Annotated in this window: 48 protein-coding genes and 1 pseudogene (2 of these 49 only partly in view); 29 read left to right on the forward strand and 20 right to left on the reverse strand. The window is 60.8% G+C overall.

Features of this window, described 5'->3' with window-relative positions; all coding sequences use genetic code 11:
- Positions 1 to 401 carry the 3' end of a hypothetical protein gene (locus DTP52_RS09520; protein ID WP_109753120.1) on the forward strand. It extends 655 nt beyond the left edge of the window, so the window shows 401 of its 1,056 coding nt (coding positions 656-1,056); the start codon falls outside the window, past its left edge; the stop codon is at positions 399 to 401.
- A gap of 71 nt (positions 402 to 472) precedes the next feature.
- On the opposite strand, the gene DTP52_RS09525 is transcribed toward DTP52_RS09520, so the two are convergent.
- The 5 genes from DTP52_RS09525 to DTP52_RS09550 form a co-directional block, all read right to left on the reverse strand.
- A complete protein-coding gene (locus DTP52_RS09525) occupies positions 473 to 1,237 on the reverse strand; it encodes an SDR family NAD(P)-dependent oxidoreductase (RefSeq protein ID WP_109753121.1) in 765 nt (254 codons plus the stop codon).
- A 234-nt stretch (positions 1,238 to 1,471) separates the two neighbouring features.
- Complete coding sequence (locus DTP52_RS09535) at positions 1,472 to 3,841, reverse strand: hypothetical protein (RefSeq protein ID WP_109753123.1); 2,370 nt, start codon at positions 3,839 to 3,841, stop codon at positions 1,472 to 1,474.
- Between the two features lie 61 nt (positions 3,842 to 3,902).
- Entirely contained in the window at positions 3,903 to 4,652 is a 750-nt protein-coding gene (locus DTP52_RS09540; protein ID WP_109753124.1) for an ABC transporter permease, read from the reverse strand.
- Positions 4,653 to 4,659: 7 nt separating this feature from the next.
- Entirely contained in the window at positions 4,660 to 5,661 is a 1,002-nt protein-coding gene (locus tag DTP52_RS09545) for an ABC transporter substrate-binding protein (protein ID WP_109753125.1), read from the reverse strand.
- Complete coding sequence (locus DTP52_RS09550) at positions 5,658 to 6,497, reverse strand: ABC transporter ATP-binding protein (protein WP_109753126.1); 840 nt, start codon at positions 6,495 to 6,497, stop codon at positions 5,658 to 5,660. The genes DTP52_RS09545 and DTP52_RS09550 overlap by 4 nt, the downstream gene beginning before the upstream one ends.
- Before the next feature lie 133 nt (positions 6,498 to 6,630).
- Between DTP52_RS09550 and DTP52_RS09555 the strand changes: the two genes are divergently transcribed.
- Complete coding sequence (locus DTP52_RS09555) at positions 6,631 to 7,374, forward strand: GntR family transcriptional regulator (protein WP_109753127.1); 744 nt, start codon at positions 6,631 to 6,633, stop codon at positions 7,372 to 7,374.
- A gap of 6 nt (positions 7,375 to 7,380) precedes the next feature.
- On the opposite strand, the gene DTP52_RS09560 is transcribed toward DTP52_RS09555, so the two are convergent.
- Complete coding sequence (locus DTP52_RS09560) at positions 7,381 to 8,292, reverse strand: bifunctional helix-turn-helix transcriptional regulator/GNAT family N-acetyltransferase (protein WP_109753128.1); 912 nt, start codon at positions 8,290 to 8,292, stop codon at positions 7,381 to 7,383.
- Positions 8,293 to 8,374: 82 nt separating this feature from the next.
- Between DTP52_RS09560 and DTP52_RS31315 the strand changes: the two genes are divergently transcribed.
- Entirely contained in the window at positions 8,375 to 8,548 is a 174-nt protein-coding gene (locus DTP52_RS31315; RefSeq protein ID WP_249411791.1) for a hypothetical protein, read from the forward strand.
- A gap of 10 nt (positions 8,549 to 8,558) precedes the next feature.
- On the opposite strand, the gene DTP52_RS09570 is transcribed toward DTP52_RS31315, so the two are convergent.
- Positions 8,559 to 9,155: a TetR/AcrR family transcriptional regulator gene (locus DTP52_RS09570; protein WP_109753129.1), complete on the reverse strand. Its 597-nt coding sequence runs from the start codon at positions 9,153 to 9,155 to the stop codon at positions 8,559 to 8,561.
- Between the two features lie 499 nt (positions 9,156 to 9,654).
- Between DTP52_RS09570 and DTP52_RS09575 the strand changes: the two genes are divergently transcribed.
- The 8 genes from DTP52_RS09575 (at position 9,655) to DTP52_RS09610 (ending at position 20,649) form a co-directional block, all read left to right on the forward strand.
- Positions 9,655 to 10,668: an SDR family oxidoreductase gene (locus DTP52_RS09575; protein ID WP_109753130.1), complete on the forward strand. Its 1,014-nt coding sequence runs from the start codon at positions 9,655 to 9,657 to the stop codon at positions 10,666 to 10,668.
- 81 nt (positions 10,669 to 10,749) lie between these two features.
- Complete coding sequence (locus DTP52_RS09580) at positions 10,750 to 12,270, forward strand: class I adenylate-forming enzyme family protein (protein WP_109753131.1); 1,521 nt, start codon at positions 10,750 to 10,752, stop codon at positions 12,268 to 12,270.
- Positions 12,260 to 12,871, forward strand: coding sequence for an HAD-IB family hydrolase (locus DTP52_RS09585; protein WP_109753132.1), 612 nt, complete (start codon positions 12,260 to 12,262; stop codon positions 12,869 to 12,871). Before DTP52_RS09580 ends, DTP52_RS09585 begins: the two co-directional genes overlap by 11 nt.
- 3 nt (positions 12,872 to 12,874) lie before the next feature.
- Complete coding sequence (locus tag DTP52_RS09590) at positions 12,875 to 14,638, forward strand: FAD-dependent monooxygenase (protein WP_109753133.1); 1,764 nt, start codon at positions 12,875 to 12,877, stop codon at positions 14,636 to 14,638.
- Positions 14,639 to 14,757: 119 nt separating this feature from the next.
- A complete protein-coding gene (locus DTP52_RS09595; RefSeq protein ID WP_109753134.1) occupies positions 14,758 to 15,849 on the forward strand; it encodes a phosphopantetheine-binding protein in 1,092 nt (363 codons plus the stop codon).
- Positions 15,850 to 15,923: 74 nt separating this feature from the next.
- Complete coding sequence (locus DTP52_RS09600; RefSeq protein ID WP_109753135.1) at positions 15,924 to 19,343, forward strand: beta-ketoacyl synthase N-terminal-like domain-containing protein; 3,420 nt, start codon at positions 15,924 to 15,926, stop codon at positions 19,341 to 19,343.
- Between the two features lie 52 nt (positions 19,344 to 19,395).
- On the forward strand, positions 19,396 to 19,866 hold the full coding sequence (locus tag DTP52_RS09605; RefSeq protein WP_109753382.1) for an SRPBCC family protein: 471 nt from the start codon (positions 19,396 to 19,398) through the stop codon (positions 19,864 to 19,866).
- A gap of 84 nt (positions 19,867 to 19,950) precedes the next feature.
- On the forward strand, positions 19,951 to 20,649 hold the full coding sequence (locus tag DTP52_RS09610) for an outer membrane protein (RefSeq protein WP_109753136.1): 699 nt from the start codon (positions 19,951 to 19,953) through the stop codon (positions 20,647 to 20,649).
- A gap of 105 nt (positions 20,650 to 20,754) precedes the next feature.
- On the opposite strand, the gene DTP52_RS09615 is transcribed toward DTP52_RS09610, so the two are convergent.
- Positions 20,755 to 21,420 (reverse strand): response regulator transcription factor, encoded by a 666-nt coding sequence (locus DTP52_RS09615; RefSeq protein ID WP_109753137.1) that lies wholly within the window; start codon positions 21,418 to 21,420, stop codon positions 20,755 to 20,757.
- Positions 21,407 to 22,189, reverse strand: a complete 783-nt coding sequence (locus DTP52_RS09620) for a hypothetical protein (RefSeq protein ID WP_109753138.1) — start codon at positions 22,187 to 22,189, stop codon at positions 21,407 to 21,409. The genes DTP52_RS09615 and DTP52_RS09620 overlap by 14 nt, the downstream gene beginning before the upstream one ends.
- A gap of 240 nt (positions 22,190 to 22,429) precedes the next feature.
- On the opposite strand from DTP52_RS09620, the gene DTP52_RS09625 reads away from it, so the two are divergent.
- Genes DTP52_RS09625 through DTP52_RS09635 form a run of 3 tightly spaced genes read left to right on the forward strand, consistent with a single transcriptional unit; the run spans position 22,430 to position 24,101 of the window.
- Entirely contained in the window at positions 22,430 to 22,858 is a 429-nt protein-coding gene (locus DTP52_RS09625; protein ID WP_109753139.1) for a DUF1810 domain-containing protein, read from the forward strand.
- Positions 22,851 to 23,330, forward strand: a complete 480-nt coding sequence (locus tag DTP52_RS09630) for a hypothetical protein (RefSeq protein ID WP_092252564.1) — start codon at positions 22,851 to 22,853, stop codon at positions 23,328 to 23,330. Before DTP52_RS09625 ends, DTP52_RS09630 begins: the two co-directional genes overlap by 8 nt.
- A 48-nt stretch (positions 23,331 to 23,378) precedes the next feature.
- Positions 23,379 to 24,101 carry an NAD-dependent deacylase gene (locus DTP52_RS09635; RefSeq protein WP_249411864.1) on the forward strand — a complete coding sequence of 241 codons (723 nt, stop codon included), beginning with the start codon at positions 23,379 to 23,381 and terminating at the stop codon, positions 24,099 to 24,101.
- A gap of 120 nt (positions 24,102 to 24,221) precedes the next feature.
- On the opposite strand, the gene DTP52_RS09640 is transcribed toward DTP52_RS09635, so the two are convergent.
- The 4 genes from DTP52_RS09640 to DTP52_RS09655 form a co-directional block, all read right to left on the reverse strand.
- Positions 24,222 to 24,725, reverse strand: a complete 504-nt coding sequence (locus DTP52_RS09640; RefSeq protein WP_109753141.1) for a GNAT family N-acetyltransferase — start codon at positions 24,723 to 24,725, stop codon at positions 24,222 to 24,224.
- A gap of 510 nt (positions 24,726 to 25,235) precedes the next feature.
- Complete coding sequence (locus DTP52_RS09645; protein WP_109753142.1) at positions 25,236 to 26,480, reverse strand: saccharopine dehydrogenase family protein; 1,245 nt, start codon at positions 26,478 to 26,480, stop codon at positions 25,236 to 25,238.
- A gap of 25 nt (positions 26,481 to 26,505) precedes the next feature.
- Entirely contained in the window at positions 26,506 to 27,603 is a 1,098-nt protein-coding gene (locus DTP52_RS09650) for a carboxynorspermidine decarboxylase (RefSeq protein ID WP_109753143.1), read from the reverse strand.
- Positions 27,604 to 27,855: 252 nt separating this feature from the next.
- On the reverse strand, positions 27,856 to 28,791 hold the full coding sequence (locus tag DTP52_RS09655) for a Ppx/GppA family phosphatase (RefSeq protein WP_109753144.1): 936 nt from the start codon (positions 28,789 to 28,791) through the stop codon (positions 27,856 to 27,858).
- 287 nt (positions 28,792 to 29,078) lie between these two features.
- Between DTP52_RS09655 and DTP52_RS09660 the strand changes: the two genes are divergently transcribed.
- The 5 genes from DTP52_RS09660 to DTP52_RS09680 all read left to right on the forward strand — a co-directional run bounded on the left by DTP52_RS09660 (position 29,079) and on the right by DTP52_RS09680 (position 33,227).
- Positions 29,079 to 29,930, forward strand: coding sequence for a putative selenate ABC transporter substrate-binding protein (locus tag DTP52_RS09660; RefSeq protein WP_109753145.1), 852 nt, complete (start codon positions 29,079 to 29,081; stop codon positions 29,928 to 29,930).
- Positions 29,927 to 30,724, forward strand: coding sequence for a phosphonate ABC transporter ATP-binding protein (locus DTP52_RS09665; protein ID WP_109753146.1), 798 nt, complete (start codon positions 29,927 to 29,929; stop codon positions 30,722 to 30,724). The genes DTP52_RS09660 and DTP52_RS09665 overlap by 4 nt, the downstream gene beginning before the upstream one ends.
- Entirely contained in the window at positions 30,718 to 31,545 is an 828-nt protein-coding gene (gene phnE / locus DTP52_RS09670) for a phosphonate ABC transporter, permease protein PhnE (protein ID WP_109753147.1), read from the forward strand. Before DTP52_RS09665 ends, phnE (DTP52_RS09670) begins: the two co-directional genes overlap by 7 nt.
- Entirely contained in the window at positions 31,542 to 32,309 is a 768-nt protein-coding gene (phnE, locus tag DTP52_RS09675; protein ID WP_109753148.1) for a phosphonate ABC transporter, permease protein PhnE, read from the forward strand. The genes phnE (DTP52_RS09670) and phnE (DTP52_RS09675) overlap by 4 nt, the downstream gene beginning before the upstream one ends.
- Positions 32,310 to 32,483: 174 nt before the next feature.
- Positions 32,484 to 33,227, forward strand: coding sequence for an SDR family NAD(P)-dependent oxidoreductase (locus tag DTP52_RS09680; protein WP_109753149.1), 744 nt, complete (start codon positions 32,484 to 32,486; stop codon positions 33,225 to 33,227).
- A gap of 160 nt (positions 33,228 to 33,387) precedes the next feature.
- On the opposite strand, the gene DTP52_RS09690 is transcribed toward DTP52_RS09680, so the two are convergent.
- Positions 33,388 to 34,311, reverse strand: a complete 924-nt coding sequence (locus DTP52_RS09690; RefSeq protein WP_109753150.1) for a LysR family transcriptional regulator — start codon at positions 34,309 to 34,311, stop codon at positions 33,388 to 33,390.
- A 113-nt stretch (positions 34,312 to 34,424) separates the two neighbouring features.
- On the opposite strand from DTP52_RS09690, the gene DTP52_RS09695 reads away from it, so the two are divergent.
- The 5 genes from DTP52_RS09695 (at position 34,425) to yghU (ending at position 39,295) form a co-directional block, all read left to right on the forward strand.
- A complete protein-coding gene (locus tag DTP52_RS09695; protein ID WP_109753151.1) occupies positions 34,425 to 35,420 on the forward strand; it encodes an aldo/keto reductase in 996 nt (331 codons plus the stop codon).
- Positions 35,421 to 35,544: 124 nt separating this feature from the next.
- Positions 35,545 to 36,303 carry an ABC transporter substrate-binding protein gene (locus DTP52_RS09700; protein ID WP_109753152.1) on the forward strand — a complete coding sequence of 253 codons (759 nt, stop codon included), beginning with the start codon at positions 35,545 to 35,547 and terminating at the stop codon, positions 36,301 to 36,303.
- Between the two features lies 1 nt (position 36,304).
- A complete protein-coding gene (locus DTP52_RS09705; RefSeq protein ID WP_109753153.1) occupies positions 36,305 to 37,648 on the forward strand; it encodes a diguanylate cyclase in 1,344 nt (447 codons plus the stop codon).
- 28 nt (positions 37,649 to 37,676) lie between these two features.
- Positions 37,677 to 38,411 carry an ABC transporter substrate-binding protein gene (locus DTP52_RS09710; protein ID WP_109753154.1) on the forward strand — a complete coding sequence of 245 codons (735 nt, stop codon included), beginning with the start codon at positions 37,677 to 37,679 and terminating at the stop codon, positions 38,409 to 38,411.
- A gap of 44 nt (positions 38,412 to 38,455) precedes the next feature.
- Positions 38,456 to 39,295, forward strand: a complete 840-nt coding sequence (yghU, locus tag DTP52_RS09715; protein ID WP_109753155.1) for a glutathione-dependent disulfide-bond oxidoreductase — start codon at positions 38,456 to 38,458, stop codon at positions 39,293 to 39,295.
- Positions 39,296 to 39,346: 51 nt separating this feature from the next.
- Here the strand turns inward: yghU and DTP52_RS09720 are convergent, their stop codons facing one another.
- Together DTP52_RS09720 and DTP52_RS09725 are read right to left on the reverse strand one after the other, a co-directional pair.
- Positions 39,347 to 40,873 (reverse strand): FAD-dependent monooxygenase, encoded by a 1,527-nt coding sequence (locus DTP52_RS09720; protein WP_109753156.1) that lies wholly within the window; start codon positions 40,871 to 40,873, stop codon positions 39,347 to 39,349.
- A 231-nt stretch (positions 40,874 to 41,104) separates the two neighbouring features.
- Positions 41,105 to 42,211 (reverse strand): hypothetical protein, encoded by a 1,107-nt coding sequence (locus DTP52_RS09725; RefSeq protein ID WP_109753157.1) that lies wholly within the window; start codon positions 42,209 to 42,211, stop codon positions 41,105 to 41,107.
- Positions 42,212 to 42,555: 344 nt separating this feature from the next.
- Between DTP52_RS09725 and DTP52_RS31560 the strand changes: the two are divergent.
- Both DTP52_RS31560 and DTP52_RS31565 read left to right on the forward strand, forming a co-directional pair.
- Positions 42,556 to 43,710: pseudogene (locus DTP52_RS31560) on the forward strand (FIST signal transduction protein); the annotation flags it as partial.
- Positions 43,711 to 44,082: 372 nt separating this feature from the next.
- Complete coding sequence (locus DTP52_RS31565) at positions 44,083 to 44,583, forward strand: methyl-accepting chemotaxis protein (RefSeq protein ID WP_256594253.1); 501 nt, start codon at positions 44,083 to 44,085, stop codon at positions 44,581 to 44,583.
- Positions 44,584 to 45,020: 437 nt separating this feature from the next.
- On the opposite strand, the gene DTP52_RS09740 is transcribed toward DTP52_RS31565, so the two are convergent.
- The 4 genes from DTP52_RS09740 to DTP52_RS09755 form a co-directional block, all read right to left on the reverse strand.
- On the reverse strand, positions 45,021 to 48,146 hold the full coding sequence (locus tag DTP52_RS09740) for a multidrug efflux RND transporter permease subunit (protein WP_109753159.1): 3,126 nt from the start codon (positions 48,144 to 48,146) through the stop codon (positions 45,021 to 45,023).
- A 26-nt stretch (positions 48,147 to 48,172) separates the two neighbouring features.
- The gene (locus DTP52_RS09745; protein WP_109753160.1) at positions 48,173 to 49,327 is read right to left on the reverse strand and encodes an efflux RND transporter periplasmic adaptor subunit; all 1,155 of its coding nucleotides are present in this window, start codon (positions 49,325 to 49,327) and stop codon (positions 48,173 to 48,175) included.
- A 70-nt stretch (positions 49,328 to 49,397) separates the two neighbouring features.
- Entirely contained in the window at positions 49,398 to 50,819 is a 1,422-nt protein-coding gene (locus DTP52_RS09750) for a diaminobutyrate--2-oxoglutarate transaminase (RefSeq protein ID WP_109753161.1), read from the reverse strand.
- Between the two features lie 108 nt (positions 50,820 to 50,927).
- Positions 50,928 to 52,991 (reverse strand): TonB-dependent receptor, encoded by a 2,064-nt coding sequence (locus DTP52_RS09755; RefSeq protein WP_109753162.1) that lies wholly within the window; start codon positions 52,989 to 52,991, stop codon positions 50,928 to 50,930.
- 248 nt (positions 52,992 to 53,239) lie between these two features.
- Here DTP52_RS09755 and DTP52_RS09760 point away from each other — a divergent pair, with 248 nt between their 5' ends.
- The 3 genes in view from DTP52_RS09760 to DTP52_RS09770 are tightly spaced (at most 17 nt apart) and all read left to right on the forward strand, a layout consistent with a single transcriptional unit that may run on beyond the window.
- Positions 53,240 to 54,217 carry a TauD/TfdA family dioxygenase gene (locus DTP52_RS09760; RefSeq protein WP_109753163.1) on the forward strand — a complete coding sequence of 326 codons (978 nt, stop codon included), beginning with the start codon at positions 53,240 to 53,242 and terminating at the stop codon, positions 54,215 to 54,217.
- Between the two features lie 7 nt (positions 54,218 to 54,224).
- Complete coding sequence (locus tag DTP52_RS09765; protein WP_109753164.1) at positions 54,225 to 57,653, forward strand: condensation domain-containing protein; 3,429 nt, start codon at positions 54,225 to 54,227, stop codon at positions 57,651 to 57,653.
- Between the two features lie 17 nt (positions 57,654 to 57,670).
- Position 57,671 carries a 1-nt sliver of a TauD/TfdA family dioxygenase gene (locus DTP52_RS09770; protein WP_109753165.1) on the forward strand. Its footprint extends 1,046 nt past the window's final position, so just 1 of its 1,047 coding nucleotides falls inside the window; the start codon is cut by the window's right edge — 1 of its three bases falls inside, at position 57,671; its stop codon lies off the right edge, out of view.

Here is a 57,671-nt window from a genome sequence, read left to right on the forward strand (position 1 = left end):
CCGAGAAGGCCGGCCAGGTGATCCGGGTCTGGCCCGCCAGCGCCAAAATCGACGTCCTGATTCGCGGCCTGCAACTGCCCACCGGGCTGGCCTTGCGCCCCAACGGCAATCTGCTGGTGCTGGAACTCTGCGAGCGCCTGCAGCAACCGCTGCTCCCCGACTGGAACGGCGAACCCCTGCATGGTGGCTTTACCCGGTTCAGTGGGCGACTGCTGAGCTGCGACTTGCAAACAGCCCAGGTCACGGTGCTCGCCCGCGACCTGGATACACCTTCCAACCTGTGCCTGTTACCGGACGCGGTACTGGTCAGCGAAGGCATGGGACTGGTCGGGCGGCCACTGCCTACGCCAGATGGAAGCGTTGTGCCGTTAAGTGGCAAACTTCGTCGAGTGCAACTCTGAACGAACACTCAAGACCGAAGGCAAAAAAAACGGCGCTTACCCTTCATGGGATAAGCGCCGTTTTTCTTGACTCAGCCAGCAGTGACCGTCATGCCTCCATCCGCCATGACAACCGAACCAACGATGAAGCTGGCACGGTCCGACGTCAGGAACGCCACCACCTCGGCAATTTCTTCCGGCTGTGCGGCGCGACCGATCGGTGCGGCCTCACCATGCTGAGCGAGGAATGCCGGGCCGTCCTCGACCACGTCATTGAGAATATTGGTGACCACATCGCCAACGCCGATAGCATTGACACGGATGCCATGTTCGATGGCTTCCAGCGCCAGGGTGCGGGTCAACTGCGCCAGGGCGCCCTTGGACGCGGTGTAGGCGGCAATGGTCGGGAAGGCAAAATAGGACGCGTAGGACGCAATATTGACGATGGCACCCGACTTGTTGGGCATCATCGCCTTGACCGCTTCGCGGGAATGCAGGAAGGCGGCGGTGGCGTTGACCGCCTGGATGCGCTCCCAGTCCTGGCGCGTCATATCGATGACCAGCTTGTTGATGATGATCCCGGCATTGTTGACCAGGATGTCCAACCGGCCGAACTGCTCGACGGCCAGGCCGACCGCGCGCTCGGCAGCACCATCCTCGGTGATGTCGGCCTCCAGCGGCACCAGCCCCGGACGGGCCAGCTCATGGACGGCGGGGTTGATGTCTTCCGCGACCACCTTGGCGCCGCGGGCGTGCAGCAGCAATGCGATGGCCTTGCCGATGCCACTGGCGGCGCCGGTGACCAGTGCAACCTTGCCTTCGACTTCGTGGGGAATGTTGTGTTGGATATCGGTCATGATCGCTCTCCTGCGTGAGCGGGCAGACGAGACATTCGCCAGCCCGGCGCCCGTGGGCGCTGTCGTTATCGACGGCTTCACTTTCTCGCAACGACGACTGCCGGGCTTTCGCAGGTTTGCTGGGACTGTCGGGGTTTTGCGCGAATCTGCCCAGATAATGCTGTTCCGCGAGCTTGTGGCGAGGGGATTTATCCCCTCGCCACAGGTTAATGAGACCTTCGCCAGCCCGGAGACCTACAGGGTCAGGAACAGCGCGGACGTCCAGACCCGTGATTGATCCCGCTGGCGGGCGCAGATGAACAAGGGGTGTTCACGCCCTGGTTCAAGCCCCAGGCGGGCCAGTTCGATTTTGCCCTGCAATTCACGGGGCAACGGGGCAGCGGTCATCCGCTCCAGGGACATCTTCAACTCCGCGCCTGGCAACGCTTCGACCACTTGCGATTTTGCCAGCAGTTCATCACCGGACAGCTCCATCAACACCGTCGGCGCATGTACATATGGTTGCGGTTCGGACGGGTCGCCAACCTTGATGTAGTTGTCGATCCGGCTGTGGATCTGCAGCGTGGCGCCGGCCAGTTGCGACAGGTCGATTTCAATGCTGTCGGTATCGCCGTTGGTGTCGGTGCGAAACGCCAGGACCGTTGCATCCTTGCGCCAGACGGTCTGCTCGGGATGATCGAGGCCCAAGGCGCGAAAGCCATTGATGACCGCGCCCGTGATGCGGATCTCGCCGCTCCAGTAGGCGCCGCGATAACGGTCCTTGATCCGCGCGCCTCCCAGGCGCAGGCGAATGCGTTGCGTGCAAAAAACCAGTTCCTGATGCAGGTTGCGCGACCAGATCAGCTTGTCGCCATCGAACAGATCGACCTGCTCCCAGCCCGCCTCGCCCAGCAGCCGATAGTCCAGGGTGGCATTCGAATCAGCGGTGAAGACTTCACCCATGAAGTGCCTGCCCTGGCGCAGGCTGGCGAACGAACGCTCCCCGGTCGTGGCGAAGGTGCGACGAGCGCGCAGGGCCTTGCCGACGCTGGCTCGGTCGAAAGCCTCGGCGACAACGCCGGTCAACCCGCCCCGGGAGCCGAACACCGCCGTGGCCGGAACGCCGCCACCGCAGCGTCCCTGGTGTTCATCGCTGTTCGCCGCGGCGCCGACCCGATAGCCTCGCTGCAGCGCCTCGGCGTAGACCCAATGGAACTGGCCCCAGGCCGAACCGACCTCGATCAGCCGTTCGAGCTCCGGGTGATGCCAGTCGAGGTTGCAACGGCGTCCGCCGACATGGGGCATCATCAGATGACCTTCGGGATCCTTGGCATAGGCGGCGTACAACTCGTCCACCGGCCAGGCGCCCGGCTTGATGGTGCCGGCAGTGAACTCGTTCCATTCGAAGGAGCGCACCAGTCGCCCTTGATTGTCGAAAGGGAATTCGGGTTTGCGGTCATGCAGGAAGACGACGTTGCGGTCGCCACCCGCACAAGAGTTACCGCACCACTCGGTTCCGGGATAGCACACGAACCGACCTGGCTCGTTGAGCTCGTGGATCAACCTGACCGCCTGGTCCCAGCGCTGCTCGGTGATATTGAAATCGTTGGCGGTGTAGCCAAGCACATCGAGCCCGGCGACATCACGGCCGTAACTGAGGTTGTACAAGGTGTCGTTGGTGCCCACCGTGTCATCGGAGTGCACATGCAGGTCGGCGTAGAGCGGGCGTAATGCAGTACCGGCGGGATCGACGGTGACGAAGGCCTGGGCAGCGTCAACAAAGGGCGCCTCCACCGTGGCGGACAGACGCCACTCGCCCACGGCGCCGAGACCAAGCCCCTCGATCCGGGCCGTCGCCCAGCCTTCGGACGCCAACGTGAACGGCTGTAGACGCTCGCCGCCTTCCGGGTCAACCAGGGCCAAGACACCGTTGAGTGGCAAGTTTCGGCAGGTATTGCCCCAAGCGTCGTCCACCCGCAACAGGACATCGAACGCCTCGCCGGCGCTGACCAGTCGCGGCACGATCAACTGCACACGCTGCGCCGGCCCGGGCACGATGTCCAGCAAGGGATCGCCCGGCACCTCGGCAAATTTCGAGCTGCCCAACGGGTCGATGAACAGGCGGAAACGGAAGTCTTTCTCGACGAAACTCTGGACCCGTGTTCCCGCCCCGCCCTGGCGTCGGTCGCCCAGGCGAATGATGACTTTATCGCCCGGGTTCAGGTAACCGTCGATGATGTCGATGATGATCGCTTTCTGGAATGGCCGTTCATGGCCCTTCTGGTCGAAGCGCACTTTCAAGTGCTGCACCGTGGCCTGACTCTGGCCGGGAACCAACTCACCGGCCTGGTATTCGGCACTCACATAATTGGGACCCGCCGGGTTCGAGGTCTGGAACAAGGCCCAGTCGGAATAGAACTTGAAGGCCAGCTTGAGCCAGGCGCCGTCGGCCAGGCCACTGCCACCGACTTCGTAGACCAGGGTGATCTCATCCCACTGCCCGGCGACCAGCGTGTCCCGGTCGCAGTGGATACTGCCCAGGAACGGACGTTTCTTGTTGCGCTCGTACAGGCCTTGCGGGGCGATGTAGTGCCCGGCTTCGCGGGGATCGAAAACATTACTCACATGACACCTCGTGCAGTGGTCCACTGAAGGTTTGAAGGGGCAGCGAAGACAGCGACGGTGCTTATTGCACGCGCCATTTCTGGTAGTGGCGCTCGATACGCCGGAACACAAAGCTCTCCATGAGCCAGGCAATCAGGCCGATCACGACAATGCCCAGCAGCACCTGGCTGCTGTTGCCGATCTGCCCGCCCGTGGCGACCATCCAGCCAATGCCCCGGGACGCGCCGATCATTTCCGCCGCGACCAGCGCCCTCCAGCCCTGACTGAAGCCGATGCGCAAGGCGGCGGTCACGAACGGCAACGAGGCCGGCAGGTAGACATGGGCCAACAGTTGCCAGGCGTTGGCGCCCAAGGTGCGTGCCGCGCGGACTTCACCGCCGCGGATACTCTGCACGCCCTCCTGGATCGTCACTGCCATGGGGAACATCGCGGCAATGAAAATCACCAGCACAATGGAGACATAGCCCAGGCCGAAAATGATCATGATCAGCGGCGCCCAGGCAATCGGCGGGATAGCCATGAACAGACTGTTGAGCGGCGAGACAAAATCGCGAAAGCGCGAGGACAGGCCAGCGGCCGTGCCCAGCAGGAGCGCCACGAGCACGGCGGCGCAAAAACCACCCAGCTCTTCCAGGACGCTGGCCTGCAGGTGCTGCCACAGCGAACGGTCGCCTAGCCACCGCAGCGCCTCGCGGGCGACGTCCCAGGGCTGCGGCAGGATGTAGGTGGGAAAGCGGCTCGCCAGGGCGACCCAGATCAACAGCAGGAATGGCAGCGACGCCCATCCCCAATTCGGTTTTGGCAGGGACATGACGGACTCAGTGCGCGGCTTTTTCCAGGTAGGAGGTATCCACGATCTGTTCGGTCTTGAGCGTGGTATCGATAAAGCCCAGGTCGTGGGAGTAATCCATCAGGCGCTGGATGAACTGGATATCCGAGGCCTGCAAGTCCGCCGACCAGCCCAGCCGGGTTCGGGCCTGGGCGACAATGGCCTGCGGCGCGATGATCTTGCCGTCAGTACCTTGCACCGCTTCAAGCTTGAATGCCTCGGCGATCAGCCGGTTCGACTCGGCGGGATGCTCATTGAGGAAGGCGATGGCCTTGCGATGGGCGCGTAGCAGCTTCACCACCTCATCCGGGCGCTCCTGCAAGGTTTTCGGCAAGGCAATCACCACGTACCACGGGTATTGGGGCAATGCCTGGTTCACGTCCAGCAGGATCCGGCTCGAACCGCGCAACACCGACTGGCTGACGAAGGGCTCCCAGGAAAATGCCGCGTCGACGATGCCGCGCTCAAGGGCTGCGTTCATATTGCCTGGCGGTATGTCGACGATATCCAGGTCCTTGTCAGGATCGAGCCCGGCCTTTTCCTTCAGGACATAACCGCGCAGGAGCACATCCATGCCACTGCCCTTCTTGACCCCGGCGAGCTTTTTGCCCTTGAGCGCTTGGAGGTCGGTAATCGGGCTCTTGGCGTCGACAATCACCGCGGCCTGGCCGTAATTGACCTTCGCCAGGATCCGGCTTTGCAGCCCGCGGGAAAACCACTGGTACACCGGTGGGGTGCCGACATAGGCCACATCCAGTTCACCGGCGGCCAGTGCCTGCTGGATCACCGGGCCATCGCCCAACGCCTTGAGGTCGACATTCAAGCCTTCCTCACGGTAGTAACCCTGTTTATCCGCGATCAACGCCGGGGCGTTGGCCATGGCGAAGACATACCCCACGCGCAAGGGTTTCTCCTCGCCAGCCACGGCGCAGGCGCTACCAGCCAACGTGGCGGCAGACAAGGTAAGGGCAAGCAGCGAACGTTTGATCATGCTGTCAGCTCAAGTCGAGGGGTGGGATAAGCCGTGGCGTCGCAAGCGTCCATCACCTGGGCAATGCGCGTCATCAGCTCATTGCGGTAATCGAGGAATGCCGGTAGGCGACGGGTTTTCAGGTTGGTGCGGGGACGCGGCAGGTGGATTTCCAGCTCGCTGTGAATCCCTGCGGGCGCGATGTTGAGCACGATGACCCGATCGGCCAGGAACACCGCTTCATCAATGTCGTGGGTAATGAACAACACCGTCTGGCCCAGTTCGGCCCAGAGGCGCAACGTCTCCTCGTTCATGCTGTTGCGGCTGATGGCATCGAGCGCGGCGAACGGTTCGTCCATCAGCAGCACGCTGGGTTCGAGGGCCAGGGTCCGGGCCAGGGAGACACGCTGTTGCATGCCACCGGAAAGCTGGTGCGGCAGCCGATGCGCCGCGCTCTCCAGACCGACCAGGCGCAGGTACTGCAACGCCTGTGCGCGCTGCTGCGATTCGTCGGTGTGGGCGCTCATCCGCAGACCGAAACGCACGTTTTCCAAAGCGCTCAGCCAGGGAAACAATTGCGGCGCCTGGAACACATAACCCAACTCCGAACGCTCCGGGCGTACCGCTGTCTGGTTGATCGTGATACGGCCACTTTGCGGTTGCACGAAACCGGACAACAAATTCAGCAAGGTGGTTTTCCCGCAGCCCGATGGCCCGAGGATCGCGACGAACTCGCCAGGTTTGGCGTTCAGGCTGAAAGAGGAAAACACCCGGTGGCCATTGGGGTAGCTGAAGCTGATGTCATCGACCGTCAGGGCATCGGCTTGCGGCGGTGCGTATGGAAAGTTTTTGAGCATGGCAAGTGTCGTCAGGTCGTTTACAATGGGAATGCCTGACATAATACGTATTAATACAAGTAGTCCCAATAACCGATTTTTATAACCTTAGAAGTGAAGGCCCCCGCCCCACTCAAGTCCATGGAAGCTGACAGTGTCCACCTCCATTCTTCGCGACAGCACCACCTCGCTCTACGAACAGATTGCCCATCAACTGCTGGAGGAAATCCAGCGCGGCGACTACGAACCCAGCGGCAAGCTACCGTCCGAGGCGCAGTTGGGCGAACGGTTCGGGGTAAGCCGCGTCACGGTTCGTCTGGCAGTGGGCAAGCTCAGCGACGACGGCGTGGTGGAACGCAAGCAAGGTAAAGGCACCTTCGTGGCGGCCAAACAGGTGCGCCACGGCCTGGATGCGTTGCGCAGCTTTCATGAGGCGCTGTTGCTGCAAGGGCTGCAACCGAGCATGCAGGTGCTCAGCCATGCCCTGCGGCCTGTTCCAGAAGCCATGCGTGGTTTGTTTGAAGAAGCAGGCGACTGCCTGCTTCTGGAGCGACTGCACGTCGTCGATGACGAACCCATCGCGTTGGGACGCAGTCACTTACCGGCAGAGTTGGCCAATGTGACTTGGGCTGAAGTCGAACATCAGCCGATCTATTCCATTCTCGAGTCGATCACCGGCCTGGCGGTCACCCGTGCCGACCTGGCCATCCGTGCCCAGGAAGCCGACAAGAGCCTGGCCGGCGCGCTGCACGTCAAACGCGGCGCCGCGCTGCTGGTCATGGAGCGCACGTCCTATTTTGCCGATGGCCGCTGCTGCGACCGCACGACGTTTTTCATCCGCCCGGAACGCTATGCCTTTATCCTCAGCGGGGTTTTCAAATCCAATAGCGCCAATTGATACGATTCAAATGGGCGACGCGGCTGGGCCCGGTCTTACAAAACACTGCTCCGTCACCTGCCGCCCCCATTGCTGCCCCTCTTGTTGCTGCACCAACCTGAAACCAAACGCTTCATACAGCTTGCGGGCGGCGTCGAGCCCCTGGAACGTCCAGAGGCTCGTTGAGCTGAAGCTCCACTCGTCACAGAACTTCATCGCCTCAGCCAACAGGCGTCTGCCGACGCCCTTGCCTCGCGCCGAATCATCCAGAATGAAGCAACGCAGCACTGCACTGCCGCCCTCTCCTTCGCCGTCAATGGCAATCGAACCGACCATTCGCTCACCGTCCAGGGCCACCCAGACCTCGTTGCGCGGGTTGTGCAAGCGGCCCATCAGCTCGGCCATGTCCGATGCAACCAGGCTTTCGAACGACTGGCCAAAGTTCGAATGCCTGGCGTAATAGTCCGCATGCATTTGCACAATGCGGCCAATGACACCAGGACGGTAGCCTCGTGCAATCTCCAATTGCGCCGGCACAGGCGGCTCTGCACCGAGCCGATGAGCCTGTAGCGCAATGGCATAGCTGGCAATCCCCTCACTAACGGCCTGGCATTGATCGTTGGATAAGTGAGACATGGCTGCGACAACCTGCTGCGTGGCAAAAGCATCGATGGCTCGAAGGGTGGTTTGCCCCTGCGCAGTGAGGCGCAATCTCTTGGCGCGCGCATCTTGTTCATGGGCAATTTCTTCAATCTCACCGGCCTCGATGAGTTTGCGAACCATCCGACTTACACTGGATTTTTCCAGACCGAGCAGCTCGACAAGCTCTCCCGCAGTCAGGGATTGGCGATTGCCGAGCTCCACGATTGTGTGCACCGACGACGGCGGATAACCCGTTGCAGCCAGTGTGGTATGCATGAACCCCAGCTCTCGCACCATGAGACGAGACGCCGAACGGATTTTTTCAATCAGATCTGGTGGGCAATGGTTCACGGGGACCTCGGACGCAATGCGCAATTAGTTGCATCGCACAACTAAATACCCATCAGCGCATTCAGTCAAGCTGGCGGCCCAACCCCAGGATCATTTCAAGCCCTTCCAGGCCTATGGCATTGGCGCCCGGCTCTACATACCGCTGGCGTACGCGCTGGTGGGCCGATTGGCTGAGCGTCGGTTGCTGGCCTATCAGCGATAACGACAGAGGCCTATAGAGGCTCTGCGGTCTGGATGAGCGAGTTCAACACCAGCTTGATTTCAACAGCCGGGTCTTTGTGCCCTTGCAATATCAGGCCTTCCGCCAGGGCGGTGAAAGTCTTGGCCAGCGCGGCGTTGGCCAGGGGCGGCTTCTTGCCAGCATGATTGAATATGATGGTAATCAACTTGCCCAAAGCCTCGCTGTTTTCTTCATGCAAGTCGTAGTAATGCGGCGAGAATTCTTCATCGCGCAAGGCGATCAATTGCAACTCGGCATCGAGGATCGCACAGCGGGTATTGTTCTTCAGCGTGTCGATATAGGCATTCAAGCCGTGACTCAACTGCTCCGACGAATATCCCGATGCCAGGGTCGTACTCAATCGGTCGATTTCAACTCGCTTGAAGCGTTGAGTCAGTTGTAGCAGCAAGTCCGATTTACTTGAGAAATTTGAAAAAAAGGCGCCTTTGGAAAAGCCGGCCTCCTCGGCAATAACGTTGACGCTGGCGGCATGGAAGCCTTTTCGGATCATCAGCTCAGTGGCTGTGTCGAACAATTTGTCTCTTGTTACTTGCTGGCTCTCTTCTCGACCTAGTCTCTTTTTAATCACGCCCTCGGCTCCTTTGGCCAAACAAGATATCTATGTGTAACTGAATGCAACGAATCGTCTACTCGCTGTACGGAACCCGTTTTCGCCATCATATCTTATACGCGCCTTGTTCAATCATTTACATTTTAACTTTCAAAAAGTGCCATGTATGTGCCATGTAGTTGCGCCATCGAAAGGGTGCGCTAGATGAGCTACCTGCCACGTTTTTTGCCATAGTACAGGCGATCACGTCCCGCTGCTTCTTGAGCTCCGCTGCCTATTTTGCATGGCTTAACCGCGGATTTTTCGCTTCTGCGCTCCCCGCTCAAGCGTGAAAAACCGCGTCTTAGGCCCGGTTCAGAGCCATCCGTTCGACAATCCGACGAAATACCGCTTGATTTTCAGATACCGTATGGTTTTTACTTGCGCCGTTGGTGGAGCCCAACCCCTGATCAGGGCATCGAGTCAGCGATACCAGCCTCGATACAATGGCAGGTCACCTCACAGGAGCGGGATTTTAATGGAATATGCCTTCGTTACAGGCGCTACTGGCCTGCTCGGAAACAATGTCGTTCGTGCGTTGTTGAAACGAAACATTAAAGTAAAAGCACTGGTTCGTTCCGTAGAGAAAGCCAGGAAACAATTCGGCAGCTTGCCCGTGGAGTTGGTCGAAGGCGACATGCTTAATGTCGATGCCTTCAGCCATGCCCTGCAAGGGTGTGACGCCTTGTTTCATACAGCCGCCTATTTCCGTGACAGTTACAAAGGCGGGAAACATTGGCAAAAACTCTACGACACTAATGTGGTCGGTACCGAGCGCTTGTTGCAAGCGGCTTATGACGCCGGTATCCGTCGTGCAGTCCATACCTCTTCCATTGCCGTATTAAAGGGCAATAGGGATCAAGTGATCGATGAAACCATGTCTCGCAGTGAGGTGGAGGCTGACGATTACTACTTGAGCAAAATATTGTCCGAACAAAAGGTCCAGCAATTCCTGGCAGAACACCCGGACATGTTTGTCGCCATGGTCCTGCCCGGGTGGATGTTCGGCCCTGGTGATATCGGCCCTACTTCTTCAGGCCAGTTCTTGCTTGACTTTGTCGGACAAAAATTGCCCGGTGTACTCCCCGGAAGCTTTTCCGTTGTCGATGCCCGGGATGTGGCCGAGCATCAAATCGCAGCCATCACCCGCGGCAGGTCCGGAGAGCGTTACCTGGCCGCCGGCAATCACATGGACATGAAGAGCATTTTCCAGGCGCTGTCGAATGTCAGCGGGATAAAGGCTCCAGAGCGAAAAGTGCCGCTGTTCATGCTGAGAATCATCGCACTTATCTATGAAGGTTATTACCGGATTACCAAAAAACCGGTGCTCATCAGTACTTCCACGGTCAAGCTCATGGAGCAGGAACAAGGCCGTACTCATTTCAGCCACAGTAAAAGTGCAAGGGAGTTGGAGTGCAAGTTCCGCCCTGTCGCTGAAACCCTGACCGATACCCTGAATTGGTATCGGAACAATAACTACACAGATGCTTAATTGAAACAATTCATATATAGCCTGCCTCTGTAGTACTTTTTTTGACTAGCCAAACATCCAAGGATTGAGAGAGGTTGGTAAATGAAAAGCCTTTCATATAAAGAAGGTTTTCTGCATCGTTTTGTCGGTTTTTCGGAATCTTTCCCCGAACAAGTTGCTATTCGGCATCTGGACGCGGAAGAAGACACCGTCACTTACCGTCAGTTGCGAATCAAGGCTGAAGAATGCAACGGCGCCCTTACGGCACTCGGTGTATTGCCTGGAGACAAAGTAGCGCTGGTGCTGCCCAATGGGGTGGCGTTCATCGCTTATTACCTGGCGATCATCGGGCGGGGTGCAATTCCGGTCATCCTCAACTACAAGTTGACTCCCTTCGAAATGAACAGCGTCGTCAGTCTCGCCAGGCCGATGCTAGTGGTCACGACCGAAGCGCTATGGGGGCAACACAGTGAGGTGTTCCAGGCTGACAACGGCGTCAGGCACTCCCTGCTGGTGGACGGTGAGAGCGAACCGTCATCGCCCCTGTCCGCCAACACAACGGCCATCTCTCAACTTCCTCGCCAGATCGAGCCCTTATTGTTGCCCGAGGGTAATCCGATCGTCTCGGTACAGTTCACCTATCGTGGTATCGGCAGGCCTCTGGCTGTTTCGCACCGTTATCTGGACCTGACGCAATCGAGCGATGGGCTGCATGAGCAGTTTCATCTGCAAGGCGTCGGCTCCGTTCATCTGGTGACGCTACCGCTGTATGCCATCTTCGGCCTGTCGGTGATGATGGTGTTTCCCTTGAGCGTGGGCGCCACCCTGCTCATGACCAACACCCTGCTCAACCGAGACCTGGCAGAAGTCCTGTCCGAACATCAGGTCACCTTTGCCTGCCTGGTGCCCGATGTCATTCGCTACTTCAATACGCGGCTGGCCAAGCGCAAAGGCGCGCTCTTGCCGTTGCACCCGCAGTTGATGATTTACTCCGGCGGCAGTCACCTGCCGGCCGACGAAGCCGAGAAGCTGGGGAAGCTGCTGGGATGCAATCCGGTGCTGCAAGGCTATGGGTTGACCGAAAGCATGCCCGTGATCGTCCAGAGCTCGATTGGCCCAGTCCACCGTGGCGCCATGGGCCAGCCGATCAGCGGTGTGGAACTGCGAGTCGTCGATGCCCAGGGCCAGGACGTGGCGCCAGGGCGCATCGGTGAACTACTGATACGCGGCTCGATGGTGATCGACGGCTACTACGATGCCGAGGACGCCAATGCGCGGTTCTTCCGCGACGGCTGGTTCCACAGCGGTGACCTGGTCTGGCAGGACGACGATGGGCATGTGTTTTTCTATTGCCAACGCCTGCGAATCTCCAAGATCAAGGCGCAGATGGTCGACCTGGTGGAAATCGAATCCATCGCTCTCAAGCACCCTGACGTGGTGCGCGCCAAAGCCTATATCGTCCCGGACCACAAGGAAGTCAACGTGCTGCACCTGTGCGTCGAGGGGACCGGCGAGCTGACCCAGAACGCGCTTTCCACCCTGCTTTCGCGCTACCTATCGGGCTTCAAGCTGCCCAAGACCATCGAGATCACTTCTCTCAAGGAAGAGGCACATGCACGCTAACAGCACACAACCGGTACTGGCCGTCTTCGACTTCGACGGCACACTGACCGACCGGCACACATTCTGGCGCTACATGCGCTTTATCGTGGGAACCCGTTCGTTCTGGCTCAGGATCATTCCCCTGCTGCCCAAGATGCTCAGCGTGATCGTGGGCATCACCCCGCTGATGCAAGCGCGCCTGGCCTTCATTGCCTGTTACCTGGGCGGCCTGTCGGTGGAGCAAGAGCGCGAGCATGCCAAGTACTTCATCAGCGAGCAGCTGCCGCTCTGGCTCAGGCCCGAGGCGTTGCGGCGGCTGAAGTGGCATCAATCCATGGGACACGTCACGGCGTTGGTCAGCAACTCGCCGGAGAATTACCTGATCCCCTGGGGCCAGGCCGCGGGTTTTGACTATGTGTGCGGCACCCGCCTGGCAACGGCCAAGAACAAGCTGACCGGCGGGATATCCGGTACCAACTGTGTAGAGCGAGAGAAAGTCACGCGGCTCAAAGGCTGCTTGAGCAACCTTGATGATTTTTACATTTATGCCTACGGCGACTCATCAGGCGACGATGCCCTGCTCAGCATTGCCCACTCCCCCTTCTACAGAAACTGGTACTGATCGATGAACACTCTGAGCACGTTGGCCCCCAAGCACTTCAAGCGACCTGGCAGCGCCCCGACCGTGATGATCGTAGGCGCCGGCCCTATTGGCCTGACCCTGGCAATCCTGTTGAAGAAATGGGGCGTGTCGTTTCGCATCATTGAAAAGAACGCCGGCCCCTCGACGGCGACCAAGGCAATGGCCATCCATTCCCGGACCCTGGAAATCTTTCGCGACCTGGGCGTTGCCGAGCAAGCCATCAGCGCCGGCTTCACGATCAACCAGTTTTCGGTGCAGTCGAATGCCAAGCGGGTGTTGAACTATAACTTCTCCTACCTGGATGCGACCTATCCCCTGCTCCTGAGCCTGCCACAGCCGCAAACCGAGAAAATTCTCCTTGAGCGGCTGAAGGAACTGGGCGCCGAGGTGGAATGGAATACCGAACTGGTGGACATCGAAAACCTGCCGGGCTCGGTGCGCATGACGCTCAAACATGCCGACGGCACCGATGAAAACTTCACCAGTCGCTGGGTAGCCGCCTGTGACGGCGCTCGCAGCAACATCAGAAAACGCCTCGACATGACCTTCGAAGGTTCATCCTACGATCGCTTCTTCATGCTCGCCGATGCCGATATCCAATGGTCCGGAAGCAAGGATGAGGGCGCGTTCTTCCTGGGTGCGCAGGACGGTTATGTGGCGGTTGCGCCGATCAGTGCTCAATCGCGTTATCGGCTGTTCATCGAAATGCCCTACAACCTGCCGCCAGAAGGCGAACGCCCATCCTTGAGCCTGGAGAATTTCCAACGCTTGTGCGAAGGACGCGGGCAAAAGATGACGCTGTCGAACATTTCATCGACCACCATCGCCTCCTTCCAGCATCGCCGCGTGCAATCGATGCAACAAGGCTCTGTGTTTCTGCTGGGGGACTCGGCGCACATCGGCAGTCCCATCGGCGGGCAGTGGATGAACCTGGGGATTTCCGAGGCCTATAACCTGGCCTGGAAAATGGCTTATGTCGATCAGGACCTGGCGGATCCGTCCTTGCTGGACAGCTACAACGACGAGCGCTATCCGGTTGCCCTGGAAGTCGAGAACACCGCCCACCGGCTGACAGGGCTGATTACCGTCAGGCGTCGTGCCCTGGTCTGGCTACGCGACAATGTCCTGCCCCTGTTGAGCAACCGCAACAAGGTCCAGCGCAAACTGCCGTCGATGATTTCCGGTCATCAATATCACTACGACAAGAGTGACTACATTCAAGAATCGGTGACGAAAAAACAGCGCCGGAACTGGAACAAGAAAGGCAAGAAACCCGAGTTCCAGAGTGCACCGCCTCGCGCCGGGCAACTGGCACCCGATGTCGAGTTGTGGCAACTGCAAGGGATGCCGGCAAAACGCTTGATCGACTTGTTCCATGGAACCTTCACGCTGTTGATTTTCAGCGCGGCCGACCAGTTCTCCCCTTTGCTGCCAGGCTACTACGCGCTGGCCGAGTCGGTGGAAAAGGACTACCCGGGAATCAAGGCCTATTGCGTGATCGATGCCCTGAGCAGTGCCGGGCTGCCGGCCTGGCACTCGACACTGCTGGACCCCGATTGGCGGCTGCACAAGCGCTACCACGCCAAGGAAGGCATGTTGATGCTGATCCGGCCTGACGGCTATATCGCTTTCCTCGGCGCCGATGCAATGACGCTGGTGACTTATCTGAACGTAAGGTCGGGGTTGCTCAAGGGCGCCAGAAAAACAATATCTTGCGAGACCGACGCAGTGGAACTCCAACTTTAAGTCGCTCCATGACTACTGCCAGTTTGATTAATTGACATAAACAAGGCCCTGCCCTGGGCCATGATTTCTTGATCTTTCTTACTTATAGAAATTTCGACCGACTTGGTTAGGAGATTCCCATGCGCTTGCAACTTAACGATGTTGTACAGGAATTCATCGTGTCCAATGGAAGAATAGCCCATAGCTATTTCTCCCTTTCAGAAAAGATCATTGATTCATTGTGCGAATCGAATATCGCCAAGGAATCGATATTACTGCGGCTTCTGGAACAGGCCGAAACTGTCACTGCGCATTATTTCAATGCTCACCAACAAGTCCTTGAAGGCGTTTATGCCAATGGGATCGAAGCCCCTGTCAGCAAGAGTATCGCGGCCCTGGAGCCGGTTCACTCGAACCCGACAATACTGGCTCCGACGCCCGTAGTCGAAGCCGAAGCCGAAGCCGTCGAACAGGCAGCCGCGCTCAGTTACGGACAGTGGTTACGCGCCGAAATCAGCTCGGTCACCGGGTTCCAGGCGCAACAGATCGACTTTGATCAAAGCTTCGAGAGCCTGGGGATCGACTCGCTGGGGCTGGTGGATATTTTCGAGTCCCTGGCCCAACATTTCCCGGAAAAGAAAGACCTCACCTCGCAGCTCTTCGATGCCCCTACCCCGACAGCCTTGCTGGCACGGCTTGAAGCCGATCCGCAGGCACCCGCGGTGGACGTCCAAGCGTGGGTAGTCGACCAACTGGCGACCATCACCGGCTTTACGGCTGAGCAGATCGACCCGACACAAAGCTATGAAAGCCTGGGCCTGGACTCGCTGGTGCAGTTGGACTTCCTGGAAGCGGCAGTTGCCATGTGGCCGCAGCTCAAGGCCCACAGTAGCGAGCTGGCCAACGCCAAGTTCCCGCAGGCCACCATCGCTCTGATTCAAGCTGCCCTGGCCGATCCCCAGCCGCAGGCAGCGCCCTCACCTGCCGCGACGGACACTCAAGGGCAGGAAGAAAACCTGCTGCTCAACGCCCTGTCCCCGTTGATCCCGGAGACGGCGCAGTCGATCGACCTCCAGACGCCCTTCGCACAACTGGGCCTCAACGGCTTTGCCCGAGAGGCGCTCTGCCAATCCATGGCGCAACAGTGCTCTGCCAGCGAGTTTGCCGGTGAAGCGTTGATGTCCCGTCGCACGCCCGAGGATGCCCTGTCGCTGCTGGCCAGGCTGAGCTAGCAGCGGGCAACAGGAATGGAATCCGGGTGATCGAACAGGTCACCCCGCATTTTGGGCGATCAGGGAGACAGGGTATGAGTGGCGCAGTAACGACAACGGGCGATTTTTGCTTCAGCGCGATGGCGGGCGAGTTTCCAGGGGCGCCGTCAACGGATGCGCTTTGGCAGTTGCTCTCGCAAGGGCAGATCGCACCGATTGAATCAATGCCGACCCGTTGGGAATTGGACAAGGCATCGATCTATTCAACCAAGGCAGGCGAGAAGGATCGCATCTATCTGGACAGCGCTTTTTGCCTGGCCGATGACGTGTCGACCCCATCACGGCATGAAGGAAGACAGGTCGCCATCGGCAAGAAAGTACTCCAGGCACTGCTTGGCCAACTGGCCGGACAAGGCTCGGAGCTGAACAAGGCGCGTACCGCACTGGTGATCGCGACATCCTGGAGTGACGAGAGCTATTTCGCCACCGGAATGTCCGGAAAAACCGCCACACCACCGGGGTTTACACCCGGTGAACAGGTCGCAGAACTGGCTGCGTCCTTTGCCTTGGGTGGGCCGGCGTTATCGGTGGACACCGCATGCAGTTCGTTCCCTTACGCCCTGGATATGGCCCAGGCGCTGGTCAACAGTGGGCAGGCGGACAACGCGATTGTCATGGCCCTCAACACCGTGCTGCCGCCAGCACTGTTCCTGGGTTTCTCGCAGTTGACGGCCTTCTCCGCCCGGGCCCGGATGGAAGCGTTCGGCCAGGACGCCGACGGCATCGTGCCGGGCGAATGTGCGGTCGCCTTTCTGGTCGAGCCGCTCGCCCAGGCCCTGACGGCGCAGCGCCGTCCCCTGGGCGTCCTGCGCGCCTTGGGCATGTCCGCCGACGGCGCCGAAGGCTCGGTGTTCGCGCCCGGCAAACAGGCCCAGTACTCGGCCTACCAACGTGCCTATCGTGGTCTTGATCCACGTGACGTGGACTACATCGAGACCCACGGCACCGGTACTCCGCTGGGGGACGCAACGGAGCTGGCCTCGCTGAACAGCTTCTTTGCCCCCCATCGCCCGGACGGCAAGAAAATCACCATCGGCTCGATCAAGTCGGTCATCGGCCATCCCCTGGCCGCTGCCGGAGGTGCTTCCCTCGCCAAGGCATTGATGATCCTGCGCCATAAAGGCATTCCGCCCCAGCCCGGCTACCGCCCCAGCACCAAGGTCGACGAGACCTGCCTGCGGCTCGCCACCCAGCAGGTGCAACCCCTGGAGGAGCGTCAGTCCGCGATCCGGATCGGCATCTCCAGTTTTGGTTTCGGCGGCGCCAACGCGCACCTGGTGGTGGATGAATACATTCCCGATGACCAGCCTGTCGCGCCCCAGCCGGCCTCGGCCAGCGCCTGTGGCGTGGTGACGCTGGACCTTGCCATTGTCGAGGCTGAAGCAGCGCTGGGCAGCCACCGCTCCTTGCAGTCATTCCAGCAGCAACTCGATCAACCGGCCGCCCCCGCGGTCATGTTCCCTTATGGACGCTTCGTCGATTACACCCCGGCTCCCGGCCAGCCTTTGCTGGGGCAATTCCTCGCACAAGACCACGTCATCGATATCGACGGCTTTGGCATGGGGCCCAAACCATTGGCTCATGTCGATCCGTTCAAACTGTTGATCACCGACCGCGTCAATCACTTGCTGCGACGCTTGCCGGGGGTGGCCGGTTCGCCCGGCACAGCGATGGTCATGTGCTGCAACATGGGTGGCGAGCGCTTCAGCAATGCCTATAGCAGCGCCCATAACTTTTACGCCCAGGCACAAGGTGCGGCACCGGGCGTCGAAGTGACGGACGTGGCAACCATGCTGCCGAACATGTTGTCCGGTTATCCGGCGCAGATTTTCGACTTCAAGGGTTTCCATCAGACCCTGGTCGGCACGACGGGCCTGTTCTGGCAAACCTTGCTGGCCTCGCCACAATGGTTCAACGACGGCATCACCACGCTCCTTCTCGGCGCAGGACGCTTTGTCAGCGCGGAAGTAGAAGTAGAGCGTGCCCGGTGCAGCACGACCACCGAGGGTGAAGGTCTGGGGCTGGTCGCGCTGCGTCGTTATCAACCGGATGCCGCCGACAAACCCTTGCTGGTGATCCACGCCGCGGTCCTCGCCCACGCCGCCGACTCGTTGGAAGAGGCGTGCCAACGGCTGGGCAAGGAGCCGAGCGACTATTCGAACGTTGAGGTCTGCGAGTTGCAGCCTGTTGCGGCGCCCGCCAGCGGCTCACTGCGGGAGTTGACGGGCTTCCTGGCTGAAGCCAGTGGCATCGAAACCCTGTTGGCGGTGATGTTGAGGGGCGCGCGCCATACCGTGATCGAGGTGCGCGACGCCGGCAAGACGGTGATGTGGCTGTTTACCGAGAAGCTTCGCCAATGGAACCCGACAGCGGCCGAGGCCAGTTCGCCTATCAAGCATCCCTTCATGTTGCGCTTTGCCCATTCGTCATCCCACGAACTGCAGCAAGTCATCACGCCTGTCAGCCTGGTTCGCGAACCGCAGAACGATGGCGTCGACGTGCAGCAACTGAGCGACATGCTCACCAGCACCCTGCTCTCCGGGCTGCGGGTACGAGTACGCGCGATGGAAAGCCTGTTCGCCCTGCACCGGGGCGACGCAACCCAGCGCCCGGCGCATTGGCAGCGCAGCGCGGAACATATCGTGATCGCCAACGCCCAGCGTAACCCTCAGTCGCTGCACGCCCAGCTCGTGGTGAATGAAGCGCACCCGTACTTCTTCGATCATCCCCTGGACCACATCCCGGGCATTTTGTTGCTCGAGGGTGTGCTGCAACTGATCGAACTGGCCATGCCCCCTCTGAGCGGACGGGTCGCCTACATCAAGAGCCTGACGATCAAGTTCCAGCAATACGTACAAAAGCAGGGCGTGATCGATCTGCACGTCGAGCAAGGCCAGGATCCCCAGATGTTCAATGCCAAGGTCATGCAGGGCGGGAAAGTGATGTGCACCTGCGTCCTCGGGATGGCCTACAGCTCGGCGTTCGAAACATCGCCAGCCGGCGAGTTCACCGCCACGCCCTGCCGCGACAAGGCCCTGCTGCACAAGGCCAGGGAAGAGAACGTCATCGTCAGTGACATGAGCGGCGTCGCCCAGGGCCTGAGCGTGGACACCGTGAAACTGCCGCCGGAACACTTCTTCCAGGCAGGTGATCCCGCGCACTATTCGATGGTGTATTTCCTCGAAGTGGCGCGCCAGTGCTACATGCAGATCGCTCACAGCCATCTGCGCATTCCACTCAATACCCCAATGAATCTGCTGGCACTGAGCTTCACCCTGGATCGCCCCATCCCCAGGAACAGCCCGCTGTCATTGGCGCCGCAAGCCGGTTTTGATGCGTCGCTCCAGGCATTCAAGACCAACCGCATCTATATCGACCTGTTCAACCGGGGCGAAAAAATCGGTCAAGCCAACATTACCGCCCAGGTGCTGAGTCAATCGGCGCCGGCCGCCTGAACATTGAATGGATCTGTGCCATGACCGTGCCCCCTACAACCAAGGTATCGCCGTGAACGACGTCAAAGTGCAAGTCATAGTCAAATCGCCCCCTTCTGAAATCTGGAAGATCTGGAGCAATTTTTCAGAAGCACCGTTATGGGATACCGACGTTCGCCAGTGTCGACTCGACGGTCCGTTCCAGGCGGGAACGCGCGGCCAGTGCGTCCTCAAGAACGGCTTGAACATGCCACTGAAACTGGAAGCCGTGAACCTGCACGAAAGCTATCGCAACAGCGCACGACTGCTTTGGATCGACCTTGAATTCGATCATCAGATGCGCAGGCTTTCTGCCGATGAAACCCATGTCATCCATAGCGCGAAGATTTCCGGGCCGTTGAGTTTCCTGTATCGCGGGTTGCTGCGCAAAGCGTTGACTGCGGCGATGACCACCGCACTGGACAACCTGTGCACGCTGGCCGAACAACGGGCCCTCGGCACCTCGCGGCACGAGAAAATCGCGACGCCTTTGCATCTCGTATGAACCCTTCCGGATGGCTGCGTGCTGAACGCGCCCTCCCCGACTCGCTTTGCTTACTTATCGATAACAGTACATTTCGGATCTAGCATGAACCTACAGAAAAAAACTCAGTATCTCGTCATGGGCATCGTTGGCCTGGGTGTCATCGCCCCAGCATCGAGTTTCGCCGACACACTCGGCCCCTATGTCAGTGCCATGGGCGGGGTGAACTGGGTCGCTGACCAGGACCTGACCCAGAACGACAACGATTTCGTCGAGATGGAGTTCAATCAACCGCTGCACTCTGGCTTCGCCACCGGCCTGGCACTGGGCTGGCGGTTCCCGGTCGGGCTACGGCCCGAGTTGGAATTGAGCTATCGCCGCAACACTCTGGACCAGTTCAATAACCGGGTCTATGAGGGCGGAAGCAGCATCGAGGGCAAAGGCGAAGAGCAAGCCAGCAGCCTGATGGCCAACCTCTGGTACGACATCCCGAACCTGCCTGCCCCCTTGAGTCGCTTCACGCCTTACATTGGCGGTGGCCTGGGCTACGCGGTGCTGACCATCAAGGGCCTGGAGGCTGGCGGCGTCGAGTTCGGCGGCACCCATCGCGACACTGTCTCGGCCTGGCAACTGGGCACCGGCGTCGGTTATGAGCTCAACGAGCATTGGTCCATGTCCCTGGATTATCGCTACTTCAAGACTCGCGAAGCGAACTTCGGCAAAATCCAGGGCCTGCCCCAGGCCGATGTGGAAACCCAGTACAACGCCCAGTCCTTGATGCTCGGCCTGCGGTACTGGCTGTAAGCACTGGACGGATCGGCGCCTTGGGTGCCGATTTGCCCTTCATGACAGATTGCCGCTGTGCACACTTGGTATGCGCGCGCCTGTTCCAAGGCTTGTGGGTTTCCGTCAGCGCAAGGTAGCAGGCGTCTGGCGCCCGGCAAAACGTGCAGCGGCCACCGCTCTGTTGGGGACATTCAACGCGCGGATCAACGAAGAGACATGAATGCGCACGGTGAAGGGAGAGATCTCCAGCGCCGCGGCGATTTCTTTGTTGGTCTTGCCTTCGGCAATCAATTTCCAGACCTCTCGCTGCCGGGACGTGAGCTTGCTCATATCATCGTTGGAGCCGAGCGGCAGCGGGTCCGAAGGCTCGTACCTGACCAGTACTTCCCCCCGGCGAATATCATCGATGGCCTTGCCGACCTGGTCGGGAGAAAGGCTCTTGCCGACAAACCCGTCTACACCGGTCGCCATGACACGATCAATGATATCGCCGTCATCCAGGGTCGAAACCACAATCATGGAGGTGTGCTTGAGCTCCTGGCGCAACTGCGCGAGCTCGCTGACGGAGCCCAGGCCGGGAAGACGTATTTCAAGAATCAGTGTATCGAGCGGTTGGCCATTGGTTGCGAGCGTCCGTACTTCCTCCAGATTTCCCGCCTGTTCGATCATGGCGTCAGGTATCAGGCGTTCCAGCAGCACCATCATCCCTTCCCGGAACAGCGGATGTTCGTCGGCCACGATAATCCGGCAAATCTTCCGGCCCGAGACGCGTCTCTCATCGCGTCCCATACTGCATCTTGACGACTTCAGTGATTCTCTGTGCGACACCATGGGCGGGAGGCGTGACAGATCGGATCGACTGACCACGATAAGGTCCGTCCGCGGGAAACCAATTCTGCACAACGACCACGTTTTTGGGCTGATTGGCGGAAGCCGAGCCAGTAGAGATTTCATTGGTGAACTTGCAGGTGTCAAACGTACCGAGGGCCGTCTTGATCGTTTCACGACCGTTGTAAGTCAGCTGCTCAACGACATCGAACTCAACGGTTGCGCCGGCACTCACCGCCTTGTTTTTGTAGCTGACGGTGACGGTCTGCCCCGGTTGCAGATCAATCGGCGTGGAAGCGGGAGGCAGGTAGGTGGTGGTCACCAACGATGCACCGGCACCATGGCGATCACCGTAGCGAACCAGCCGACCGTCCTTGATCTCGGCGAACGTTGTCGTCACAAAGAACGGCGCATTATTGAGGAACGAAGTGTGCGCCGAAGCCACCGGATTCGCGCCGGCAAATACCTCACGTCCCAACGTCTCGGTTTTACCGCGACTGATGGCCGACGACAGATTGTCCCGGCTTTCATACTCCACGACTGTCCCGGCCTGAAAATCCGCTTCGTTGGTGCAAGCGGCAGAGGACGTCTCACTGGCCGTGGATGCCGACGCAACGGCGATAGAAGAACCCCAGCCACTGACAGCAAGGGCCGAGGCGGCAAAGACCGTTGCGAGGCGCTTGCGATAAGCCAGGCAGATGTTGGACTTTCTGGCAGGTATGCTTTTCAAAAAACAGGTCCTTGTTCAAATGTGCTCGTTGCAACCGGTCGAAAACCCGACAGCGCTCATAGGTTAGGGTCGAGTACCGAGCGGCGCTATAGCGCAAGTGTGCTATAGGGTTTGCCCTTGCCTGGGGGGTGATGGTCAAGGCTACCGATACGCGCCCGGCCATGGCATCATAAGGCCACTATTTTGTTAGAGCCTGGACGCGCTTCATTCTTCAGCCTTGAAACCGTATCAGAGGCTCACATGACCGAATCACTGGAGCGTTTTGTCCAGGCACAAGCCTCAACCTATGACCACGCCTTGCTTGAGTTACGGCGTGGACGCAAGGAAGGCCACTGGATGTGGTTCATCTTTCCCCAATTACGCGGCCTGGGTGTCAGTGAGAACGCCACCTACTATGGCCTGCGCGGCATGGAAGAGGCGCGCGAGTATCTGCATCACCCGCTTCTGGGACCGCGACTCGAGCGCGCGACCCGTGCCGTACTGGACTCGGAAGTCGCTACAGAGAAACTCCTGGGGGCACTTGATGCCATGAAATTCGCATCCTGCATGACGCTTTTTGCGGCGGTCGCGGGCGAGCACTCCGTGTATGCCCAGGCGCTGGATGGTGGGGTGAGCGTCGACTCGAGAACACTGGAATTACTTAGGGAGCAAGAGAGAAAAAATGTCTAATTACGAAACATGGACGTTGGTAGTCCAAGTGGCCGTGGCCCTGGTGGCCTTGCTATCGATGTACCTGGTCGTTCGCCAGGTGGTCATCCTGACGGCACAACTGAAAGCGACTCAACAGGCTTCCGAGGCCCAGAGCATCATTTCGATAGTCGAGTTCCTGCAAGCCAGCCAGGCCCGCGATGCCCGGCAAGCGGTTCGCGCCACATTGTCGACCCTGCATCATGACCAGTGGGACGCGACCCATGTCCAGCATGCCTCGCTGACCTGCGCCAACTACGACGTTGTCGCGGCTCTATTGCGTGCCGACTTGATCAAGAACAAGCACATCATCATCGAAAACTGGGCGCCGAGCATCAAGCACTGCCACCAGATCCTTGCGCCTTTCATCGAGACAAAACGCGCCCAGCCCGGCGGTGACAGAAAGTACTGGAGCAACTTCGACTGGTTGCGCGATCAGTGCTCCCAGGTCTGACGTGGGGATGGAACTGTGAATTCAGAAGCCATTTTCGCGCAAACAGTGATGCGTCTGCGAACGGCCAGGCACCTGGCCATTTTTACCGGGGCCGGTATTTCCGCCCAAAGCGGTATCTCGACGTTCCGTGATCCCTCGACCGGCCTCTGGGCGCGTTACGACCCAAAGAAACTGGCCACCCCCGCCGCCTTCGCCAAAGACCCTGCGTTGGTATGGGCATGGTACAGCTGGCGCCGGACGCTGGTTAACGAGGCGCAACCCAATGCCGCGCACCTGGCAGTCGCCAGGCTCACGCAGTGCTTGCCCCGTGTGACCGTCATCACGCAGAACGTCGACGACCTGCTCGAACGAGCCGGATCCAAGGAGGTGATTCACCTTCACGGCGATCTGGCCAGTGCTCGTTGCTTCCAGTGCAATCGTCCCTATCTGGGCCCATTGCCCGTGGATGTCGGCCCGGACTGCGACAGCCTGGAACCACCGCGTTGCCCGCACTGCGACGGCCAGGTCCGCCCCAACGTGGTCTGGTTCGGCGAAGGGATGCCGGAACAGGAACTGGACCAGGCCTTCAATGCTGCCCGTGACTGCGACGTCATGCTCTCCATTGGCACCTCTGGAAACGTGTACCCGGCGGCGCGAATTCCCACATTGGCAACCGAACATGGCGCCTGGCTGGTGCATATCAACATCGAACCGATGGGGTCCGCTTCCGATAAAACACTGGTGGGCGATGCGACCCACTGGTTGCCGAGGCTGGTCGATGCGTTGGGTTGAAGTGTCGCCGGCAAGGCTTGCCCGACACCGCTGAACTGAACCAGGACGTCGCCACCCAGGCCGCGTTGCAGCCACGCGGTAACGCTGCGGCGAAACCTCAGGATTGGAACGTCGGGAGTTCTACTTGAATGGTTTTACCCATCTGGAAGAACTCCCGGTTTTGTGGTCACAAGACGGCGCATCAGGCACAAACCCGCACCGCTCAAGGACCTTCCTTGAGCCGACGTTGTTCTCATAGACATAAGCCACCAGCCCCGTAAGCCCCCAACGCATCTGTGCTGCCTGGATCAGGTGTTTCAGGGCCAGCGTTGCCAACCCTTGCCCGCAAACGCGTTGATCAATGCGATAACCCACCTCGGCGCAACGGTGTGGTGCATGGATGCCTTTCAAATTCGCCCGCCCCACTATTCTTCCGCTGGCATCTTCGATGACAAACGGGTGCCAGGCGCCCGCGGCAAAATCGGCCAGATAACTTTCAATGTGATCGGTTACGCCCGTCAATGAATAAAAGGCAGGGTCCCGTGCATCGATCTGCGACTCGAACCATGCACGGTTATGGATTTCGAAAGCCAGCAGCGCTTGCACATCGGTGATTTCCAGCTCGCGAATCCTGAAGGGTTGCACTGATTGTTTCTCCTGGGGCGTGAAGCGCAATCGTAAGGTCGAGTGATCATTCATGGCGAGGATTTTTGCCGGAGCGGTCTTGTGTTGGGGGCCGCTGCGCGACCCAGCGGGAGCAAGCTCCCTCGCCCCAAAAGGCGGCGCAGTGCGCGCTCGATGGAATAGAGGGATGGAACACCGAGGGGCTTTTTGTGGCGAGGGGATTTATCCCCGCTGGGCTGCGCAGCAGCCCCAAAAGCGGGATGCGGTCTACCTGAAACACCACAGGGCCAGGCTTCAGGGCCGCTGCGCGCCCCAGCGGGGATAAATCCCCTCGCCACAGGTTATCTGCTTGATGGGCTATAAATGAAAAATGCCCCGTACCTTTCGATACGGAGCATTTCTTCAAGGCTTCCCGCGGATTGCCAGGGATTCACGCAACGGTGAGTCTCCTGGTTCAATCGCCTGCAGAATCCAGAGTGATTCTGCAGTTCCTATCCAGGGATAGCCAGGGCGGAACCTGCCTGGAATCCTTCAGGCGTTCTGGTTCCAGGGACGGTCTCCATGCTCGTCCTTGATGCGCGTCGGCAAGCCCATCACATCCAGCGCTTCGAGGAACGCCTCGGCAGGCAGCTCCTCGACGTTGACCATGCGCTGCACGTCCCACTCGCCACGGGCTACCAGCAAGGCCGCGGCCACAGGTGGCACGCCTGCGGTATAGGAAATGCCCTGGCTGTCGGTTTCGGCGTAGGCCTCCTCGTGGTCGGCCACGTTGTAGATGAACATCTCGCGCGGCTGGCCATTCTTGGTGCCCTTGACCAGGTCGCCGATGCAGGTCTTGCCGGTGTAGCCCGGTGCCAGCGAACTCGGATCAGGCAGCACGGCCTTGACCACTTTCAGTGGCACGACTTCCAGGCCTTCGGCGGTCTTGACCGGTTGCTCGGAGAGCAGGCCAAGGTTCTTGAGTACGGTGAACACATTAATGTAGTGCTCGCCGAAGCTCATCCAGAAACGCACGTTGGGCACATCGAGGTTCTTCGACAGCGAATGCACTTCGTCGTGGCCGGTCAGGTACAGGTTCTGCGAGCCGACAACCGGCAGGTCATCGGTGCGCTTGACTTCGAACATGGTGTTGCTGGTCCACTGGCTGTCCTGCCAGCTCCACACCTGTCCGGTGAATTCGCGGAAATTGATTTCCGGATCGAAATTGGTGGCGAAATATTTGCCATGGGAGCCAGCATTGACGTCGAGGATGTCGATCGAATCAATGCGGTCGAAATGCTGTTGCTGCGCCAGTGCCGCATAGGCATTGACCACACCCGGGTCGAAGCCCACGCCGAGAATGGCGGTGATGTTCTTCTCCTGGCACTCCTGGAGGTGGTTCCACTCGTAGTTGCCGTACCAGGGCGGCGTCTCGCAGACCTTGCCCGGTTCTTCGTGGATGGCGGTGTCCAGGTAGGCCACGCCGGTATCGATGCAGGCACGCAGCACCGACATGTTGAGAAAGGCAGAGCCGACGTTGATGACAATCTGCGACTCGGTTTCGCGAATCAGCGCCTTGGTCGCTTCGACATCCAGAGCGTTCAGTGCAAAGGCCTTGATGTCGGCGGGTTGCTTGAGGCTACCCTTGGCCTTGACGCTGTCGATGATGGCCTGGCATTTGGAGATGTTGCGCGACGCGATAGCAATACGACCGAGTTCGTCGTTGTGCTGCGCGCACTTGTGGGCCACCACCTTGGCGACACCTCCTGCACCAATGATAAGTACGTTCTTCTTCAATTTCTTTATTTCTCCTTCCGCCAGCTCAAGAGAGGCTGGACAAATAGTCGTCGTAAACAAACTCGCGAACCACCTCGACGCTGCCGTCGAGTTGCTTCACTACGATGGACGGCATTTTCAGACCGTTGAACCAGTTTTTCTTGACCATGGTGTAGCCCGCCGCGTCGATGAACGACAGCCGATCGCCGATGGACAGCGGACGATCGAATTGGTACTCGCCGAAAATGTCTCCGGCCAGGCAGGATTTGCCACACACCATATAGGTGTGTTCGCCCTCGCTCGGCGCCAGCTTGGCGTTCAGGCGGTAGATCAGCAGGTCGAGCATGTGCGCCTCGATGGAGCTGTCCACCACGGCCAGGTGCTTGCCGTTGTAGAGCGTGTCGAGCACGGTGACCTCCAGCGACGCACTCTGGGTGATCGCGGCCTCGCCCGGCTCCAGGTAGACCTGCACGCCATACTTCTGCGAGAAGGCCTTGAGCCGTGCGCAGAAGGCATCCAGGGCGTAGCCCTCACCGGTGAAATGGATGCCGCCACCGAGGCTGACCCACTCGACCTTATGCAGCAAGTGACCAAAGCGCTCTTCGATAGTGCCCAGCATCTGGTCGAACAAACCGAAATCGCCGTTCTCGCAGTTGTTGTGGAACATGAAGCCGGAGATATGCTCGATGACTTGCTCGACTTTCACCGGATCCCATTCGCCCAGGCGGCTGAACGGTCGCGCCGGGTCCGCCAGCAGGTAATCGGAGCTGCTCACTTGCGGATTGACCCGCAGGCCACGGACCTTGCCGGCCGATGCCTCGGTGTAACGCTGCAACTGGCCGATGGAGTTGAAGATGATCTTGTCGCAGTTGGCGAGCATCTCCTCGATCTCGTCGTCGGCCCAGGCCACGCTGTAGGCGTGGGTCTCGCCAGCGAACTTCTGCCGGCCGAGCTTGAGTTCGTAGAGCGACGACGACGTGGTGCCGTCCATGTACTGCTGCATCAGGTCGAACACCGACCAGGTGGCGAAGCACTTGAGCGCCAGCAAGGCCTTGGCCCCGGACTGCTCACGCACATAGGCGATCTTCTGCATGTTCGCCAGCAGCTTTTGTTTATCGATGAGGTAGTACGGCGTTTTGATCATTTTCGAGGCCTCCGGGCAAGGCGAGCCAAAAAAGGATGCGCATTGTGCCTTCACTGACTGCATATCGAAAGAGCGAAAAGTTCCGTTCATGCAATCACCCTGATCCAGGCCGATGCTTGCGATAAGCGGACGCAGCTGCTGCCCAGGCGATGAAATGCTGGAGGTTGCGGCAAACAAGGGACAACCGATGAAGCGCTGATGCCCGAAATTGAGCCGTCGCTGATAAACGGTAATGACAACGACCGTCCGCGATCAGTGCTGATGCATCAGGCCATGAAGAACGCCGAACCTCAGGCCCGGTTCGGAAGCGATCATGTTCGAGATACCGAAAGTCTTGAAGGCCGCCAGCATGATAGCCAGGCCACCGGGCAAGATGCCCAGGCGATGGCTTTGCAAGCCGGCCAACCTGAGCTGGTTGAGATGAGCGACGTCCAGCAGCTTCAACGACAAACGCAACAACCCACCGTAGGTGATACCGCCTTGTCCAAAGTCGTTGAGACCATTGGCCTTGAGCACCTTGGCCAACAGCCGCGCAGTACCGGAAGAGCCGATCGCCTGCTGCCAGCCCTGCGCGCGATAACCAGCCGCCACTTTTTCAAACTGCTGGGTAGCCACTCGCTCAGCCTCCAACAAGGCTTGGGCGGTAATGCAGCCACCCGGAAAGTAACGTGCGCCAAAGGTGCCGCTGCCGATGGCGATGCTTTCCGTCGACAACGGTTGAGCGCCCTGCCCCAGAATCAGTTCGGTCGAGCCACCGCCGATGTCCACCACCAGCCGCGTACGCTCGACACCGGGCACCGTATGGGCAACACCGGCATACACCAGCCGGGCTTCTTCATGACCGGACAGCACATCGATCCGAAACCCCAGGTGCCGCTCGGCACTGGCCAGGAACAACTGGGCATTGGCCGCTTCGCGCACGGCACTGGTCGCCACTGCCCGCACCCTTGTGGCTTCAAAGCCACGCAGCTTTTTGCCAAATCGGGCCAGGGCCTGCCAACCCCGATCCAGCGCCAGCTCGTCCAGAGCCCCAGCCTGCAGGCCTTCAGCCAAGCGGACCGGCTCGCGCAGGGTTTTCACCTCCTGGATCACCAGGCGTCGATTACGCTTTACCGACTGACCAATCATCAGGCGAAACGCATTGGAGCCCAGGTCAATGGCCGCGAACAGAGGGGCGTCGCCTTTCATAGCGGTGTTCCTTGCTTCATCAGCCAGCAGGCACAAGCGCTGCCGGACATCCCACGATGGTTTGCGAGAATCCTGCCTGGCTTCGATGACACCTGGATGACACACCACGCGCGTTGCCATGGAAGCAGACGCGTGGCGGCGAGCAAGCTCCCACAAGGGGTTTGGATGAGTTCAAGGCCGGAAACGGTTAATATCCCTCTCCTTCGTCTACCCTCACAGAACGGCGTACCGCTTACCCGTGGGCGTGATGCGTCAACATTCCTGCCTTCATGTACCGGAGATCTTCCATGCTCAAGCGTTCCCTGGCATTGGCCGTCGGCGTTGCCCTGTCTGTTTGCAGCCTGCTGACCCAGGCCGCCGATACCCTGAAAGTCAGTGCGATTCCCGATGAGGCCCCGACCGAGTTGCTGCGCAAGTTCAAGCCGCTGGGTGCCTATCTGGAACAACAAACCGGCATGAAAGTCGAGTTCGTCCCCGTCAGCGACTACCCGGCCGTGGTCGAGGCGCTGGCCACCGACCGGATCGACATGGCCTGGCTGGGTGGCTTCACCTTCGTGCAGGCACGCCTGAAAACCGGCAACGCCATCCCGCTGGTACAGCGCGAACAGGATGCCCAGTTCACCAGTAAATTCATCACCGCCGACCCGGCCGTCAAATCCCTCGCCGACCTCAAGGGCAAGACCTTCGCCTTCGGCTCGGTGTCGTCGACTTCCGGCAGTCTCATGCCGCGCTATTTCATGCTCAAGGACGGCATCAAGCCGGAAAGCTATTTCAGCCGCGTGGGCTACTCGGGCGCCCATGACGCTACCGTCGCCTGGGTCCAGGCCGGCAAGGTGGACGCTGGGGTGCTGAACGCCAGCGTCTGGGAAAAACTGGTGGCGGCCGGCAAGGTCGACACGACCAAGGTCAAGGTCTTCGCCACCACCCCCACCTATTTCGACTACAACTGGACGGTGCGCGGCACCCTCGACCCAGCGTTGGCGGCCAAGATCAAGGCAGCTTTCCTGGCACTCGATCCGGCCAACCCGAAAGACAAGGAAATCCTCGACCTGCAGGCCGCCAGTCGCTTCATCGAAACCAAGCCTGAGAACTACAAGGGCATCGAGGAAGCCGCGCGCGCCGCCGAACTGCTCAAATGACCCTGCAACTGACCCAGGTCAGCGTTACCCATGCCAACGGTGTCCAGGCGCTGCGGGGCATAGACCTGCACATCGGCGCGGGCGAACAGGTCGCGGTCATCGGCCCGTCCGGCGCGGGCAAGTCGAGCCTGCTCAACCTGCTCGCCACCGCCCTGCGCCCGGGTAACGGCGAGCTACAGCTGCTCGGCGAACCCGCCTGGCAACTGTCTGCCCGCCAGCGTCAGCGCCTGCGCGCGCGTATCGGCCTGATCCACCAAGCGCCGCCCCTGCCGCCACACCAACGCGTGGTCACCGCAGTCCTGGCCGGAAAACTCGGTCAGTGGGGCATCGGCAAAAGCCTGTTGAACCTGCTGCATCCGCTGGATATTCCAGGCGCCAGGGCGGCGCTGGCCCGGCTGGACCTGGGTGACAAGTTGTTCGCGCAATGCCAGCAGCTGTCCGGCGGACAGTTGCAACGCGTTGGCATTGCCCGGGTGTTGTATCAGGCGCCGGAGGTGTTGCTGGCCGACGAACCGGTCTCGGCCATGGACCCGGTTTTAGCCGAGCACACGCTTTCGGTGCTCTGTCGCCATGCCCGGGAGCACAACGTTACCCTGGTTGCCAGCCTGCACGCGGTGGAACTGGCCTTGGCGCACTTTTCCCGGGTCATCGGCCTGCGTGATGGGCAGATCCTGTTCGACCTGCCAACCGAGGCGGTCGACCGTCCGTTGCTCGACACGCTCTACGCCAACGAACAGCTGCAGTCTTCGCCAACGCCCCTCCCGCCCTCGAGCGTGCAGATCCCCCGATGCTGACACGCGATACCCGAGACCCCGCCAGCCGCCCTCGCCTGCTGCTCAGCCTGCTGGCCCTTGTCCTGCTCTGGCCCGGCATCCAGCTCAGCGAATTGGACCTCCGAGTGCTGGTCACCAGCGACAGCCAAAGCGAAATGGGCCGGTTTGTAGCGGCCTTCTGGCCTCCCGCCCATGGCGACGAATTCATCGAACTGCTGTGGCAGGCCACCTTGCAGACACTGGCTATCGCCACGGCCGGCATGGCCCTGGCTTTGCTGTTGGCGGTGCCCGCAAGCCTGTTGGCCAGCCGCGCCCTGTCACTGTCGGCGGCCTCCCGTGCCGGGCATCCGGGTTATTGGGGGCAACTGCTGCGTTGGCCAGTACGCGGCCTGCTGATCTTCCTGCGCAGCGTCCCGGAAATCGTCTGGGCCTTGCTCTTCGTACGCGCCGTCGGCCTCGGCCCCACCGCCGGCGTACTGGCGATCGCCATCACCTACAGCGGCATGCTGGGCAAGGTCTACGCGGAAATCTACGAGTCGGTCGACCAGCGCCCGGCCCACGCACTCTTGCAGTCCGGCAGCAGCCGGCTCGCGGCCTTCTGCTACGGGATCCTGCCCAATGTCGCGGCGGAACTGCTGTCGTATACGGTGTATCGCTGGGAATGCGCCATCCGCGCCTCGGTGGTGATGGGGTTCGTCGGTGCCGGAGGCCTGGGCCAGCAAATGGATTTGTCGTTGCGAATGTTCGCCGGCGGTGAAGTGGCCAGCCTGCTGCTGACGTTCCTGATGCTGGTGCTGCTCGCCGATCAACTCAGCCGCCTGCTGCGCTGGAGGCTGGCATGAAGCGCCTGCTCAACGCGGTCATGGTCCTGTGCATCGGCTCGGCGGTCGTCGCCTCGTTCGTCTACCTGGGCATCGACCTGAGCGAGCTTGGCGACAGCGGTAATCTGCACCGGATGGGGGCTTACGCGCAGCGTTTTCTCAGTCCGGACTTGAGCCCGGGTCATCTGAAGGCGATCGCTCACGGCGCCCTGGAAACCCTTGCCATGTCGGCCCTTGGCACCCTGCTCGCGGCGGTGTTTGGCCTGCTTTTGGCCCTGCCTGCGGCCGGTCGCTTCGGCTGGCCCCCGCAGAGCGCTTCGCGCCTGCTGCTCAATGCCTTGCGCGCCGTTCCAGAACTGGTGTGGGCCGCACTGATGGTCCTGGCCGCCGGGCTCGGCCCCAATGCCGGCACCCTGGCCTTGGCCCTGCACACCACCGGCGTGCTCGGCCGGCTGTTCGCCGAGGCATTGGAAAATACCCCTTCCGAACCGGCCGACGCGATCCGCCTGCAAGGCGGCAATGCCGTATTGGCGTTCTGCTACGGCACGCTGCCCAACCTTCTGCCTCAACTGCTGGCCTATGTCCTGTACCGCTGGGAAAACAACATACGCATGGCCAGCGTGCTCGGCTTCGTCGGCGCCGGCGGCTTGGGGCAAATGCTCTACGTCAGCCTCAGCCTGTTCCAGGAAGCACAGGGCAGCACGGTGATCCTGGCAATGCTATTGCTGGTTTTTGCGGTCGATACGTTGAGCAGTTGGAGCCGCCAGCGGTGGGTCAAGGCTTGATGGCTGTTGCACGGCGTAGTCATAAAGACCAATCGACAGGTCTTAATGACCACGACGCAACCGAGTCAAAATAACCAAGCAAACGCCAAGCCACTGACTGGCAAGGCATTCTGAGTTGGCACAGTTTCTGATGAGGTCTGCCGCCCCTTTTGGCGAACCTAGGAAGAAAGCCACATGAGTCATGAATTCAAACCTGCTCTTAGTGTAGTCACCGGTGCCAGTTCGGGGATTGGCCTGGCCGTCACCCAACGCTTGCTGGAGCGCGGCTCCAACGTGATCGCGATGTCGCGACAGATCGGTGGCCTCGGCGAACTGGTCGAACGGTTTGGCGACAGACTGTCCTGGCTGCCCGGTGACGTGACGCAGGCGAGTGACCAGGCCAGGCTGGCACAACTGGCTGCCTCCATCGGCCCGGTGGACTGTCTGATTCCCAATGCGGGAATCGCGCAACTTGCCGACGGCCTGGACCTGGCCGCTTTCGACAGGCAATGGGCTGTCAATGGCGCGGGCGCCCTCAATACCCTGAGCAGCCTGCGCGAGCACCTGTCAGCCCAGGCGTCCGTGGTGTTCATCGGTACGTTCCTCGAGCGGGTCACCTTTCCAGGGTTGGCCGCGTATATCGCCTCGAAAGCCGCCTTGCGCGCTCAGATGCGCACCCTGGCCGTTGAACTGGCCCCCCTTGGCGTTCGCATCAACATGGTTTCACCGGGGCCTACCGCCACACCGATCTGGGGCACCCTGGGCCTTAATGAAGAGGCCCTGGGCTCAGTGGCAAGCACGGTCAACCAGCGCCTTCTAAACGGGCAATTCCTCGAACCCGGAGCCGTGGCAGATGTCATCCTGTTCCAATTGAGCCAGGGGACACGGGGCGTGTATGGCCAGGACTGGGTAGTGGACAGCGGCTACACCTTGCGTTGATTGTGGCGAGTCCTGGCTAGAAGAAGCAGCGGTTCGGCACGACAAGGAACGATCTGTGGGAGCGGGCTTGCTCGCAAAAGCGGGCTGTCAGCCAACGATGATGTTTAACCTGATAGTGCCTTCGCGAGCAAGCCCGCTCCCACAAGGTTTTCGCATGGCTCTACGCCCGCTCCATCAGCGCCCCCTGCGCATCCGCCTCGCCGTGCAACAGCTCGATCACCCAGTCGATAAACACCCGCACCCTGGGCGACAACTGTCGATGGGGCGGGTACACCGCTGAGATCGGCCACGTCGGCACGCGATACTCGCTCAATACTTCGACCAGCCTGCCCTCGGCCAACTGCCGTTGCACGTGATAACGCGGCACCTGGATCAAGCCGAATCCCGCCTCACAGGCGGTCACATAAGCATCGGCGTTATTGACGTTCAGTTCACTCGGCAATTGCATTTCGCGCACCCGCCCCGCCACCTCGAATTCGAACGGGAAAAACCGTCCATTGCCAGACGCAAAGCCAATGACCTGGTGCGCTGGCAAATCCTCCAGCCGCCCAGGCGTCCCGGCGCGGGCAAGATAGCCGGGGCTGGCACAGGTCAGTTGGTGCAGGCGCACGATGGGGCGTGCCACCAACGCCTGGTCGACGACATTGCCGGCGCGGATTGCACAATCCACGCCCTCGCGCTGCAGATGGACCTGGCGGTCGTGGAAGCCCAGATCCAGTTGCAACGCCGGGTAGCGGCGGTAGAAATCCGCCAGGCGCGGCAGGATCCAGGTGCACCCGAAGGCAATGGGCATGTCCACTTTCAAGGTGCCGCGCGGCTGGCTTCGCTGCGCCGACAACGAACTTTCCAGGTCATCGAGGTCGTCCAGCAACTGGCCACTGCGCTGGTAATACGCTTGGCCATCAAGCGTTGCGCGCACCTGCCGGGTGGTGCGCTGCAACAACTGCACCCCAAGATGCGCTTCCAACTGTTGGATCAGCAGGCTGACGGTGGCCCTGGGTAGCCCAAGGTCATCGGCCGCCTTGCCAAAACCACCCAGTTCAACGATGCGCCGAAACACCTGCATGGCTTGTAATCGGTCCAATGTCGCGCCTCATTATTCAGGTATCACGAATAGTTAAACCAATAATCGTGGATTTATCCAGGAAACCCCTTGATGGAGACTGCACAGGTCGTTCATTTCCAGGAGTAATCATCATGAAGACCCGCCAACTCGGCCATCGTGGCCCCTACGTTTCCTCCATCGGCCTGGGCTGCATGGGCATGTCGGATTTCTACACCACCGGCGTGGACGAGCGAGAGGCGATTGCCACGCTCCATCGCGCCGTGGAATTGGGCGTGACGCTGTTCGACACCGCCGACATGTACGGGCCGTACACCAACGAAGAACTGCTCGGACGCGCCCTGCGTGGCAAACGTGAAGGCCTGTACCTGGCGAGCAAATTCGGCCTGGTGCGCAGCAGCGACCCCCACGCCCGAGGTGTCAATGGCCGCCCCGAATACGTCCGGCAATCTGTCGACGGCAGCCTCAAGCGCCTCGACACCGATTACCTGGACCTCTACTACCAGCACCGCATTGACCCTGAAGTGCCCGTCGAAGAAACCATCGGCGCCATGGCCGAGCTGGTCAAGGCTGGCAAGGTCCGCCACATCGGGATCTCGGAAGCCAGCGCCGAGACCATCCAGCGGGCCCACGCCGTGCATCCACTGGCAGCGGTACAAAGCGAATACTCGCTGTGGTCCCGCGACCCCGAACAAAACGGCGTGCTCGCTACCTGCCAACGCCTGGGCATTGCGTTCGTCGCCTACAGCCCCCTGGGCCGGGGCTTCCTGACCGGCGAGCTGAAATCACCCGAGGACTTCGCCGCCGATGACTATCGTCGCTTCAGCCCGCGCTTCCAGGCTGACAACTTCAATCGCAACCTGATGCTGGTAGAGCGGGTCAAGGCCTTGGCCTCGGACAAAGGCATCAGCGCCTCGCAACTGGCCCTGGGCTGGGTAATGGCCCAGGGCGAGCATGTCATCCCGATCCCGGGCACCAAGCAGCGCAAGTATCTGGAAAGCAATGTGGCGGCGGCTTCGGTGATGTTGAGCGCTGACGAACTGGCCCAACTGGATGGGATTTTCGCAGGCGAAGGTGCGGTGGCGGGCGACCGATACCAGGCGCAAACGATGACGCTGTTGAACGGTTGATCCCGCGGCTGGGCTGTCGCTTTCGACAGGCACGATTCAAGCAGGCGCCCGCCCAGCCGATAACCCTATCAGTGATAGCTCCCAGGCCTCGCCGGGTTCTGCAAGTTGCATAGGGTAATGATCAATGGGTTTGCCGCTTAATCGCCTGCTGATGTGGGGCGTCCTGATGTTCCTCGCTGCTGGCGCTTGCGCGGCAGAGGCGCCGCTGCGCATCGTCACCGAGGAACTGCCGCCCTACAACATGACGCAGAACGGGCGAGTGACCGGCATGAGCACCGAGGTGGTCCAGGCCGTGCTCAAGGAGGTCGGCCTGGACGCGCCTATCCAGGCCATGCCTTGGGCCCGGGCGTATGAACTGGCGCTCAATGAAAGCAACGTACTGATCTACTCGATCGTCCGTACACCGGCACGCGATTCGCTTTTTCAGTGGGTCGGCACCATTGGCCCGACGCAGTGGTACATCTACTCCCTGGCGGACCGACCGGTAAAACTCGCTTCGCTGGCCGATGCCCATGGTCACCAGATCGCCACGGTCAATCAGGACGTGGGCGAGCAGTACCTGGTGTCGAAAGGGTTCCGCATCGGTGAAGAATTGCAGTCGAGCACCAAGTACGAACACAACTACCGCAAGCTCAAGGTCGATCACGTGGAGCTGTGGATTTCCAATGAACTCAACGCGCTGTACCTGACGCGCCAGAATGGCGAAGACCCGGACAAAGTGCTGATCCGCTCGCTGCCGCTGCCCGAGCTGAGCAGTACAGATGGCTTGAACATGGCGTTCAGCCGCAAGACGCCGACCGAAACAGTGGAGAAGTTCCGTGTTGGCCTTGAAACCATCCGCCGCAACGGCGTCTACGATGCCATCCTGCGCAAATGGTTATGACATGGGGGGCGATTTCCGTACGGTGTCCTCCTTACAACCACAGGCCAAGGCGTTCAGCTCCCTGGGGCGGCGCCTGGTGTTGGCAACGCTGCTGTTCTGCCTGCTCTTTACCCTGGCGATGGTCACCTGGCGAACCTGGCTGGCCTGGGAAAACAACCTCGCGGAAATGAATTCGGAACTGGCCCTGATCGACCAAGTGTTCCAGAACACCCTGGCCCACGCCATTTGGGAGCTGGACCGTGAATCCCTCGACCAGCAAATCACCAGCGTCGCCACGGCAGCGCCCGTGGGTCGCGTGGTGTTGAACATCCTGCGCCCCGGCCAAGCCCCCGAAATCATCGAACTCAATCGATACACCGTCGCTCAATCGGGCGTGGTACCGGTGCTGCGTCGCCAACTCATCGCGCAGCCCTACGCCGGAGCCCAGGAAAAAGTCGGCGAGCTGACCATCGAAGGCGACAATAACCTGCTGTGGGAGCGCCTCTGGGGCGAAGCACGCAGCATCGTCATTACCCAGCTCATCCAGTCCTTGCTGCTGGCCGGGTTGGTCATGACCATGTTCAACCGCCTGGTGACCGTGCACGTGGTGCATATCGCCCGTCACCTGGGCGAACTTGCGCCGCAAACCCTCAAGCATCACCTCAAGCTGCAACGGGCGGTGTTGCGCCAGGACGAACTGAGCCTGCTCGAATCCCAGGTCAATGCACTCCAGGACAATCTCCACGCCCATCTGGAGCGCCAGCGTTCGGACGAACTGGCTCTTGCCGCCAGCCGCGATCAAATGGCCGAACTGGTCGAGGCACGCACCGCTGAATTGAAGGCAGCCAACCAATCGCTCGAAGCGCTGTCACGTCACGATGCCTTGACGGGCCTGGCCAACCGTCGCTATTTCGACGAACTGAAGGAAATCGAGTTTCGCCGGGCGATCCGCCATAAGACCCCGCTGGCCGTGCTCATGTGCGATGTCGATTTCTTCAAGATCTACAACGACACCTACGGCCACATGCAGGGCGACCAGTGCTTGAAAGAGATCGCCGAGACCCTGCGCAGTGTGTTCGGCCGCTCTGGCGAGCTGACCGCGCGCGTAGGCGGCGAAGAGTTCGTCGTGGTCCTGCCCAATATCGACGGCGTCCAGGCCTGCGAAGCCGCCCAACGCTTGCGTACGAGCCTGGCCGAGCGTGAGCTGCCCCACAGCGGCTCCAAGGTATCGCCTTTTGTCACCGTGAGCATCGGCGTCGCCGAGCTCGACCCGGAGACAATGGATCATTTTGACCAATTGCTGCAACGCGCCGACCAGGCGCTGTACCGGGCCAAACACCAGGGGCGCGACTGCGTCGCCCTGTAACAACCATCGCGCGCCATGAGGTCTGCATATGCATATTCGCCTGACACTCTGCTCATGCTTGCTACTTGCCTCCATCAGCCTGCAAAGCCACGCCGAGGCAATCGAAGTCGTCACCGAAGACTCGCTGTACGCCTATCAGCGTGACGACAAGGTCGTCGGGCCGGGCATTCGCATCGCCGAAGAAACGCTGAAAAACGCGCAGCTCACCGACTACAGCCTGTCGCTCTACCCGTGGGCCCGGGCCTATGAAAAGGCGCTGCACGAGCCTAACGTGCTGATTTTCCCGCTGGACCGCACCCCGGCTCGCGAGCAACTGTTCAAATGGGTGGGTGAAATACATCGAGTGGCGAGCCGGCTCTATAAAATGCGTGACAGCCAAGGCATTACCGTCAACAACCTCGAGGATGCCAAGCAGTACAGCATCGGCGTGGTGCGCAATGACGCCAAGCAGATTTATCTGCAACAGCGTGGGTTCACCCGGCTGGTCATCTCGGCCAACAACCACGACAACTTTCAAAAACTGTTGAATCGCCAGATCCAGTTGCTGCCGATGCCAGAGAACACCGCACGCCTGATGAGCAAAGACGCCCAGGTGGATTTCACTTCGCTGGAAGAGGTCTATACCCTCGACGAACAACCCCACAGGGTCCACCTGGCCTTCAGCCTGAGCACACCGGATGAAGTCGTCGCCAAGGCCCAACGCGCCTTCGACCAGCTCAAGGCTTCCGGTGAAGTGGCGCGGATCATGAACGAACAGCGGTAGACTCTGGGGGATCACACCACAAGCAACCGATGAGGTATGTCCCGATGAGCAATGCGTCCTACGTTCCGCCCAAGGTCTGGAAAAACGACGCCCCGTCTGGCGGCCAGTTCGCCAGCATCAACCGCCCTGTTGCCGGGCCGACTCACGAAAAGACCTTGCCGATTGGCAAGCATCCACTGCAGCTCTATTCCCTGGCCACGCCCAATGGCGTGAAAGTGACCATCCTGCTGGAAGAACTGTTGGCGCTGGGTCATGCGGGCGCGGAATACGACGCCTGGCTGATCCGCATCAACGAGGGCGATCAATTCTCCAGCGGCTTTGTCCAGATCAACCCCAACTCCAAGATCCCGGCCCTGCTGGACCGCAGCGTAGAGCCCGCCATCCGCGTCTTCGAGTCCGGCTCGATCCTGCTTTACCTGGCGGAAAAATTCGGCGCCTTCCTGCCCACCGATCCGGCAGGTCGCACCGAAACACTGAACTGGCTGTTCTGGCAGATGGGCGCCGCACCGTACCTGGGTGGCGGCTTCGGGCATTTCTACGCGTATGCGCCGGAGAAGCTCGAATACCCGATCAATCGCTTCACCATGGAAGCCAAGCGCCAACTCGACGTGCTGGATCGCCGCCTTGGCGAAAGCCGCTACCTGGCAGGCGACGACTACACCATCGCCGACATCGCGGTCTGGCCCTGGTATGGGCAACTGGTGCGCAACAACGTCTACGGCGCCGCCGAATTCCTGAGTGCTCACGAATACACCCATGTGCAACGCTGGGCGGAAGAAATCGCCAAGCGTCCGGCCGTCCAGCGCGGACAGCGGGTCAATCGCACGTGGGGTGACGAGGCGAGCCAGGTGCCGGAGCGGCATGAGGCTGGGGATCTGGGCTGAAGACGCTCACAGGTTGGCTATCGGCAGCGTCCGGCGCCCTACCTGGCGCGTTCAAGCCGGCAGTGTCAGGCCCCGGTCGCTGAAATACTGGCTCAACGTTGCCGTAGACGCTTGCGGATCCGCCAGGGCGACGTAGGTATCGGGGCGTAGCAGATAGGCGGCGTCCCGGCACAACCCGGCTTTGTCATGATCATGCTGCCAGGCGAACGTGTGCAGGGGGATCTGGTGCTGGCTGCTCCAGGCTTTCAGGTCCGCCCGGGCCTCGCCGTAGACATGCACCTGCCAGCCGATGGTCGCGAGCGGTTCGTAGTTGTCGGCACCCGGCAGCGGTACCCATGGCAAACGGTCGCCGCCCTGCACGTCACCCGCCTTGCCGGCACTCAATGGGCTTTCGTGATAATTCAAGGAGGTTTGGGACACCATCCGAAACAGGTACTCACGCACGTTCTCGCTCTTGTAGGCGACACTTGCGAAGAGTGGAGCGATGCGCGTGCGCACGAAGTCGGCAAAATTGCCTTGGGCGGTGGCAAAGGTGAACAGCCGGTCTGTAGTTTCCACAAGCTTTTGCGCAAACGCCTGGCGTTCCGCCTGGTAGCTGTCGAGCAGCGAGTCTGCTGCCCGCCCCTTCACGACCGCCGCCAGTTTCCAGGCCAGATTGATCGCATCGAGGATGCCGGTATTCATGCCTTGGCCGCCGGCCGGACTGTGGACGTGGGCAGCGTCTCCCAGCAAAAACGCCCTGCCCCAGCGGAACTGATCCGTGACACGATGATGGACCCGGTAAGTGGAGAACCAATTGACGTGATCGACCCTGATGTTCAAGCCGTTAATCGCGTCGTGACCAACGTCCTCGAACGTAAGCGTCTCAGGGTGTTCTGCACGTTCGTCACGAACCGTGCCGATCAGGCGATATTGGCCAGTTTCGCCATAGAAAAACACCAACACGAATTCGGATTTATCAAAAGCGATATGGGCCTCGCCCGCAGGCTCGAAACCGCTGGCAGACACATCCGCCACGTAGAACAGTTGCTTATAGGTACCGCCCTCGAAGCCACTCCCCACCTGATGCCGGACGAGCGAGCGAGCGCCATCGCAGCCTGCCAGGTAAGCGACCGTGAGCGTCTCTTCGCGACCATCGGCCTGCTTCAGGCACGCGGTAACCCGGTCGCCATGATCCTCGAAAGACAGCAGTTCGGTCTGCCGCTCGACATCGACGCCCAGGGACTTAAGCTGCTCGACCAACAGCTGCTCATGACGATCCTGGGGGTATATGAGGACAAAAGGATAAGGCGACACATCCCCGCCGGCGTCCACCAGCGGAATCCGCGCCTTGCGTTTTCCCAGGGCCCACATGTTCATGGCCGGGGTCTTGTACCCGGCTTCGATGACCGCACCGGCCATGCCGAACTGGCGATAAAGCTCAAGTGTGCGGGCCTGGACGGCCATGGCCCGCGAGGTCTCCCCCGGCCCATGGCTCTTGTCGATGATCCTGACAGCCACCCCCTGCCGGGTGAGCCATAACGCCAGGACCAATCCAGTAGGGCCGGCTCCCACAATGAGAATGTCGGTTTGTACCATGCTCGTGCCTCTGGAGGACTGATAACTCTGGAGGCACTTAATAATGGTCGAGGAAGGCTGAATGTCAACGAACGGCCGGCGGGCAAGTAAGGCACATCGTTCTGCGGCTACTGTGAGAGCGAGCCTGCTCGCGATGACGTCAGTACATTCACCATAACCGTAAGCTGACACACCGTTATCGCGAGCAAGCTCGCTCCCACAGTTTTTCCCCCACAGCTTTTCGTCACGTGTTCAGCGGTTGGCTTCCAGCCTGTATCCATCACCCGCCGACGCCGGAGTCGTTTCATTGGCCAGGGCAAAGACACACTCATCCAGATAAGGCCTGACATCCGCCCATTTCCTGCGATCGGCGATAAACCCTCTCAGCTTCTTGCCCGCATCCACGACGTCCGGTTCATGGGCCATCAGCATGATCCTAGCGACTGAACTGGCGTCATCGGCCTTGTGCTTGGCATGATCCTGCCGGGCGTAAGAATGAAATTCCTCGATTCGCCCCAGCACAGCCTCCGCCCCGCCCATGCACTTGTCACCCATGACCTCTTCGCGCCGCTGCGCATGCCCGCCGGCAAAACTGTCCTGGACAAGATGAAGCAGGCTGCCCAACGCCACCTGGTTCACATTCGCCCGCAGCCACGGACGCCCGACCGCAAAAAGGTCCTGCACCGTCTGCCCATTATTGAAATGCTGCTCCCAGCCTTCGATCTTGATGTCTTTCAAATAGGTATTGATGGGGTAGGTTCCGTCGGCAACACCCCAGGCGAACTCGGCCCACATCATGATTTCACGCTTGGTCTGCTCTGGCGTGGCGCCCTCCTGGGAAGCCATTGCATGCAAGAACTGCAGGTCGCCGAAATGCGAACGAGAGATGTAATTCCCCGACCCCATGAACGCCATCGGATCGGAAGCGCTTTTGTCCTCGGCTTTCTCGAACAGATTTACCCAGCACCGCGTCTGCGAGATAAAGCCAACCGAGTAACGCCCATTGCAGCCCTTGGTTCTGGCATCTTCCGTGCCTGGCATGAACACCGGGTCATCGTTCCAGCGAACCCCGGCAATAATGTAGGCTCCGGCATACTCCAGGTTAGGGTTGCTGCAGTCCTGCCAATCGCCGTCGCACCCATAGATCTTCTGCGTCAACGCCTCATGGGCCGGATCGGAAAAATTATGCAGCGCAAAGCTGGCGAAAGGCACCGTCGCCTTATAGGAAACCCCGTATTTCTTGGCCATCTCCCGCTCAGCCAAGGTGCCATCCGGCGAAAGTTGAAAGGCATTGGCCTGGCCGATGCAACCGAACAAAACACCCCACACAACTCCCGACACGGCTTTGTATGTATTCATGGGTCGTCTCTGCAAAGGGCGATGACGGGCAGGTTCTCGTCTCGCGCCTGGGGTTGATTGTGATGGGCGTAGTGAATGGCAAGACGCCATCGTCGAAGCATAGCGGGTGACGCTTTGTCGTCCAGCGGGTGAGAACTGATTTTTTTCCATCTGTTTATCCTGAAACCTATACGAAAGTCGCTGACCAACAGACGTAGTAAACCCCAACCAAAAGCCCCTATGGACCGCCCCCGCCAATAGCCCAAGCTCACGCCCATACAAGCCCCCAGCCGTGACCGCTATAGAGAAAGGACTCCACCCACCACACCTCATACGCCTCACGTCGCGCTCAACCGAGTCCAGCCATGAACCTACTGAACCTCTTCAACAAAGCCCGAGCCCGCAATCAGGGGACGGTCAGCGTGGCCTGCACTTCGGGTGAACTTGACCAGACGCTGGCCAACCTACGCATCACTCCCGTGTTGGTCACCGGGTTCGTCTCCCCTCACCTGGACATCGACCGAGTCGCTACTAAGGTCAAGAAGCGCTTTCCCAACAGCACCATCAGCCTGTGCACGACCTCGGGTGAGTTGTGCAACGGTGCGAATACGCTGTACTGCCAGACCGGCGAGTCCTGGGACCGGGTGGTGCTGCAGCTGTTTGACGCCAGTGTGATTGTGTCGGCCGAAGTGGTGATGGTGCCCCTGGAGTGCGAGGACATTCGCGGTGGCGGCAAGCGCCTGGCCATGCGTGAGCGAATCGCCCGATTGGTGAATAACATCAAGCAGGCGCAAGTGAGCACGCCCATCGATCATCGCGATACCTTGGCCTACGTGGTGTTCGATGGTCTTTCGGCCTCCGAATCGTTCTTTATGGAAGCGCTCTATGAGTCTGGACGTTTCCCTTGCCTGTTCGTCGGCGGGTCGGCCGGTGGCAAGACGGATTTTAAAAAGACCCTGATCAGCGATGGGCAGCGCAGTTATCAGAACCATGCGCAGATTGTCTTCCTGAAAACCGCGGCGGATGTGCGCTTCGGGGTGTTCAAGAGCCAGAACTTCCAACCTGCCGGGCTGACGTTCAACGTACTGACCGCGTCGGTCGAAGACCGCACCATCGACCAGGTCATCGACAGCCGTGGGAACATCAAGAGCATGGTCCAGGCGCTGTGCGATGCGTTCGAGTGCAGTGCCCAGGCGCTGGAAAAGAAGCTGGCCGATTATTCATTCGCCATCCGCGTGGGTGATGAGCTGTTCGTACGCTCGATTGCCCGTATCGACTATCAGCAGCAGATCATCCAGCTGTTCTGCGATGTGGCGCCCGGCGAAGAGCTGGTGATGGTCAAGCGCACGCCCCTTCGCGAGGCGACCCGGCTCGACTACGAGAAATTCCTCAAGGGCAAGGGCGGCCGTCCGGTGGCCGCCATTCTCAACGACTGCATCCTGCGCCGGCTCAACAACAGCAGCGACCTGGGCAGCATGGCCGGTATTTTCGGGGATGTGCCTCTGGCCGGTTTCTCGACCTTTGGTGAAATCCTCGGCTTGAACCTGAACCAGACGCTCACGGCGATTTTCTTCTTTCGAATCACCAGGGGCGCCAGTTTCGTCGATGAATACGTCGACAACTTCATCGCCCACTATGGTGAGTTCAAGGCGTTTTTCCTGCGCCGCCAGGTCAAGAAGCTGGCGGGCCTGAACCATGTCGTGGTCAAGCAGATCATGGCGTTCAAGATGAATGACTTCAGTAGCGCCTTGGACACTCGCGGCCTGGATAACACGATCCTGCCGGTGTTCGACGGCCTGACGGACCTGGGTCAGGTATTGGCCCACGCCAGCCAGCAGCAAGCGCAGATCGCAACGCAGATCAAGCATTACTCCGGCGAGCTGCACCTATCGATGGATGACCTGACGGGCACGATCGACCGGCAAAACAACGTCGCCGAGCAGGCCGGCACGACCGTCGAACAGCTTGCCACCCAAGCGGGTGAAGCGGTGGTCGGCGCCCGGGCGCTGGCCAGTTCGAGCTTGCGTATCCAGTCGATCGTACAGGTCATCCAGCAAATCGCCGGACAGACCAACCTGTTGGCCCTCAACGCCGCCATCGAAGCGGCACGCGCCGGTGAGATGGGTAGAGGATTTGCGGTGGTGGCTGACGAGGTTCGCAAGCTCGCGGAAATCACCCGCAAGAATGCCGCGGAAATCGGCGTGGACATTGACCTGCTCTCAACGGAGATCCAAGGTGTCGCCCAACAGATCGAAGACCAGTCCATCGCCGTGAGTGCCCTGCGCGAGATGCTCGATGCCCTGGAAGACTCGAGCCGCACCACCGAAGGCACGGCGCAACGTACGAAGGCTATCGCGGACACCTTGACCGGGCTGACCCACGCCAGTACCTGAGGTCGAGCACGGCAGGATGGCCGGACTTGGTGAGATGGTTCCAACAGGTCTTCGTGGAAGGCCGATAGCACCGGGTTACTGACGGGGCGAGATCGCACGTCCGCAGCAGATCCCCTGTGGATGCGGACTTGCTCGCGAAAGCGGTGGGTCAGTTGGCAGTGATGTTGGCTGGCCGGCGTCATCGCGAGCAGGCTCGCTCCCACAGGTTACTGGTGTCGACTCCAAATGCCGTGGACACCCGCAATCCCTTGTGGGAGCGAGCCTGCTCGCGATAGCGGTGGGTCAGTTGGCGGTGATGTCGGATGTACCGCCGTCATCGCGAGCAAGCTCACTCCCACAGGGTTTGGTGATCACTGTAGGGACCTTGAACGACTGCCTGGAGCTCGGTGTTTTCCATCGCCGGAAGTGCCTTCCACCCAGCCCGAATCAACGGGACGTCACGCGCCCTCCTCGATCGATGCACCACGGCGGCGACGCAAGCGGTTCGCGACGGACAGCACCTGAACGTAAAACACCGGCACGAACAAAACCCCGAGCACGGTCGCTGCTAACATGCCGCCGACCACGCCGGTGCCGAGCGCTCGCTGGCTGGCAGCACCGGCACCGCTGGCGAACGCCAGGGGCATCACTCCCAGGATGAAGGCCAGGGAGGTCATGACGATCGGTCGGAACCGCAAGCGTGCAGCTTGAGCCGCCGCTTGTGCAAGGCTGGCGCCCTCAGCGTGGAGGGCCTTGGCAAATTCGACGATCAGGATGGCGTTCTTGGCGGAAAGACCGATGATCGTGATCAAGCCCACTTTGAAATAGACATCATTGGGCATGCCCATCACTGTCACCGCCAATACCGAACCGAGCATGCCCACCGGCACGATCAGCAGCACGGCAAAGGGAATCGCCCAGCTTTCATACAGGGCGACCAGCACCAGCAAAACCATGGTCAACGACAACCCTACCAACAGCGGCACCTGATCGCTGGCCTGTTGTTCCTGCAACGACAGCCCCGCCCATTCGAGACTGAAACCGGCCGGCAACTGCCGGGCGATGTCCTGCAACGCCTGCATCGCCTGCCCGGTGCTGTAGCCCGGCGCGGCATCCCCGGAAAAACGCAGCGATGCCGAGCCGTTATAGCGAGCGATCTGCAACGGTCCGACTTGCCACTCAAAACGGCTGAACGCATCCAAAGGCACCAGGCGCCCCTGGCGGTTGGGCACTTGCAGGCGCAGCAACGCTTGCGGCGTCTGCCGGCTCGTGCCATCGGCCTGGATGATCACCCGCTGCATCCGTCCCTGATTGGCGAACTCGTTGATCTGCTCCGAACCCAGCGCCGAGGACAGCGCCGCACTGATCACATCGAAACTCACCCCCAGCGCCTCGGCCTTTTCACGGTCGATGCTGACGTTGATTTGCGGTGCATCGGCCAGGCCATCCTCCATCAAATGGTCAATCACCGGCGAGGCCTTGGCTGCCTCGAGCAATTGGTTGCGCGCCTTCAATAGCGCTTCGTGCCCCTGCCCCGCCAGATCCTGCAAGCGCAACTCGAAGCCGCTGGAGGTGCCAAAACCGTCGACTGGCGGCGGCACCACGCTGAACAACGTGCCATCGGCGACCTCTTCAAAGGCGTCGTTCGCGCGTCGAGCCACCTCGTCGCTGGCCTGCCCGCTGCCGCGCAGCGACCAATCCTTGAGGGTGACATACGACAACGCCGCATTGGCGCCCTCCCCGGAAAAACTGAACCCCATGATCGCCAACACCTGGTCCGTGGCTGGTTGCGCCAGGGCATATCGCTCCCATGCCTGGACCGTCACGTCGGTGCGCGCGGCCGATGCGGCGGGTGGCAGCTGTATATCGGTGACGATGTACCCCTGGTCCTCCGCTGGCAGGAACGAGGACGGCAACCGGGCATAGGTGAAGCCGAGTACCAGCAGCAACACCAGGTACAGACACAGGCTGCGGCTACCGCGTCGAACCCAGCTCGCGCCCAGCCGCTCATAACGCTGGGCCAGGGCCTCGAAGCGTCGATTGAAAGCGCTCGCCCAGCGGTTGGGCCGGGTCGGGTGCGCCGGGTCGAAAGGTTTGAGCACGGTGGCACACAGGGCCGGCGTCAAGGTCAGCGCCAGGAACCCGGAGAACAGGATCGACACCGACAAGGCCACGGCAAACTGCTGGTAGATCACGCCCACCGAGCCGCCCATGAACGCCAGCGGCAGGAACACCGCCGCCAACACCAGGGTAATGCCGACAATCGCCCCGCTGATCTGCCGCATGGCCTTGCGGGTCGCGGCCTTGGGCGACAGGTGTTCTTGGGCGATCAACCGCTCGACGTTTTCCACCACGACAATGGCGTCGTCCACCAGGATCCCGATCGCCAGCACCATGCCGAACAACGTCATCATGTTGATCGAGAAGCCCAGCGCGGCCATGACCGCCACCGTTCCCAGCAGGCAGACCGGCACCACCACCGCCGGAATCAGCGTATAGCGCAGGTTCTGCAAGAACAGCAGCATCACCAGGAACACCAGGACCATGGCTTCGACCAGGGTGTAGATGACTTGCTTGATTGCCACCTCGACAAAGTACGAGGTGTCATACGGCACGCTCAGGACCATGTTCGCCGGCAAGGTGCTCGACAGCTGTGCGAGCCGCGTCTTGATCGCCTCCGCCGTTTGCAGTGCGTTGGCGCCCGGTGCCAGTTGCACCGACATGGCCGCCGCCGGCTTGCCGTTCAGGCGCGCGTCGAAGCGGTAGTCCTTGCGCCCCAGCTCGACCCGCGCCACGTCGTGGATCCGCACGCTGGAACCGTCATCGTTGGCCCGCAGCACAATGTTGCCGAACGCCTCCACCGATTCGAGCTGCCCTTGTACCATCACCGTGGCGGTGATCTGCTGGTCGGCTGGCCCCGGCCGTTCACCCAGGCTACCAGCCGGCACCTGTATGTTCTGCCCCGCGATGGCTCTGCCGACATCGGCCATCGACAGGTTGTAGCCCACCAGCCGCGCCGGATCGACCCAGATCCGCATGGCCCGTTCGGCGGTGTACATCTGCACTCGTCCGACCCCGGCCACCCGGCGAATTTCGTTGTTGATGGCGCGGGCGGCATAGTCGGCCAACCCGACGGAGTCCTGCTGGCCATCGGTGTAGGACAAGGCATACACCAGGAGGAAGTTGGAACGTGCCTGCTCCACTTCCAGCCCTTGCTCGATCACCGCCTGGGGCAAGCGGCCGACCACTCGCTGCAAGCGGTTCTGCACATCGACCTGGGCCATGTCGGGATCCGTGCCCGGCTTGAAGGTGATGGTGGTTTCGGCACCGCCGTTGGCGCTGTTGGATTCGTAATAGATCAAGCCCTTGAGGCCGTTGAGCTCCTCTTCGATCAGGCTGGTAACGTTCTGGCTGACAATCAGCGCCGAGGCCCCCGGATAGTTGGCGCTGACATTGATTTGCGGCGGCGCCACGTCCGGGTACTGGCTGACCGCCAAGGTGCCCAGAGTCAGTACGCCGGCCAGGGCGATGAACAAGGTGATGACCCAGGCAAAGTTCGGACGGTTGATGAAAAAATCCGGCATCGTTTTCTTCCCTAGGCCGCTGGCCGTCAGTTACGAGCCTGTTGCTCGGCCAAGGTAACCACGTGGACCTGCGTCCCCGCGCTGAGTTTGTCGGCCCGCTCGATCACCACCTGCTCGCCCGCCGCCAGCCCCTGGGTGATCTGCCAGTCGGTGCCGAACATCGCACCGGTGCTGACCACCCGTTCGCGCACCACACCAGCGACATCCACCAGCATCAACCGGGCCTGGCCGTCGGCACCGCGCTGTACCGCCTGCTGTGGAACGAACAGCGCTTGTGGGTCGACCCCTGCCGGCGCCACCACCCGCACGTACATGCCAGGTAGCAGCACGTTGTCCGGGTTGGGGAACTCGCCGCGCAAGGTCACTTGCCCGGTGCTTCGGTCCACGGAAATATCGGAAAACATCAACTTGCCGCGTCGGGTCTGGGCGGGATTGCCCACCTGTACCGTCACCTCGGCCGCACCGCTGCCATCGAGGGTCAGGCGCCCACTGGCCAGCGCCTGCTGCAAGGCCACCACCTGATCGGCGGATTGGGTGAAGTCCGCGTAAATGGGGTCCAGTTGCTGGATTCGCGCCATCTGCGTCGCCTCGTCCTGCCCCACCAGCGCGCCTTCGCTGACCAGGGCTCGACCGATGCGGCCGCTGATCGGTGCGCGCACCTGGCAGTAATCCAGGTTGAGCCGGGCACTGGTCAGGTCGGCCTGGGCCGCCAGGCGATTGGCCTGGGCGCTCTTGAGATCGGACATGGCTTCGTCGAACGCCTGCGGGCTGACGGCGCTGATCTCCACCAGCTGCTTGAAGCGCTGCACCTGGGCGTTGGCCCGATAGACATCGGCCTCGACCCTGGCCAGCGCACCTTCGGCGCGCATCAGCGCCGCCTTGAGCGGCGCCGGGTCGATGCTGAACAGCAACTGGCCGGCCTTGACGTCACTGCCCTCCTGGAAGTGCCGGGTCAGCACCACACCGGCCACCCGCGCCCGCACCTCGGCGATGCGCACCGGCTCGATCCGACCGGGCAAGTCAGTGCTCATGGCAAACGCTCGCGGCTGGACTGTCAGGGTCTTGACCTGCGGCAATGCCGCACTGGGCCTGGCGCGCGGTTCCTGGGCACCACAGGCGCTTAACCCAAGCACCAGCAGCAACAGCGAGGCGGGTTTCAGCGAGGCGAAATTCTTCTGCATTGTCACTCCCTGCCCCATGAAAAAAAGGCTTGCCGATGGCAGTCGGCAAGCCTTGGACATCGGTGGATGATTAACCCGCGGGGCGCTCGTTGATCGTGCTCGCGGCCTGGAACAGGATTTTCGCGACAAAATCGATTTCCTGTTCGGTGATGATCAGCGGCGGCAGCAAGCGCACGGTTGCGCCGTGGCGTCCGCCCAGTTCAACGATCAATCCGTGCTTCAGGCAGGCCTGTTGGAAAGCCTTGGCCCGGGCCGTGTCCACTGGCGGATGACCCTGTACATCGAGGGTACCCTGCGGGTCGACGATTTCCATGCCGAGCATCAAGCCGCGACCGCGCACATCGCCGATCCAGGCGAACTCGCTTTGCAGTGTCCGCAGGTGTTTTTGCAAGTGCGCGCCCACCGTTTCGGCGTGCTGGACCAAGCCATGGTCACGAATGAAGCGCAAGGTCGCGGTGCCCGCCGCCATCGCCAGCTGATTGCCACGGAACGTGCCGGCGTGGGCACCCGGTTGCCAGACATCCAGCGACTCGTGATAGACCATGACCGACAGCGGCAACCCACCGCCAATGGCTTTGGACAGGGTGATGACATCCGGCGTGATACCCGATTGCTCGAAGCCGAACATCCGCCCACTGCGGGCGATGCCGCACTGGATCTCATCGACGATCAGAGGGATGCCATGGGCCTGGGTCAAGCGGCGCAGCTCCTGCAGCCAGCGGTCCGGCGCGGCGATCACCCCGCCCTCGCCCTGGATCGGCTCCAGGATCATCGCCGCCGGTGCGGTCACGCCACTTTCCGGGTCGTTGAGCAGGTGCTCCAGATAACGCACGTTCAACGTGACCGCCTGATCGCCGGCCACCCCGAACGGGCAGCGGTAATCGTGGGGAAACGGCAGGCGCTGCACACCGGGCATCAACGCGCCGAGGGCATTTTTCGGCGACAGGTTGCCGCTGATGGCCAGCGTGCCCAGGGTCATCCCGTGATAGGCCCCTTCGAACGCCAGGACCGAATGCCGCCCCGTCGCGGTACGGGTCAGCTTGAGCGCGGCCTCGACCGCATCGGCCCCGCTCGGGCCGCAGAACTGGATACGTGCATGGCGAGCGAACTCGCTGGGCAGGCACGCGAAAATCTCTTGGACGAATGCGTCCTTCACAGGTGTCATGAGGTCCAGGGTATGCATCGGCACACCAGCGGCCATGACCTGGGTGATGGCTTCGATGATTACCGGATGGTTATGCCCCAGCGCCAGGGTGCCGGCACCGGCCAGGCAATCGACGAACACTTGTCCGCGACTGTCCTGCACATAAATGCCATGGGCCCTTTCAAGCACCAGGGGAATGCGTCGCGGGTAACTGCGGGCGTTGGATTCCTGCTGTTGCTGGCGTTCCAGCAACGGTGTCGAATCGAGGCAGTAAGGACTCGACAGGCCGGTGTGCAACAGGCGTAGCTGTTGCGCGCCACCCGCTGTGACATTCGAAAAAGCACTCATGATTTCCTCCATGGAGGCTGGGTTTGGAAGGGAACAAACAGCCTGGAAACACACATCCGGGAAGCCGCAAACCAGGCGCGGGGAGATTGCCTCCCCGCGCCCATGGGTTTACATGTCGTAACGCAGGATCATGCCGAACGTGCGCGGTGCGCCGACGTCGATGATGTCGTCGTTGCGATTGTTGGTGACGTACTCCTTGTCGAACGCATTCTTGACGTAGGCGGACACGGCGACGTTCTTGGTGACTTTGTACTCGGTGTTGAAGTTCACCAGCACATAGGCGTCGCTCTTACGCTCGCCACTGACTTTGCCGTTTGAGTCGAATTCGTACTCCGAAGGCGCGGTGCTCTGATAGACAATGTCCGTGCCGAATATCAGGCGATCGTCGAAGCGATAGACACCACCCACCGAGGCCTTGTATTTAGGCGAGTAGAGGAACGATTCACCGCTCCTGTCCTGGCCATTGTCAGCGACGAAGTCCTTGTATTTGCTGTCAGTAATGGCACCACCGACGTTCAGGGTCAGTTGTTCGGTGATGTCTTTTTCGACGAAGACTTCCAGGCCCTTGATGTCACTGCGACCGGCGTTGTAGATATCAATGACGTTGCTGCCAGACTGCCGCACGCTGACCTGTTGGTCTTTCCAGTCGGTGTAGTACAGGTTGGCGCGGGCGCGCAGGGTCTTGTCGAAGAACGAACCGCGATAGGACAGCTCGTAGTTGGTGGTGTATTCCGGGTCGTAGGCCTGGTGACCGCTACCGGAGCGCAGGTTGACACCACCACCGCGATAGCCCTTCTGCACCATGAATCCGAGGTACTGGTCCGTGGCCAATTCATAGTCGATGCCCAGTTTCGGCAGCACGGCATCAAACGACTTCTTGATTTTCTCGGGAACGAAACGGCCGTCCTCCTCGATATCGGTATTGTTCGTCTCGTGGTCGTAACGCAGGCCGGTGATCAACGTCCAGCGCGGCGCGAACGTCCAGTTGACTTCACCGAACACCGCCTTGTTTTCAATCTTGGTATCACCTTTGACGGTACGCACCAGTACGTCATCGAACAGCAGCCGGTCGTGGAACTTGTTGGTGTTGTGGCCATAGTAGGCGCCGACGAAACTCTTCACCGTGTCCGAGGCGTAATTCAGACGCAGTTCCTGGCTGAACAGGTTCCCGTCTTGCTTACGCAGAACGACCTCGTTGTCCACCGCATTCTGGTCAAAATCCAGACGGTTGCTGTAGTCCGTGCTGGTATTGGCCGTCATGCTGGTCAGCGACCAGGCATCGTTCAGGCGATAATCCACCTTGGCGCTGAGGGTGTCTTGCTTGAGGTTGTCGAAGGCTTCGGTATTGGACGCGATGTCGTAATAGCTCGGCTTGCCATCGGAACCGCGCATCGTCGAGCGGTCACCCTGGCGGTGCTCGTTATGGGCATACGTCAGCAAGACGTCAGTGTCGTCATTGGGCAGGATCAGCAATTTACCGCGGGCGTTGCTGGTGCGATGCGGGTTGGCATCTTTATCGAGCGTGGTGTTGCGAATGTAGCCGTCACCGTCGGAATAATCCACGGCAATACGCCCGGCGATCTTCTCATCCACGATCGCCCCGCCACCCGCCACGGCCGCTCCGTGCTCACCATAGTTCCCCACATTGGTTTGCGCCGAGAAGGAAGGCTCGAAGGTTGGATTTTTGGTCTGGATAACCACCGCACCGGCCAGGGAGTTACGACCCTGGGTGGTGGACTGTGGCCCCAGGAATATTTCGACCTGCTCGGCATCCCAGAGCGGGACCGGGCTGAGGGTCAGCGCGCGGTTCGGCTGCACGGCACCGTCGACATACACCGATACCGCACCGTTGAGGGCCGCCGGGCCCTGGTCGTCGAAACCGGACACCGGCACGCCACGAATACCCCAGTTCTCATTGCCGGCCTGGCTATAGACGCCGGGCGTACGGGCAAAGACATCCACCAGGTCCTTGTCGCCATGCTCACGCAGGTTCTTGTCGGTGACGACCACGACGCTGGATTGGGTTTTCTCGAGGGTACGGTCGATTTTTTCACCCGTCACGGTGATGGGAGCGATCTCCATCTTGCTCGCTTCTTCAGCCGCCCATGCGCCGTTGCTCAAGCCGATGGCCGACCCCACAGCCAACGCAATTGTGTTCTTTTTGAAATTCACGCCCCGCTCCCCTGCGACAGATATTTTTAGGTTTTTTGAGCTGGCCGAAGGCTGTTTGGCGCCAGCGGAGCGGAGTCTAATCCAAAAAAAAAATTAAATAAATAGTATTGATAATCCATCTCATTTGTACCTAGTATGTCGTCTTGTATTGATCTGGATACATTACAGACGAGTCCTACACACCCGACCGCTGCCCTGCTTTCAAGGTCCTGTGACTGGTCGAAGAAGACAAAAGAGGATGCACAAGGATGACCTCAATCGAACACCTGAACGGGCGTTCCGAGCTTTTTTCAATGGCGCCCACGGATGCAAGCGCGCAGTCGTTACCCGTGCTGGTACAGGCGGCACCGGGACAGTCGATCCACGATCTGGACGCCTCGATCCGCGACGGCCTGGCCCATGCCCTGACCACGGTAGGCGGCGTGTTGTTCCGCGGTTTCACCGTCGCCACGCCCATCGATTTCAAGCGCTTCGCTGCCAGCTTCGGTGCACCGCTGGCCAGTTACGAATTCGGCTCCACGCCGCGCAGCAAAGTCTTCGCCGGGATCTATAGCTCCACTGAGTACCCGGCCCATCAATTCATCCCGTTGCACAACGAGCAGGCCTACACCCGGCCCTGGCCTTCGCGCATCTGGTTCCACTGCATCAAGGCCAGCGAAACCGGTGGCGAGACCCCGATTGCCGACAGCCGCCTGATCTACCAGCGCATGCCTGCCGAGATTCGCGAGCTGTTCGCCAGCCGTGAGTTGCTCTACGTGCGCAACTACAGCGGCGCCCTGGACCTGCCCTGGGAGAAAGTCTTCAACACCCAGGACCGTGCCCAGGTCGAACGCTATTGCCAGGACAACGACATCGAGTGGGAATGGAAAGCCGATGGCGACCTGCGCACCCGCCAGCATTGCGCCGCCGTGCAGCAGCATCCCGAGACCGGTGAGTGGGTCTGGTTCAACCAGGCGCACCTGTTCCACGTCTCGGCCATCGAACCGAGCGTACGCGCCAGCCTGCTGGCGGCGGTGGGTGAAGAGAACCTGCCGCGCCATGTCTATTTCGGCGACGGCTCGCCGATTGCCGACGACATGCTCGACACCGTGCGCGAGGTCTACCGCGAGACCGCCATCAGTTTTCCCTGGCAGCCCGGCGACGTCCTGATGCTCGACAACCGACTGGTGGCACACGGTCGCAATCCTTTCACCGGTGACCGCAAAGTCATCGTGGCCATGGCGTGAATTGCACATGTTTTCATTCGAACATTGGATCGACGTGCTGGAAGCCAACGCCCAGCACTTCCCTCAGCGTGCCGCCCTGCATTTCCTGCCGGACGGCGTAGAGATCGGCGAAACCCTGACCTTTGCCCAACTGCACGAGCAATCCCGATCCCTGGCGGCCGCGCTGCAAGCGCGTTATGCACCGGGCGACCGGGTGTTGCTGATGCTGCCCACCAGCCTCGACTACGCCCGCGCCTTCTGTGCCTGCCTGTATGCCGGCTTGATTGCCGTGCCGTTGTTTCCGCCGCCGTCGCGCAAACCGCGCCATCTCGACCGCGTCCGCAACGTGGTGGTGGATGCCGAACCGGCGCTGATTCTCGCACCGGCGGACTATTGCGAAGGCTTGCTGGAACTGGTGGAGGGCCGCGTCGAGGTGCTGACCGTACAGGACCTGGGCACACCCCCGGCCGGCCAGTGGCAACGCCCGGCCATCGATGGTTCGACCGTGGCCTTCCTGCAATACACCTCGGGCTCTACCGGCTCGCCCAAAGGCGTCGAGGTGCGTCAGCGCAACCTGATCGCCAACGTCGAACTGATGCGCCAGGCGTACGGTTTCGACGAACACGGCGCCATGGTCAACTGGCTGCCGCTGTACCACGACATGGGTCTGATCGGCGGGATGCTGGCCCCGCTCTACAGCGGCATGCCCTGCTATCTGATGGCGTCCCAGACGTTCGTCAATGCGCCGTCGACCTGGTTGCAGGCGCTGAGTCGCTACCGCGCCACCGCCAGTTTCGCCCCCAACTTCGCCTATGCCCTGTGCAACCGCGTGGTCAGCGATAGCCTGATCGCACAGCTCGACCTGAGCGCCTGGAAACACGCCATCAACGGCGCCGAACCGATCCACCCAGGCACCCTGGAAGCCTTCGCCCAGCGCTTTGCCGCATGCGGCCTGAACCCGTTGGCCATCAGCCCCGGTTACGGCCAGGCCGAAGCCACCCTGTGCGTCAGCGCCACACCGGCCGACGCGCTGCCGGTGGTGCTGCGCCTGGACAAAGCCGTGCTGGAGACCGGCCGCGTGGCCCTGGCGGCCGCCGATGCCGCCGCCGTGGAGTTCGTCGCCTGCGGTTACCCGCAAGCCTTGCATAGCATCGCCATCGTCGACCCGCAAACCTTTGAGCGCTGCGCTGACGATCGCATTGGCGAAGTCTGGCTCAAGGGCCCGAGCAACGCCGAATCCTATTGGAAAAACCCCACGGCCACTCGCGAAGCCTTTGAAGCACAGATCATCGGCTCATCGGAGCATTACCTGCGCTCCGGCGACCTGGGCTTCATGCACGAAGGCCAGGTGGTGATCTGCGGACGGCTCAAAGATCTGCTGATTCTCAACGGTCGCAACCTCTACCCCCACGACATCGAATTCGCCATTACCGACGCCGAGCCGGGCATCCGTACCGGGCGCATCGCCGCGTTCTCGGAAATGGACCCGGCACTGGGCCGCGAGAAACTGGTGATTGTCGCCGAGCCGCAACGCAAGTTCGTCGACCCGGCCCATCACCCGGCGCTGTTCGCGTCGATGCAAAATGCCGTGCGCGAAGCCGCCGACTGTGGCATCGACCAGATTGTGCTGGTGCAAGCCGGCACCATCCCGATGACCACCAGCGGCAAGATCGCCCGTCAAGGCGCGCGCAAACAATTGGCCGCGGGCACCCTGAGCATCATTGCCCAGAGCACTGGCGCCCTCGCCGACGATAGCGAGGCCGTCGACCTTGACCAGCTCAAGCGCCTGGTAGCCGAGGCATCGCACCTCGCCCCGGCGGCGTGCCGTCAGTGGTTGGAACAGACGCTGCGCCAGGTCAACCCGTATTTCTCGGCGAACGTCGAGCTCAGCCTGGTAGGCCAGGGCCTGGACTCCATCGGCCTGGCCGACTTCGCCGCTCGCTTGCACCGGGACCTGGGCTGGAGCCTCGATACCCAGGATCTGTTCGGCGAACAAACCCTCGGGCAATGGGCGCAAGCCTTGCAGGACTTCCTGGGACAGGCGTCGCCAACCTCCGAGACCTCGAGCGAGCGCCTCGACACCCAGCAGGGTCGTCAGTCTTTCGCCCAGAGTCGCCTGTGGTTCCTGCGTCAGTTGAACCCGGACGACACCCAGCACAACCTGGTGCTGCACCTGCATCTGCAAGGGCCATTGGACGTCGAGACACTTGCACTGCGCCTGAACACCCTGGTCGAGCGCCACAGTGTCTTGCGCACCGTCTACCGCGACGGTGTCGAAGGCCCGCAACAACGGGTGCTGCCGGCTTCGGCGGTCCCGCTGGCGCACCATGACTTGCGTGGCCAGAGTGAGGCGCAGCAACAGCAGGCACTGCGCGACCACCTGGCCAACGAACACGCCACACCTGTGGACCTGGACGCCGGCCCCGCGCTGCGAGCGCAGTTGCTCAGCCGCGATGACCAGCACCACGACCTGTTGCTGACCCTGCACCACATCGCTTTCGACGGTCGCTCGGCGCAAGTGCTGTTGGCGGAGCTGGCCGGCTCGGCAGACGCCTCGTCGCCGGTGCAATACCTCGACTTCGCCCAATGGGAAGCTCGGCACTGGAGCGAACAGCGGATCGCCGCCGAGCAGGATTTCTGGCGCGCGCACCTGGCCGGCCTGCCGCAGTCGCTGGACCTGGGTGGCAACGGCAAGACCCAGGGCCAGCACAGCCTGGACTTCAGCGTGCCCCAGGCCAATTGCGAACGGCTGACGACGCTGGCCCGCGAGCAAGGCATGACCTTGTTCATGCTGTTGCTGGCCAGCTACCAACTGGTGCTCAAGCAACTGGGCGGCCAGCCGCAATTCCTGCTGGGCACCGATGTCAGCGGCCGGCCGCTGGCCGAGCACAACGACGTCATCGGCTTCTTCGTCAACCAGTTGACCCTGCGCTGTGACCTGCGCGGCGAACCGACCCTGGCCGGTTTCCTTGGGCAGGTGCGCGATGAAGCGCGCCTGGCCTACGCCCACCAAGGCCTGCCTTTCGACCTGGTGGTCTCGGCCCTGGCGCCGCAGCGCCGTCCCGGTCACTCGCCGCTGTTCCAGGTCAAGCTCAACTATCAGCCGTCGCGGGTGGCCCCGACCGCCATCGCCGGCGCGCACTTGTCCGCGCTGGACGTGGCACAGGCACCGGGGGATTTTCACCTGGTGCTCGACCTGGTGCACGGCAGCGAAGGCCTCGCCGCGACCCTCAAGTATCGCGGTGAATACTTCGATCAGGACCGTGCCTCGCGTCTGCAACACCTGTGGACGTGCCTGCTGGAACAGCTACACAGCCTGCTGGACGAGCCGTTGCCGGCGCTGGCCGAACGCATCGACAGCTGGGACCAGGCCTTCGCCCGCGAGCGGCAACAGTCCCAGGCGCTGGCCGGTCGCAGCCAGCTGATGCAAGCCAAACGTCGCTCCTTGTCCCTTTAACCGAGTCGGATGCCGTTA

It is taken from the genome of Pseudomonas sp. 43mfcvi1.1 (assembly GCF_900115935.1).
GTDB lineage: Bacteria > Pseudomonadota > Gammaproteobacteria > Pseudomonadales > Pseudomonadaceae > Aquipseudomonas > Aquipseudomonas bijieensis.

Excerpts from the sequence above, each read along its gene's own strand:
- DTP52_RS09560 (WP_109753128.1), bottom strand. The coding sequence starts at position 8,292 with ATGGTGCGAGAGCTGGGGTTCATGCATACCACACTGGCTGCAACGGGT.
- DTP52_RS09705 (WP_109753153.1), top strand. The coding sequence starts at position 36,305 with ATGGGGGGCGATTTCCGTACGGTGTCCTCCTTACAACCACAGGCCAAG.
- phnE (WP_109753148.1), top strand. The coding sequence starts at position 31,542 with ATGAAGCGCCTGCTCAACGCGGTCATGGTCCTGTGCATCGGCTCGGCG.
- DTP52_RS09660 (WP_109753145.1), top strand. The coding sequence starts at position 29,079 with ATGCTCAAGCGTTCCCTGGCATTGGCCGTCGGCGTTGCCCTGTCTGTT.
- DTP52_RS09625 (WP_109753139.1), top strand. The coding sequence starts at position 22,430 with ATGACCGAATCACTGGAGCGTTTTGTCCAGGCACAAGCCTCAACCTAT.
- DTP52_RS09695 (WP_109753151.1), top strand. The coding sequence starts at position 34,425 with ATGAAGACCCGCCAACTCGGCCATCGTGGCCCCTACGTTTCCTCCATC.
- DTP52_RS09540 (WP_109753124.1), bottom strand. The coding sequence starts at position 4,652 with ATGTCCCTGCCAAAACCGAATTGGGGATGGGCGTCGCTGCCATTCCTG.
- DTP52_RS09590 (WP_109753133.1), top strand. The coding sequence starts at position 12,875 with ATGAACACTCTGAGCACGTTGGCCCCCAAGCACTTCAAGCGACCTGGC.
- DTP52_RS09765 (WP_109753164.1), top strand. The coding sequence starts at position 54,225 with ATGTTTTCATTCGAACATTGGATCGACGTGCTGGAAGCCAACGCCCAG.
- DTP52_RS09580 (WP_109753131.1), top strand. The coding sequence starts at position 10,750 with ATGAAAAGCCTTTCATATAAAGAAGGTTTTCTGCATCGTTTTGTCGGT.
- yghU (WP_109753155.1), top strand. The coding sequence starts at position 38,456 with ATGAGCAATGCGTCCTACGTTCCGCCCAAGGTCTGGAAAAACGACGCC.
- DTP52_RS09610 (WP_109753136.1), top strand. The coding sequence starts at position 19,951 with ATGAACCTACAGAAAAAAACTCAGTATCTCGTCATGGGCATCGTTGGC.
- DTP52_RS09720 (WP_109753156.1), bottom strand. The coding sequence starts at position 40,873 with ATGGTACAAACCGACATTCTCATTGTGGGAGCCGGCCCTACTGGATTG.
- DTP52_RS09545 (WP_109753125.1), bottom strand. The coding sequence starts at position 5,661 with ATGATCAAACGTTCGCTGCTTGCCCTTACCTTGTCTGCCGCCACGTTG.
- DTP52_RS09665 (WP_109753146.1), top strand. The coding sequence starts at position 29,927 with ATGACCCTGCAACTGACCCAGGTCAGCGTTACCCATGCCAACGGTGTC.
- DTP52_RS09655 (WP_109753144.1), bottom strand. The coding sequence starts at position 28,791 with ATGAAAGGCGACGCCCCTCTGTTCGCGGCCATTGACCTGGGCTCCAAT.
- DTP52_RS09710 (WP_109753154.1), top strand. The coding sequence starts at position 37,677 with ATGCATATTCGCCTGACACTCTGCTCATGCTTGCTACTTGCCTCCATC.
- DTP52_RS09725 (WP_109753157.1), bottom strand. The coding sequence starts at position 42,211 with ATGAATACATACAAAGCCGTGTCGGGAGTTGTGTGGGGTGTTTTGTTC.
- DTP52_RS09550 (WP_109753126.1), bottom strand. The coding sequence starts at position 6,497 with ATGCTCAAAAACTTTCCATACGCACCGCCGCAAGCCGATGCCCTGACG.
- DTP52_RS09615 (WP_109753137.1), bottom strand. The coding sequence starts at position 21,420 with ATGGGACGCGATGAGAGACGCGTCTCGGGCCGGAAGATTTGCCGGATT.
- DTP52_RS09525 (WP_109753121.1), bottom strand. The coding sequence starts at position 1,237 with ATGACCGATATCCAACACAACATTCCCCACGAAGTCGAAGGCAAGGTT.
- DTP52_RS09635 (WP_249411864.1), top strand. The coding sequence starts at position 23,379 with ATGCGTCTGCGAACGGCCAGGCACCTGGCCATTTTTACCGGGGCCGGT.
- DTP52_RS09650 (WP_109753143.1), bottom strand. The coding sequence starts at position 27,603 with ATGATCAAAACGCCGTACTACCTCATCGATAAACAAAAGCTGCTGGCG.
- DTP52_RS31565 (WP_256594253.1), top strand. The coding sequence starts at position 44,083 with ATGGATGACCTGACGGGCACGATCGACCGGCAAAACAACGTCGCCGAG.
- DTP52_RS09630 (WP_092252564.1), top strand. The coding sequence starts at position 22,851 with ATGTCTAATTACGAAACATGGACGTTGGTAGTCCAAGTGGCCGTGGCC.
- DTP52_RS09575 (WP_109753130.1), top strand. The coding sequence starts at position 9,655 with ATGGAATATGCCTTCGTTACAGGCGCTACTGGCCTGCTCGGAAACAAT.
- DTP52_RS09680 (WP_109753149.1), top strand. The coding sequence starts at position 32,484 with ATGAGTCATGAATTCAAACCTGCTCTTAGTGTAGTCACCGGTGCCAGT.
- phnE (WP_109753147.1), top strand. The coding sequence starts at position 30,718 with ATGCTGACACGCGATACCCGAGACCCCGCCAGCCGCCCTCGCCTGCTG.
- DTP52_RS09595 (WP_109753134.1), top strand. The coding sequence starts at position 14,758 with ATGCGCTTGCAACTTAACGATGTTGTACAGGAATTCATCGTGTCCAAT.
- DTP52_RS09760 (WP_109753163.1), top strand. The coding sequence starts at position 53,240 with ATGACCTCAATCGAACACCTGAACGGGCGTTCCGAGCTTTTTTCAATG.
- DTP52_RS09600 (WP_109753135.1), top strand. The coding sequence starts at position 15,924 with ATGAGTGGCGCAGTAACGACAACGGGCGATTTTTGCTTCAGCGCGATG.
- DTP52_RS09740 (WP_109753159.1), bottom strand. The coding sequence starts at position 48,146 with ATGCCGGATTTTTTCATCAACCGTCCGAACTTTGCCTGGGTCATCACC.
- DTP52_RS09585 (WP_109753132.1), top strand. The coding sequence starts at position 12,260 with ATGCACGCTAACAGCACACAACCGGTACTGGCCGTCTTCGACTTCGAC.
- DTP52_RS09750 (WP_109753161.1), bottom strand. The coding sequence starts at position 50,819 with ATGAGTGCTTTTTCGAATGTCACAGCGGGTGGCGCGCAACAGCTACGC.
- DTP52_RS09700 (WP_109753152.1), top strand. The coding sequence starts at position 35,545 with ATGGGTTTGCCGCTTAATCGCCTGCTGATGTGGGGCGTCCTGATGTTC.
- DTP52_RS09745 (WP_109753160.1), bottom strand. The coding sequence starts at position 49,327 with ATGCAGAAGAATTTCGCCTCGCTGAAACCCGCCTCGCTGTTGCTGCTG.